The organism is Streptomyces actinomycinicus, assembly GCF_016741775.1.
Classification (GTDB): domain Bacteria; phylum Actinomycetota; class Actinomycetes; order Streptomycetales; family Streptomycetaceae; genus Streptomyces; species Streptomyces actinomycinicus.
Genome location: NZ_JAERRK010000002.1, coordinates 1 through 56,828 on the forward strand (window position 1 = coordinate 1; position 56,828 = coordinate 56,828).

At 71.5% G+C, this 56,828-nt stretch carries 52 protein-coding genes (1 of these 52 running past the window's edge); 19 read left to right on the top strand and 33 right to left on the bottom strand.

Going from position 1 to position 56,828, the window contains the following annotated elements; all coding sequences use genetic code 11:
- The 17 genes from JK359_RS04015 to JK359_RS04095 all read right to left on the bottom strand — a co-directional run.
- Window positions 1-1,371, bottom strand: a 1,371-nt coding sequence (locus tag JK359_RS04015; RefSeq protein WP_307787949.1) for a condensation domain-containing protein, incomplete at its 3' end; no start/stop codon positions are given.
- Window positions 1,368-6,011, bottom strand: coding sequence for a non-ribosomal peptide synthetase (locus JK359_RS04020; RefSeq protein WP_201831699.1), 4,644 nt, complete (start codon window positions 6,009-6,011; stop codon window positions 1,368-1,370). The genes JK359_RS04015 and JK359_RS04020, both read right to left, overlap by 4 nt.
- Before the next feature lie 277 nt (window positions 6,012-6,288).
- Window positions 6,289-7,296, bottom strand: a complete 1,008-nt coding sequence (locus tag JK359_RS04025) for an ApeI family dehydratase (RefSeq protein ID WP_201831701.1) — start codon at window positions 7,294-7,296, stop codon at window positions 6,289-6,291.
- Window positions 7,293-8,033, bottom strand: coding sequence for a 3-oxoacyl-[acyl-carrier-protein] reductase (gene fabG / locus JK359_RS04030; protein ID WP_201831703.1), 741 nt, complete (start codon window positions 8,031-8,033; stop codon window positions 7,293-7,295). The genes JK359_RS04025 and fabG overlap by 4 nt, the downstream gene beginning before the upstream one ends.
- A gap of 92 nt (window positions 8,034-8,125) precedes the next feature.
- Window positions 8,126-8,287, bottom strand: coding sequence for a hypothetical protein (locus JK359_RS04035; protein ID WP_201831705.1), 162 nt, complete (start codon window positions 8,285-8,287; stop codon window positions 8,126-8,128).
- Window positions 8,284-8,475: a hypothetical protein gene (locus JK359_RS04040; RefSeq protein ID WP_201831706.1), complete on the bottom strand. Its 192-nt coding sequence runs from the start codon at window positions 8,473-8,475 to the stop codon at window positions 8,284-8,286. Before JK359_RS04040 ends, JK359_RS04035 begins: the two co-directional genes overlap by 4 nt.
- A 3-nt stretch (window positions 8,476-8,478) precedes the next feature.
- A complete protein-coding gene (locus JK359_RS04045; RefSeq protein WP_201831707.1) occupies window positions 8,479-9,117 on the bottom strand; it encodes a 2-hydroxychromene-2-carboxylate isomerase in 639 nt (212 codons plus the stop codon).
- Window positions 9,114-11,030 (bottom strand): alpha/beta fold hydrolase, encoded by a 1,917-nt coding sequence (locus JK359_RS04050; protein ID WP_201831708.1) that lies wholly within the window; start codon window positions 11,028-11,030, stop codon window positions 9,114-9,116. Before JK359_RS04050 ends, JK359_RS04045 begins: the two co-directional genes overlap by 4 nt.
- On the bottom strand, window positions 11,027-11,890 hold the full coding sequence (locus JK359_RS04055; RefSeq protein WP_201831710.1) for a beta-ketoacyl synthase N-terminal-like domain-containing protein: 864 nt from the start codon (window positions 11,888-11,890) through the stop codon (window positions 11,027-11,029). Before JK359_RS04055 ends, JK359_RS04050 begins: the two co-directional genes overlap by 4 nt.
- Entirely contained in the window at window positions 11,883-13,016 is a 1,134-nt protein-coding gene (locus JK359_RS04060) for a beta-ketoacyl synthase N-terminal-like domain-containing protein (protein ID WP_307787950.1), read from the bottom strand. Before JK359_RS04060 ends, JK359_RS04055 begins: the two co-directional genes overlap by 8 nt.
- A complete protein-coding gene (locus JK359_RS04065; RefSeq protein ID WP_201831712.1) occupies window positions 12,994-14,163 on the bottom strand; it encodes a beta-ketoacyl synthase N-terminal-like domain-containing protein in 1,170 nt (389 codons plus the stop codon). Before JK359_RS04065 ends, JK359_RS04060 begins: the two co-directional genes overlap by 23 nt.
- On the bottom strand, window positions 14,160-15,365 hold the full coding sequence (locus JK359_RS04070; RefSeq protein WP_201831714.1) for a beta-ketoacyl-[acyl-carrier-protein] synthase family protein: 1,206 nt from the start codon (window positions 15,363-15,365) through the stop codon (window positions 14,160-14,162). The genes JK359_RS04065 and JK359_RS04070 overlap by 4 nt, the downstream gene beginning before the upstream one ends.
- A gap of 4 nt (window positions 15,366-15,369) precedes the next feature.
- The gene (locus JK359_RS04075) at window positions 15,370-15,630 is read right to left on the bottom strand and encodes an acyl carrier protein (protein WP_201831716.1); all 261 of its coding nucleotides are present in this window, start codon (window positions 15,628-15,630) and stop codon (window positions 15,370-15,372) included.
- 225 nt (window positions 15,631-15,855) lie between these two features.
- A complete protein-coding gene (locus tag JK359_RS04080; protein ID WP_201831718.1) occupies window positions 15,856-16,344 on the bottom strand; it encodes a 3-hydroxyacyl-ACP dehydratase FabZ family protein in 489 nt (162 codons plus the stop codon).
- A 50-nt stretch (window positions 16,345-16,394) separates the two neighbouring features.
- The gene (locus JK359_RS04085) at window positions 16,395-16,769 is read right to left on the bottom strand and encodes a 3-hydroxyacyl-ACP dehydratase FabZ family protein (protein ID WP_201831719.1); all 375 of its coding nucleotides are present in this window, start codon (window positions 16,767-16,769) and stop codon (window positions 16,395-16,397) included.
- 210 nt (window positions 16,770-16,979) lie between these two features.
- A complete protein-coding gene (locus JK359_RS04090) occupies window positions 16,980-17,867 on the bottom strand; it encodes a recombinase family protein (protein WP_201831720.1) in 888 nt (295 codons plus the stop codon).
- Window positions 17,868-18,227: 360 nt separating this feature from the next.
- Window positions 18,228-18,479, bottom strand: a complete 252-nt coding sequence (locus tag JK359_RS04095) for a LysR family transcriptional regulator (protein WP_201831721.1) — start codon at window positions 18,477-18,479, stop codon at window positions 18,228-18,230.
- 357 nt (window positions 18,480-18,836) lie between these two features.
- Here JK359_RS04095 and JK359_RS04100 point away from each other — a divergent pair, with 357 nt between their 5' ends.
- Genes JK359_RS04100 through JK359_RS04110 form a run of 3 tightly spaced genes read left to right on the top strand, consistent with a single transcriptional unit; the run spans window position 18,837 to window position 21,175 of the window.
- Window positions 18,837-19,820, top strand: coding sequence for an ATP-binding cassette domain-containing protein (locus tag JK359_RS04100; RefSeq protein WP_307787951.1), 984 nt, complete (start codon window positions 18,837-18,839; stop codon window positions 19,818-19,820).
- Complete coding sequence (locus JK359_RS04105) at window positions 19,817-20,605, top strand: ABC transporter permease (RefSeq protein WP_201831722.1); 789 nt, start codon at window positions 19,817-19,819, stop codon at window positions 20,603-20,605. The genes JK359_RS04100 and JK359_RS04105 overlap by 4 nt, the downstream gene beginning before the upstream one ends.
- On the top strand, window positions 20,606-21,175 hold the full coding sequence (locus JK359_RS04110) for a hypothetical protein (RefSeq protein WP_201831723.1): 570 nt from the start codon (window positions 20,606-20,608) through the stop codon (window positions 21,173-21,175).
- Window positions 21,176-21,197: 22 nt separating this feature from the next.
- Here the strand turns inward: JK359_RS04110 and JK359_RS04115 are convergent, their stop codons facing one another.
- The 3 genes from JK359_RS04115 to JK359_RS04125 are packed head-to-tail and all read right to left on the bottom strand — an operon-like array spanning window position 21,198 to window position 25,442.
- Window positions 21,198-21,617: a nuclear transport factor 2 family protein gene (locus tag JK359_RS04115; protein ID WP_201831724.1), complete on the bottom strand. Its 420-nt coding sequence runs from the start codon at window positions 21,615-21,617 to the stop codon at window positions 21,198-21,200.
- A gap of 13 nt (window positions 21,618-21,630) precedes the next feature.
- Window positions 21,631-22,599, bottom strand: coding sequence for an NAD-dependent epimerase/dehydratase family protein (locus JK359_RS04120; protein ID WP_201831726.1), 969 nt, complete (start codon window positions 22,597-22,599; stop codon window positions 21,631-21,633).
- Between the two features lie 44 nt (window positions 22,600-22,643).
- A complete protein-coding gene (locus tag JK359_RS04125) occupies window positions 22,644-25,442 on the bottom strand; it encodes a non-ribosomal peptide synthetase (RefSeq protein ID WP_201831731.1) in 2,799 nt (932 codons plus the stop codon).
- A gap of 837 nt (window positions 25,443-26,279) precedes the next feature.
- Between JK359_RS04125 and JK359_RS04130 the strand changes: the two genes are divergently transcribed.
- Entirely contained in the window at window positions 26,280-27,050 is a 771-nt protein-coding gene (locus JK359_RS04130) for a helix-turn-helix transcriptional regulator (protein ID WP_307787993.1), read from the top strand.
- A 79-nt stretch (window positions 27,051-27,129) separates the two neighbouring features.
- On the top strand, window positions 27,130-27,912 hold the full coding sequence (locus tag JK359_RS04135; protein ID WP_201831733.1) for a LuxR family transcriptional regulator: 783 nt from the start codon (window positions 27,130-27,132) through the stop codon (window positions 27,910-27,912).
- A 92-nt stretch (window positions 27,913-28,004) separates the two neighbouring features.
- On the opposite strand, the gene JK359_RS04140 is transcribed toward JK359_RS04135, so the two are convergent.
- From JK359_RS04140 to JK359_RS04160, 5 genes are all read right to left on the bottom strand, one after another.
- Window positions 28,005-28,223: an MbtH family protein gene (locus tag JK359_RS04140; protein ID WP_201831734.1), complete on the bottom strand. Its 219-nt coding sequence runs from the start codon at window positions 28,221-28,223 to the stop codon at window positions 28,005-28,007.
- 21 nt (window positions 28,224-28,244) lie between these two features.
- Window positions 28,245-29,231: a 2,3-diaminopropionate biosynthesis protein SbnA gene (gene sbnA, locus JK359_RS04145; RefSeq protein ID WP_201831735.1), complete on the bottom strand. Its 987-nt coding sequence runs from the start codon at window positions 29,229-29,231 to the stop codon at window positions 28,245-28,247.
- Between the two features lie 4 nt (window positions 29,232-29,235).
- A complete protein-coding gene (gene sbnB, locus JK359_RS04150; protein ID WP_201831736.1) occupies window positions 29,236-30,273 on the bottom strand; it encodes a 2,3-diaminopropionate biosynthesis protein SbnB in 1,038 nt (345 codons plus the stop codon).
- A 269-nt stretch (window positions 30,274-30,542) separates the two neighbouring features.
- Window positions 30,543-31,076 (bottom strand): hypothetical protein, encoded by a 534-nt coding sequence (locus JK359_RS04155; RefSeq protein ID WP_201831737.1) that lies wholly within the window; start codon window positions 31,074-31,076, stop codon window positions 30,543-30,545.
- A 96-nt stretch (window positions 31,077-31,172) separates the two neighbouring features.
- A complete protein-coding gene (locus tag JK359_RS04160) occupies window positions 31,173-32,225 on the bottom strand; it encodes a polyprenyl synthetase family protein (protein ID WP_201831738.1) in 1,053 nt (350 codons plus the stop codon).
- 416 nt (window positions 32,226-32,641) lie between these two features.
- Here JK359_RS04160 and JK359_RS04165 point away from each other — a divergent pair, with 416 nt between their 5' ends.
- The 5 genes from JK359_RS04165 (at window position 32,642) to JK359_RS04185 (ending at window position 38,099) form a co-directional block, all read left to right on the top strand.
- Window positions 32,642-34,816 carry an MMPL family transporter gene (locus tag JK359_RS04165; RefSeq protein ID WP_201831739.1) on the top strand — a complete coding sequence of 725 codons (2,175 nt, stop codon included), beginning with the start codon at window positions 32,642-32,644 and terminating at the stop codon, window positions 34,814-34,816.
- 548 nt (window positions 34,817-35,364) lie between these two features.
- Window positions 35,365-36,297: a helix-turn-helix transcriptional regulator gene (locus JK359_RS40080; RefSeq protein ID WP_307787952.1), complete on the top strand. Its 933-nt coding sequence runs from the start codon at window positions 35,365-35,367 to the stop codon at window positions 36,295-36,297.
- Between the two features lie 378 nt (window positions 36,298-36,675).
- A complete protein-coding gene (locus tag JK359_RS04175; protein ID WP_201831746.1) occupies window positions 36,676-36,945 on the top strand; it encodes a type II toxin-antitoxin system Phd/YefM family antitoxin in 270 nt (89 codons plus the stop codon).
- Complete coding sequence (locus JK359_RS04180; RefSeq protein ID WP_201831747.1) at window positions 36,938-37,201, top strand: type II toxin-antitoxin system RelE family toxin; 264 nt, start codon at window positions 36,938-36,940, stop codon at window positions 37,199-37,201. The genes JK359_RS04175 and JK359_RS04180 overlap by 8 nt, the downstream gene beginning before the upstream one ends.
- Window positions 37,202-37,517: 316 nt before the next feature.
- A complete protein-coding gene (locus tag JK359_RS04185) occupies window positions 37,518-38,099 on the top strand; it encodes a Uma2 family endonuclease (RefSeq protein WP_201831748.1) in 582 nt (193 codons plus the stop codon).
- A gap of 109 nt (window positions 38,100-38,208) precedes the next feature.
- On the opposite strand, the gene ychF is transcribed toward JK359_RS04185, so the two are convergent.
- On the bottom strand, window positions 38,209-39,297 hold the full coding sequence (ychF, locus tag JK359_RS04190; RefSeq protein WP_201831749.1) for a redox-regulated ATPase YchF: 1,089 nt from the start codon (window positions 39,295-39,297) through the stop codon (window positions 38,209-38,211).
- A gap of 185 nt (window positions 39,298-39,482) precedes the next feature.
- On the opposite strand from ychF, the gene JK359_RS04195 reads away from it, so the two are divergent.
- Window positions 39,483-40,100, top strand: a complete 618-nt coding sequence (locus JK359_RS04195; protein ID WP_201831750.1) for a DUF6542 domain-containing protein — start codon at window positions 39,483-39,485, stop codon at window positions 40,098-40,100.
- Window positions 40,101-40,131: 31 nt separating this feature from the next.
- Here JK359_RS04195 and ppgK read toward each other — a convergent pair whose 3' ends face one another.
- Complete coding sequence (gene ppgK / locus JK359_RS04200; protein ID WP_201831751.1) at window positions 40,132-40,878, bottom strand: polyphosphate--glucose phosphotransferase; 747 nt, start codon at window positions 40,876-40,878, stop codon at window positions 40,132-40,134.
- Between the two features lie 29 nt (window positions 40,879-40,907).
- Window positions 40,908-41,924, bottom strand: a complete 1,017-nt coding sequence (locus JK359_RS04205) for a 4-hydroxy-3-methylbut-2-enyl diphosphate reductase (protein ID WP_201831752.1) — start codon at window positions 41,922-41,924, stop codon at window positions 40,908-40,910.
- Between the two features lie 368 nt (window positions 41,925-42,292).
- Between JK359_RS04205 and xseA the strand changes: the two genes are divergently transcribed.
- The 3 genes from xseA to JK359_RS04220 all read left to right on the top strand — a co-directional run bounded on the left by xseA (window position 42,293) and on the right by JK359_RS04220 (window position 44,465).
- Window positions 42,293-43,501, top strand: coding sequence for an exodeoxyribonuclease VII large subunit (gene xseA, locus JK359_RS04210; protein WP_201831753.1), 1,209 nt, complete (start codon window positions 42,293-42,295; stop codon window positions 43,499-43,501).
- Entirely contained in the window at window positions 43,498-43,731 is a 234-nt protein-coding gene (locus JK359_RS04215) for an exodeoxyribonuclease VII small subunit (protein WP_201831755.1), read from the top strand. Before xseA ends, JK359_RS04215 begins: the two co-directional genes overlap by 4 nt.
- Before the next feature lie 143 nt (window positions 43,732-43,874).
- Window positions 43,875-44,465, top strand: a complete 591-nt coding sequence (locus tag JK359_RS04220; protein WP_201831757.1) for a malonic semialdehyde reductase — start codon at window positions 43,875-43,877, stop codon at window positions 44,463-44,465.
- 240 nt (window positions 44,466-44,705) lie between these two features.
- On the opposite strand, the gene JK359_RS04225 is transcribed toward JK359_RS04220, so the two are convergent.
- Window positions 44,706-45,233 carry a DUF4245 domain-containing protein gene (locus JK359_RS04225; protein WP_201831759.1) on the bottom strand — a complete coding sequence of 176 codons (528 nt, stop codon included), beginning with the start codon at window positions 45,231-45,233 and terminating at the stop codon, window positions 44,706-44,708.
- A gap of 128 nt (window positions 45,234-45,361) precedes the next feature.
- Here JK359_RS04225 and glpX point away from each other — a divergent pair, with 128 nt between their 5' ends.
- Window positions 45,362-46,396, top strand: a complete 1,035-nt coding sequence (gene glpX / locus JK359_RS04230) for a class II fructose-bisphosphatase (protein ID WP_201831761.1) — start codon at window positions 45,362-45,364, stop codon at window positions 46,394-46,396.
- A gap of 323 nt (window positions 46,397-46,719) precedes the next feature.
- Here glpX and JK359_RS04235 read toward each other — a convergent pair whose 3' ends face one another.
- Both JK359_RS04235 and JK359_RS04240 read right to left on the bottom strand, forming a co-directional pair.
- Entirely contained in the window at window positions 46,720-47,097 is a 378-nt protein-coding gene (locus JK359_RS04235) for a WhiB family transcriptional regulator (RefSeq protein ID WP_201831762.1), read from the bottom strand.
- Window positions 47,098-47,309: 212 nt separating this feature from the next.
- Complete coding sequence (locus JK359_RS04240; protein ID WP_201831764.1) at window positions 47,310-48,029, bottom strand: DUF1707 SHOCT-like domain-containing protein; 720 nt, start codon at window positions 48,027-48,029, stop codon at window positions 47,310-47,312.
- 145 nt (window positions 48,030-48,174) lie between these two features.
- On the opposite strand from JK359_RS04240, the gene JK359_RS04245 reads away from it, so the two are divergent.
- Complete coding sequence (locus JK359_RS04245) at window positions 48,175-49,869, top strand: fumarate hydratase (RefSeq protein WP_201831766.1); 1,695 nt, start codon at window positions 48,175-48,177, stop codon at window positions 49,867-49,869.
- Window positions 49,870-50,057: 188 nt separating this feature from the next.
- On the opposite strand, the gene JK359_RS04250 is transcribed toward JK359_RS04245, so the two are convergent.
- A complete protein-coding gene (locus JK359_RS04250) occupies window positions 50,058-50,426 on the bottom strand; it encodes a hypothetical protein (RefSeq protein ID WP_201831767.1) in 369 nt (122 codons plus the stop codon).
- Between the two features lie 192 nt (window positions 50,427-50,618).
- On the opposite strand from JK359_RS04250, the gene JK359_RS04255 reads away from it, so the two are divergent.
- The 3 genes from JK359_RS04255 to JK359_RS04265 all read left to right on the top strand — a co-directional run bounded on the left by JK359_RS04255 (window position 50,619) and on the right by JK359_RS04265 (window position 55,214).
- Window positions 50,619-52,007, top strand: coding sequence for a class II fumarate hydratase (locus JK359_RS04255; protein WP_201831769.1), 1,389 nt, complete (start codon window positions 50,619-50,621; stop codon window positions 52,005-52,007).
- An 83-nt stretch (window positions 52,008-52,090) separates the two neighbouring features.
- Window positions 52,091-52,780, top strand: coding sequence for a cytidylyl-2-hydroxypropylphosphonate hydrolase (gene fomD / locus JK359_RS04260; protein WP_201831771.1), 690 nt, complete (start codon window positions 52,091-52,093; stop codon window positions 52,778-52,780).
- 289 nt (window positions 52,781-53,069) lie between these two features.
- A complete protein-coding gene (locus JK359_RS04265) occupies window positions 53,070-55,214 on the top strand; it encodes a SpoIIE family protein phosphatase (protein WP_236677300.1) in 2,145 nt (714 codons plus the stop codon).
- 287 nt (window positions 55,215-55,501) lie between these two features.
- Here JK359_RS04265 and JK359_RS04270 read toward each other — a convergent pair whose 3' ends face one another.
- A protein-coding gene (locus tag JK359_RS04270; protein WP_201831774.1) for a transglycosylase domain-containing protein crosses the window boundary here: on the bottom strand, window positions 55,502-56,828 show its 3' portion. The gene runs 1,040 nt beyond the window's last position; the window shows 1,327 of its 2,367 coding nt (coding positions 1,041-2,367); its start codon lies beyond the right edge, outside the window; it ends in the stop codon at window positions 55,502-55,504.

The following is a 56,828-nucleotide window of genomic DNA, read 5'->3' on the forward strand; positions in this document are numbered from 1 at the left end:
GGAGGGCTGGACCTCCGGCGCCCCAGTGTCGTTCCACTGCACCAGGACCCGGTGGCGTTCCTCCTCACCCAGCACGTCGACGGCCGCGACCGGCTGTGCCGCGTCGCGGATGATCGAGGTGATGACCCGGACGAGGCGGTCCGCGACGGCCTCCACCTCGCCGTGGGCGAAAGCGCCCGACTGGTAGTTGAAGCGCAGGGTGAGACGCGGTCCGGGGGCCATGACCAGGGCCAGCGGGTAGTGCGTGGCGTCGTGCGGCTCCACCCCGGCCAGGCGCAGGGCGGTGCCGGGGATCGACTGGTCGAGTTCGTGCGGGAAGTTCTCGAAGACGACCAGCGAGTCGAAGAGTTCGCCCGTGCCGGCGGTGCGCTGGATGTCGGCGAGGCCGACGTACTGGTGGCGCGCCATGCGCAGGCTCTGCTGCTGGAGGCGTTCGAGCAGGGTCAGCACCTGCTCGTCCGGACGGACCCGGGCGCGGACCGGCACGGTGTTGATGAACAGGCCGACCATGGACTCGGCGCCGGGTACCTCCGCGGGGCGGCCCGCGAGGGTGGTACCGAAGACGACGTCGTCGCGGCCGGTGTGGTGGGCCAGCAGCAGCGACCAGGCGCCCTGCACCACCGTGTTGGCGGTCAGGCCGTGCGAGCGGGCGAACGTGTTCAGGGCCTCGGTGAGTTCGGCCGAGAGCTGGACGACGTGGTTGAGCGGGGTCTTGTCGGCGTCCGCGGGGACACCGGGCGCCAGCAGGGTGGCTTCGTCCACGCCGTCGAGGAGTTCGCCCCAGGCCGCCGTGTGCGCCGTCGCGTCCTCGCGCATCAGCCAGGCCAGGTAGGTGCGGTGCGGGACAGCTGCCGGGAGGTCCCGGGCTTCGGGGTCGGCGTACAGGTGCAGGAGGTCCTCGATGAGCAGGGGCATCGACCACCCGTCGAGGAGGATGTGGTGGTTGGTGAGCAGCAGGACGTGGCTGTCGTCGGTCAGGCGGATCAGGGCGAAGCGCAGGAGCGGGGGGACGGCCGGGTCGAAGCGGCGGGCGCGGTCCTCTGCGATCACCCGTTCCTGCTCCCGCAGGCGCTCCGCCGGGGCCAGCCTGCGCAGGTCGTGCTCGGTGAAGTGCAGCGGCACGGTGCGGTGCACCACCTGGACGGGGTCGCCGTCACGGCGGGCCCGGAAGCCGGCCCGCAGGCTGGGGTGCCTCTCCAGCAGCTTGGCGGCGGCCCCGCGCAGGGCGGTGACGTCGAGCGGGCCGCTCAGCGAGAGGGCGAACTGGACCGTGTAGACGTCGGGTGCCGTCTCGTCGTACTGCGCGTGGAAGAGCAGGCCGGCCTGCAGGGGCGTAAGGGGAAGGACGTCTTCGATACGCGACTGCTTCACTGGGCGTTCTCCCATTCTCGGGCCAACTCGTCTTCGAGAGCGTCAAGCTCGTTCTGGCTGAGGGTGTTCAAGGTGAGGTCCGACGGGGTCTGCACCACCGTGTCCGACTGCTCCGCGCTGGTGATGAGCGCTTCCAGGCAGCGCTGCCACAGGCCCGCGAGGCGGGTGGCCGCTTCCTCGGTGACGAGGGCCTCGGGCCAGGTCCACCGCGCGGTCAGGCGGCGGCCGTCCGCTCCGTCGCGCACCATGACGTTGATGTCGAGCTGGTAGGCGGCGGGCATGGCGGGTTCCGTGATCTCGCCGAGGGCCTCACCGGGCGCGAGGCCCCAGCTGTGCGGGTCGGTGGCGGCGGCGTCGAAGCGGCCGAGGTAGTTGAAGCCCACGTCGGGCCCAGGGCGTGCGGCGAGTCCGGCGGCGGTGTCCGGGTTGTGGTGGCGCAGCAGTCCGTAGCCGATGCGGTCGCCGGGGACGGCGCGGAGCTGCTCCTTGATCTGCTTGAGGGCGTCGTCCGTGGCGGCGCCGCCCTGGCTCGCGGCCCGCGCGGTCGCCGGGTCGAGGCCGAGTGTCACCGGGTACAGCGAGGTGAACCAGCCCACGGTCCGGGACAGGTCGTGCGTCTCGGTGAGCGGTACGCGGCCGTGGCCTTCGAGGGCGACGGTGAGCCGGCCGTCCCCGGGTTCGTCCGCGCCGCGCCACTGGGGGACCGCCATCAGCAGCGCGGTCAGCAGTACGTCGGTGACGGCTCCGTTGATCCTGGCCGGCACGGTGGTCAGGAGTGGTTCGGTCAGGTGGGGTTCGAGTGTGGTGTCGAGGGAGACGAGCCGGGCCACGGTGTCCCGGGCCGGGTCGAGCCGGCCGCCGCCCGGCAGCAGCGGTGCGGGGCGGGCGACCTGGTCGGTCCAGGCCGGGAGTTCGGCGGTCCGCCGGGGCGAGCGGGCCTCGTCCGCGAGCCGGTGGGCCCAGCCGCGGAAGGAGGTGCCGCGGGCGCCGAGGTCGGGGGTGCGGCCGGCCGCCGCCGCGCCGTAGGCGCTCTCGAGGTCGTCGAGGAGGATGCGCCAGGAGACGCCGTCGACCACGAGGTGGTGCAGGACGAGCAGCAGCCTGCCGGGCCGGGTGCTTCCGGCGTCGAACCAGACCGCTTGGACCATCACGCCGTCGTCGGGCCGCAGTCGGTTCGCCGCGGCCTCCCGGTGGTCGGCAACGGTGGCGGCGAGCGCGTCCTGGTCGAGGCCGGCGACGTCGACGACCTCGAGACCGTCGGTGAGGTCGGTGGCGTCCGTGATGCGCAGTCGCCACGACGGGAAGCGTTCCAGGCGGGCCCGGAGGACGTCGTGGTGGGTGAGCAGGGCGCGCAGCGCGGTGCCGAGGTGGTCGGCGCGGACTCCGGCCGGGGTCTGTACGAGGGCGAACTGGCCGAAGCGGTCGATGCGTTCGCCGCGGCCGCGCAGCCACTCCATGATCGGTGTGGTGGGGACCTCGCCCACCGGGCCCGCTTCCTCGTCGTCGTCCGTCCCGGTGGCCGTGGCACGCGGGGCGAGCGCCTCGGCGGTCTTGTACGCGAAGACGTCCTCGGCGGTCAGGAGCAGTCCCCGGGCGCGGGCCCGGGAGACGAGGCGCATCGCGACGATGCTGTCGCCGCCGAGGTCGAAGAAGTTGTCGGTGACGCCGACGGTCTCCAGGCCGAGCACTTCGGCGAAGGCCCGGCACAGGATGTCCTCGGCCTCGTTGCGGGCGGCGGCCGCGGTGGTGAGGCCGCCGTAGTCCGGTGCGGGCAGGGCGCGCCGGTCCAGTTTGCCGTTGGCGGTGGTGGGCAGGTCGGTCAGGATCACCACGGCGGCCGGGATCATGTACTCCGGCAGCCGGTCGGCCAGGGCGCGGCGCAGATCGGCGGAGCGTGCGTCGGTGCCGGAGCGCAGGGTCACGTAGCCGACGAGCTGGCTGCCGCCGGGGCCGTCCGACCGCAGGATCACGGCGGCCTGCCGCACCTCGTCGAGGTCGCAGAGGGCCGCTTCGATCTCGCCGAGTTCGACGCGGAAGCCGCGGATCTTGACCTGGTCGTCGGAGCGTCCCAGGAAGATGAGGTTGCCGTCGTCCCGCCACCGGGCCAGGTCGCCTGTCCGGTACATCCGCTCGCCGTGCCGGAAGGGGTCGGCGACGAACCGCTCGCCGGTCAGCGCGCTGCGGTTGAGGTAGCCGCGGGCCAGTTGGACGCCGGAGAGGTACAGCTCGCCGGGTACGCCCGCCGGTACGGGGCGTAGCGCGGCGTCGAGGACGTAGGCGCGGGTGTTCCAGACGGGCGCGCCGATCGGGACGCTGTCGCCCTCGTCGTGCGGACCGCACCGCCAGGCGGTGACGTCGACGGACGCCTCGGTCGGGCCGTACAGGTTGTGCAGTTCCACCGCGGGGAGCGCGGCGAAGAACTGGCGCTGGGTCTCGCGGGGCAGCGCCTCGCCGCTGCACACGACCCGGCGCAGGGCGGGGAACGCCTCGGTGAAGGGGGCGCGGGCCAGGAACGCCTGCAGCATGGAGGGGACGAAGTGCAGGGTGGAGATCCGCTGTGCGCGGATGACCTCGGCGAGGTAGGCGGGGTCCTTGTGCCCGTCGGGCCGTGCCACGACCAGGGTGGCTCCCTCGGCCAGGGGCCAGAAGAACTCCCATACGGACACGTCGAAGCCCGAGGGGGTCTTCTGCAGGATGCGGTCGTCGCCGGTGAGACGGTACTGATCCTGCATCCACCGGAGCCGGTTGACGATTCCGGCGTGCGGGACGACGACGCCCTTGGGGCGGCCGGTGGAGCCGGAGGTGTAGATGAGGTACGCCGGGTGGCTCGACCGCAGCGGGGTGGTGCGGTCCCGGTCGGTGGGGTCGGTGCCGGGGTGCCGGGCGAGGTCCGCGCGGGTGCCGGCGTCGTCGAGGCACAGGAACGGGCAGCCGGTGGGGGGCAGGTGCGAGGCGGTGTCCGTGGTGGTGAGGACCGCGGTCGGCTGTGCGTCGTCGAGGACGTACTCGATCCGGTCCCGGGGGTGGCCGGGGTCGACGGGCACGTAGGCGGCGCCGGCCTTGAGCGTGGCGAGGAGCGCCACGACCAGGTCCGCCGAGCGGTGCAGCGCGACGGCGACGCGGTCCTCCGGTCCGATGCCCAGGCCGATGAGCCGGTGGGCGAGCCGGTTGGCGCGGGTGTGCAGCTCCCGGTAGGTCAGCGTCTCGTCGTCGAAGACGAGGGCTTCGGCCTCGGGGGTGCGGCTCGTCTGGGCTTCGAGGAGGGCGGTCAGGGTGCCGAGGTCGCGGCCGGTGTCGTTCAATACGTGGACGAGGTGGTCGCGTTCGGCGGGCGTCGCCACCTCGATGCGGCCGAGGGACCGGTCCGGTGCCGAACGGGCCAGGTCGGCGAGGAGGTGCTCGAACCGGGCCGCGTGCCGGTGCACGTCGCCGGGCTCGTAGACGTCGCCGTTGGCGTGCAGGTCGATCGCGAGGCCGTGGCGGCCCGGCCGGCCGTCGACCACGAACGTCATGTCGTCGTTGGGGCCGACGGTGAGGCTGTGTGAGACCGTCTCGCAGCCGGGGATCGAGAAGTCGGCGTCGAACATCAGGAAGTTGATCTGCGGTCCGACGAGCCGGCGGTCGTCGCCGATGAGCTTCAGGTCACGGCGCAGGTCCTCGTACCGGTAGTGCTGGTGGCGTATCGCGCCGTGCATCGCCTCGGCAGCCGCCCTGGCCAGCTCGGCCACGGTGCCTGTGGCCGGTACCGGGATGCGCAGCGGCAGGACGTTGGAGACCATGCCCGGGATGCGCCGGGCGGCGCCCGTGCGGCGGGCCGCGACCGGCAGGCCGAGGACGACGTCGGTGGTGTTGGTCATCTTCGCCATGTACAGCGCGATGGCGGCGGCGGTGACGGCCGGCCAGCTCGTGTTCGTCTCCCGGGCGAGCCGGTGCAGCCCGTCGGTGACCGGGTCCGGAAGGCGCCCGGTGCACCGGTGGAACGAGGAGGGCATGACCGGCTGGCCGCCCGAGAGGCTGGCGGGCTCCGGCCGGTCCCCGAAGCGGTCGAGCCAGTACTCCCGGTCGGCCGCGAAGCCGTCCGAGGCACGGTAGGCCGCGTCGGCCTCGACGAGTTCGGGGAGACCGCCCAGCGCACGCCGGGGATCGGGGGCCTGGCCGCCGGTGAGTTCCCGGTAGATCTCGGCGGTGCGGCCGGCGATCAGGCCGCCGCTGAATCCGTCGAGGACGAGGTGGTGGGCGCGGTAGTACCACTGGAGCCGCTCGCCGCCGAGGTCGATGAGGGCGAACAGGTACAGCGGGTCCCGGGCGGGGTCCACCGCTGTGCGGGCGTCGGCCAGCATCCAGTCGAGGGCGGCCGCCTCCGGGTCCTGTTCGGTGCTGACGTCGACCGTGCGGAGCTGGGCGGGCGGGGCCGGGTGCACGTTCTGCACCGGCTCGCCGTCGTGCTCGTGGAAGGTGGTCCGCAGCGCCTCGGCCTCGCCCAGGACCCGGTGCAGTGCCTCGGCGAACGCGGCCCGGTCGAGCGGGCCGCGGATGTCGACGTACTCGGCGATGTTGTAGATGGCGTTGTCCGGGTCCAACCGCTGAGCGAACCACATGCCGCGCTGCGCCGCAGTGAGATCAATGGCTTCAGCAGGCACTGCTGACATTGTCGTTCCCCTCCGTTGGTTTTCTCGACGCCGGTCTCTGCCCGCTGGGCGGTTACGTCGGCGACGGTGCTCAGCCGCGGCCGTATGAGGTGTTCTGCTTCACTGGCCCGGCAAAGTCGAAACCACGGCGGAAATCACTCGCCAAAAACGCGACGTTCGCCTTTTCCGGCACTCGGCAACACATTCAGAATTCACTGAGACTCATCGATTCGGCAGCACAGTGAGAATATGCGTTGAGCGCGCGTCGGTCGCGATCTCTTTCAATACTTCAAAGCAGCCCGTTCGAGGGGCGCAGCACGGCGAGCGCCTGGCCGATCTCGGCGACCAGTTCGTCTCCCCGGTGGGTCTCGCCGCTCATGATGACGCCGGCGGCCGTGTACTGGTCGATGCGGACGGTGTGCCGCAGGGTGTCCCCGGGGTGGACGCCCCGGTGGAAGGTGATGTCGCGTACGGCGGCCAAGATGGGTGCGGTGCCGTCCGGCTGTCCCCCGGCCCGCTCGCGCTGCAGCCACAGCAGGGCGCCGCCCTGCCCCCAGGACTCGATCAGGAGGGACGGCGGATAGCGCAGGGCGCGCTCTCCCGCGCCGGGTGCCAGCCGCGCGTAGCACGGTTCGCTGCCCGTGACCGCCTTGCTGGTGACGATGCGGTCGTAGGGGTCGAGGGCCAGGACCCGGTCGACCAGGAGCATGGGGTGGGCGTGCGGGATCGTGCCGCGGATCCCGGCGTGTTCGAGCAGCACCGTCTGCGGGCCGGCGGAACCGGTCCCGCCGGAACCGGTCCCGCCGGCACCGGAGTCGCCGTCGGGGACCGCTTCGGTGCCGGTACCGGCCGCGATCCGGAAGCGCATCGAGACCTTCGCGGCCCGTGTGTCCCCCCTGCGGCAGTCGGCGGTGACCTCCAGCTCGTCCGCGCCGTCCGCGCCGACGGCCCTGGCGACGCAGTGGATGTCGAGCCGGTCGCCGGGCCGCAGTGCCGCGAGGAAGCGGACGGAGGTGATGTGTGCCGGTTCCGCGAAGGCGTGCGTGCCGTGGTTCTCCCACACCAGGTGCAGGACCGCCTGGTAGACGGACTCGATGACGAACGCGCCCGGATAGATGGTGAAGTCCGGGTAGTGCCCCTCCATGTACGGGTCGTCGGCGCGGATGAGCTTGTGGGCGGTGACCTCGGTGGCCGACAGGACGGTGCAGGAGTCGACGGCGGGCAGCGGGACCGCCCGTGCCCGGCGGCCGGCCTCGATGGCGGCGCCGGGCACGGGCGGCGGGGCGACGAGGGTCACAGCACGACTCCGCCGTCCACCCGGATCACCGCGCCGGTGATGTAGCCGGCCTTCTCCGAGAGCAGGAACGACACGAGGCCGGCGACCTCGTCCGCGCGGCCGTAGCGGCGCAGCGGAATGCTCTTCAGGGCCTGGGCGCGCACCTTTTCCGAGAGCGCGTCGGTCATGTCGGTCTCGATGAAACCGGGGGCGACCACGTTGACCCGCACGCCGTAACCGGCCAGTTCCTTGGCGAGCGAGATGCTCATGCCCTGGATGCCGGCTTTGGAGGCGGAGTAGTTCGACTGGGTGGCGTTGCCGTCGATGCCCGCGACGGAGGACATGTTGACGATCGTGCCCTCCTTGCGCTTCATGAAGCCGAAGACCACCGCGCGGCAGAAGTTGAACGTCCCGTCGAGGTTGGTGCCGATGACGGCCCGCCAGTCCTTCGGGTCCATCAGGACCATCGGGTTGTCCCGGACGATGCCGGCCGAGTTGACGAGGGCGCGCACCGGGCCGGCCGCCTTCTCCGCCGCGGCGACGAACTCCTGTACGGCGTCGAAGTCGGACACGTCGCAGGGGGCGTGGTACACCTGCGCGCCCGCCTCGCGGATCAGCTTCTCGGTCTCCTCGGCCGCCTCCGTGCCCGAGCGGTAGCAGAAGGCGATGTTGCGGCCTTCCTGTGCCAGGCGGACGGCCACCGCGCGTCCGATGCCCCTGGAACCGCCCGTGACGACGGTGCATCCCTCTTCAGTCACTGCTCTCTCTCCTTAGCCGGTACGGCACAACTCGATCCGGCCGGGACCAGCTGGGGCCGGTCCGGCCGGGGGCGGAACCACAGCGCTGCGGCTCAGCCGCAGCCGCCCGCGGTGTCCTGGTCCAGGGCGCCGACGCGGTCGACGACCTCCTTCGGGACGCCCGCCAGCGGGTCCTCACCCCACTCCTCGTCCACCAGGGGGTAGCCGGCGGCCGGCTCGCGCGGCCCGTCCGGCCGCAGCGTGTTCGTACTCATCTCTCCGTGCCTTTCCGTGGCCGTACGGTGGCCAGCTGCTGTTCCAGTGCGGCGAGGAAGACTCCGAAGGGGTCGTCCAGCGCCCTCGGGACGTTCGCCAGCGGGTCCTCGCGCCATGTCTCGCCCATCAGCGCGGAGCCGGAGCCCGGCTTCCGTACACCGTTCGCGCGCGGGGTGCTCGGGCTCATGGCTCAGCCCTTCGCGGCGGTGGCCGCCAGCTGCTGCTCGAGCGCGGTGACGAAGTCGTCGAGGCGGTCCAGGCCCCAGTAGCGGTGCCTGCCGAGCCGGAAGTAGGGGACGCCGAACACGTCGTCCTCGTACACGTCCATGAGCGCCTGGACGCCCTGCTCCCGGATGGCCGGGTCCTCGGGGGCGGCTGCCAGCACGTCACCGTCCAGGCCGGCCTCGTTGCAGACGCGGCGCAGCTGTCCGCGGTCGCAGATGTCCTCGCCCCGCTCCCAGCGGGCGGCCATCACCGCGCGGTAGTACTCGCGGTGGACCCCGAGTTCGCGCGCCTTGAGCCAGCCGAGGTGCGGCAGCTCCCACCACTCGTCACCGGTGTCGATCGGCCACTTCATCGCGAAGCCGTGCTTCGCGGCCAGCCGCTTGGTGTCGCTGAGGATGTACAGGTGCTTGGCCTTGCTCATCGCGACGTAGTGGAACTCGCCGCCGCGCGCCGTCAGTTCGGCGAGGCTCTGCTCGTCCGGTTCGGTGAACGGCACGTACTCGATGAGCCGGTCCGCGTCGGGCAGGCGCTCTTCCAGCAGGCGCACGGCCATCCAGCTGAACGGGCTGCGCAGCGAGAAGTACAGGCGGGGCGGCCTTCTCATGCCTGGCCCCCGAGCAGCGCCGCCTTCACGTCCTCGTCGAAGAGCGCGACCGTGCCGGCCTCCTCGCCCCTGCTGATGGCGTAGCCGTGCATGATCGTCGCCGTCGCGGCCAGCTCCAGGCTCTCCCCGCGGCGCACGTAGCAGTCCATGCGGGCCGTGTAGACGGTGTCCTTGATGACGTCCTCGACGGTGAAGACCGTGTGCACGGTCTCCTCCATGAAGATGTCGGAGAGGACCTGCACCCGGGCCCGGGAGACGACCGGGATCCAGGCCCGCTCCTCGAGCAGCTTGCCGATGGCGAGGCCCCGGTCGTGCAGGAAGCGGTCGACGACCTCCTCGAGCGTGCGGACGTAGGCCGAGTGCTGGAGCCGGTCGGAGAAGTGGCAGTAGTAGTACGGGGCCCGCCAGGACCACAGGTGCGCGCCGGAGCCCTCGGGGACCAGGACGTCGGCGACCTCCTGGCCGGGCGCGATGGGCAGGCTGGCCGACTTGGCATTGGCGAGGGCGGCCACCTCGGGCACCACGAAGGGCGCGAGCATCGCGGGCACCGGCTCGGTCCCGGAGCCGTCCTTGACGGCGACGAGGGCGACCCGCAGCTTGCCCTTGAGCACGGTGACGGCCTCGCCGCCGCGCTCCACCGTGAGCGTGATGGTGAACGGCGCGCCCTGGTCCGGCTTGGGCGTGGCCGAGACCACCGTGGCGTAGACGCGGTCGTCGACGAAGAGCGTCGCGGGCAGCTGCACCGAGGAGTCCACGATCTCCAGGCCGAGACCGTAGCGGTGGTACATGTCGCGGGCCCCGACACCACGCTCGCGGAAGTACTCCAGTACGGCCTCCTCGGCCAGGTACATGAAGTGCTTGAACCCGATCCAGGTACGGATGTTGGCGCCTTCATAGCGGGGCATGCCGACATAGGTCGTGGGGGCGCCGTCAAGCAGTTTCGTCACAGTGCCTTCTTCTTCGAAATCGGATGCGGGTGCGCATATGGGGTCGGGTACGCATTCCGGTGCGGGTGCGAGTGCCGGCGCGGCTGCGAACTCCGGTGCGTGTGGGGATTCCGGTGCCGGTGCGTAGTCGGACACGGGTACGGACGCGGGTTCCGTGGCCGTGGCGGTGACCGGCGGGGCGGAGAGGATGCGGCGCAGGAACACGTCCGCCTCTCCGGCCAGCTCCCGCGCCTGCGTCACATGGCAGAAGTGTCCGTACACCCCGCGCAGCCGGACCGTCGCCGCGGGCATGGCGCGGTCGAGGGCGGTGGCCCGCATCGGGGTGAGCGACTCGTCGTCCACCCCGGCCAGGACCAGGGTGGGCACCTTGATGCCGGAGAGGTCGAGCCGGCCGGACGCCTCGAACTCCCGGTGGAAGACGGGAAGTCCGCCGACGACGGCGCGATCGCTCGCCTTCTGGGTCATCGCGGCGATGATCTCGGGATCGATCCGGGCCGCGCGGGGGCCGAGCGCGAGGGTGACTCCCTGACGGATCACCTTGCGCAGCGCGCCCTCCGAGCGCAACCGGATCGCGGGGGACACGGGGAAGCCGGCCGGGCGGTAGAACGGTGCCGCGAGCACCGCGGCACCGACACCCGGGTCGCCGTCGCACCTGGCCAGGAACTCCAGTACGGCGTTGGCCCCGAACGAGTGGCCCACCAGGGCGGCGGGCCGCTCGGGCACCAGCTCCAGGGCACGGCGCAGCCACTCGCCCGGCGAACCGTCGGCCCGCCAGGCGTAGGAGTTGCCGCCGTGCCAGGGCAGCTGGAGCGCGTAGACGCGGTAGCCGGACAGGTGTTCCGCGAGGTCGCGCCAGATGCCCCAGGAGTCCTCGATGCCGTGGGCGGCGACGAGCACGGGGCCCTGCCCCGGGCCGCGCCGCACTTCCAGGCCGTCGGCCCGGGCCACCGTGTCCCACCCGGTCATGCCGCGCTGCCGATCGGTTCCAGCCGGCTCGCGGTCACAGCGGCCCAGGCGTCCTCGCGGTCGCCGCAGGCCACCGTGAGCGGGCCCGTGGCCTGCCCGGAGGCGAGCCGTTCGGCCGCGACCGCGAGGCCGATGACACCGTCGGCGCCGTAGTGGCTGCCGACACCGGGCTCCGCGCCGGCGGGCCGCAGGCCGTGCCGCTCGACGGAGCCGATGGTGACCGTCGCGCGGCCGGTCCAGGCGCCGGGCACGCCGAGCAGGACACAGCCGGCCCCCTCGGTCAGGGCGCCGCCGTCCGGACGCAGCGCCTCGAGGTCCCGGGCCACCGGGTCCGCGGGCTCGACGCCCACGACCACGGCGCGGCGGGCCCGGCCCGCGCGCAGCAGCCGGGCGGCGAGCTGCACGGCGTCGAGTCCGGCCGTGGCGCCGCTGCACACCGCGAGGTTCGGCCCCGTGAAGCCGTACCTGATCGCGATGCTGCTGGCGATGATGTTGCTGGAGGCGTTCGGCGCGTCCAGGACGCTCACCGCGGCGCCGCCGCCCTCACGCATGTCCGAGACCATCGTGCAGACGGTCTCGACGTTGCCGAGGTTCGAGGCGACGACGACGGCGGTGCCGGCCGCCTGGTCCACCGGGCCGGGGGTCCGGCCCGGTGGCACGCCGAGTGCCCGGTGCACCGCGCACAGGGCGAGGCGGGTGGCCGGCTCCTTGCCGAGCAGTCCCTTGCGGCCGAGGACGAGCTTGGCATCGGCCGCGGAACAGGCGGGCTCCTGCGGGGAGCCGGGCAGCTCGGCGGCTGTCCTTCCGGGCACGTGCACGGCCCAGCCCGCCAGCACGATCTGCGGGTCGCGGTCAGTCATCACTCGCCTCCACGATCGTCACGGCGTTGACACCGCCGAAGCCGAAGGCGTCGACCTGCGCGAGGCGCGGGCGGGCCCGCAGCGGGGCGCCCCGCACGAGGCCGAGCTTCTCGGCCTCGGGCATCGGCGAGCGCAGCCCCACCACCGGTGGGACGGTCCCGGCACGCATGGCGGTGAGTGCGACGAGGACGCTCATCAGTGCCGAGCCGCCCGACGTGTGGCCGATCGCGCCCTTGACGGCCGTGACCGGCGGGCCGTCGGGACCGAACACCTCGAGGAGGGCGGCGCCCTCGGTGGGGTCGTTGAGACCGGTGGAGGTGCCGTGCGCCACCACCAGGCCGATGTCGTCCGGCGATGTCCCCGCGTACTCGTGCGCCTGCCGCATGGCCGCGACGATCCCCGCCCGGTCGGGCGCGGTCTCGTGGTACGCGTCGCAGGTGAGGCCGACGCCCCGGAGCACACCGAGGGTGGGCCGCCCCTCGGGGACGTCCTCGGGGCGCTCGAGGACCACGGCCGCGGCACCCTCGCCGAGCAGGACGCCCGGGCGGTCCTCGTCGAACGGGCGGACCATGTCCGAGGTGCCGTCCGTCACCTTGCCGATGACGGTGAGCATGCTCTCCGTCATCGTGTCGCACCCGGCGGCGACCACCACGTCGGCGTCGCCCAGTTCGAGGATGTCCGCGCCGAGTGCCAGCGCGTATCCGGAGGCCGCGCACGCGTTGGCGATGGTGTGCACCTCCGTGACCTCGGGCACCGCCGCCCGGACGGCCTCCCTGAAGTGCAGCTGTGTCAGGTGCAGCGGGGTGCCGTCGGCGTGCCACTGCTCGACGCCGCGCAGCTCGCGCAGACCGGTGCCCACGACCACTGCCACCCGGCGCCGGGCGGGGTCCACCCCGGCGTCGCGCAGGGCCTCGGCCACGCAGTCGGCGAGCCAGTCGCCCGCCAGGCGCGGCCTGGACCCCGGCCGGCCGTCCTGGATCTCGTAGCCGTGGGTGACGCCGAGCTTGCCGGGGTCGCCGAGGCGCAGCGGGGCGACCCCGCTGCGCCCTTCCAGGAGGGCCAGGCAGGTGGCTTCCAGGTCACCGAGGCAGGTGACCATGGAGCTACCCGTGATGGCCGCCGACACGGCTCCACCCCCTGATGACCGCGGCACCGGCGGCGCCCTCCGCGGAGCGGGTGGTGATGACCGAGATCTCGCCGTCGCGGCCCGGTTCGGCCCGGTGCCGGGCGAGCAGTGCGGCGACCTGGAAGGCGCCGGTGGCGCTGAGCGCCTCGCCGGTGGCCTCCGTGACCCGCAGCCGTGGCACGTCCGCGCCGAGCACGGCGGTGACGGCGGCCTCTTCGGCGTCGTCGAGGCGCGGCATGCCGTTCCAGGCCGTGGCCACGGTGGCGACCTCGTCGGGCGTCACTCCGGCGCGGCCCAGGGCCCGCCGCAGACAGGTCTCCAGGCCGGCGGAGAACGCTCCGTCGGGGCCGGGGGGATCGAAGACACCGGCCTCCACGGCCAGCACCTCGGCGTCCATGGCGCGGCCCGCCGCGCGCACCTCCTCGGCGCGCTCGACGACGAACACCGCGGCGCCCTCACCGGCAGGCAGGTCGCCGCCCTCGACGGACTGCATGAAGTACGCGGCCCACGCGGTGTGCGGGCTGAACTCCTCCACACAGCCGACGAGCAGGGCGTCCGCGTAGTGGCAGTTGATGAGGTTGCGGCCGTAGCGCAGGGCGTTGTGCATCGCCATGTGGCCGCCGGCCACCGTGGCGTTGGGGCCCTTGAGGCCGAACCAGATGCCCGCCTGCCCGGCCGCGCAGTTCATCACGGCGTTGGGGAACAGCAGCGGGTTGACCAGGTAGGGACGGTCCTGGGTGAAGGTGTCCCGGCTGTAGTCGCTGGTCGACTTGGCGCTGCCGGTGGTGGTGCCCAGGGTGATGCCGATGCGGTCGCGGTTGTCCTCGCCGACCTCCAGATCGGAGTCGGCGAGCGCGGCCTTGCAGGCGACCAGACCGAGGGAGGTGGCGCGGTCGAAGAACGAGGTGCCCTTGCGGCCCAGGTGGTCGCGGACCTTGAAGTCCACGAGCGCGTGGGCCTCGGGGCGGGGCAGCGGCTCCTCGTACAGCTCGGAGGCGTTGCCGGGCTCGGGGTCCGCGAGCGCCGCCGCGAGGGCCTCCGGTCCGAGGCCCGCTCCGGAGAGCACGCCGAAACCGGTGATGGCCAGCGTGCCGGTGGCGGCCGTATCGGGTGTGGCGGCCGCTGCGGTGCCGGTGGCGGTCGTCAAGACATCCTCCCGAGGACGACGATGGCGTTGTTGCCGCCGAACGCGAATCCGTTCACCTGGGCGATCCGGACGTCCGCGGTACGGGCGTGGTTCGGCACCGGGTCGATCGCCGGCAGCTCCGGGTCAGGAGTGCTGAAGTTGATGGTCGGCGGCAGGAAGGAGCCGCGGATGCCGAGCACCGAGGCGATCGCGCCGAGGCCGCTCGCGGCTCCCATCGCGTGTCCCAGCATCGACTTGGTCGAGCTGATCGGCGGCGGGTCGTCGCCGAAGACGTCGACCACGGCGCTGGCCTCGGTGTAGTCGTTGGCCGGGGTGCCGGTGCCGTGGGCGCAGATGTAGTCCACGTCCTCGGGCCGGATGCCGGCGTTCTTGTGCGCGAGCCGCATGCACGCGGCGATGCTCGCCCGGTCCGGTGCGACCATGTGGCTGGCGTCGCAGTTGAGGCCGTAGCCGAGTACCTCGGCGTAGATGCGGGCGCCGCGGGCGAGTGCCGAGTCCAGGCTCTCCAGGAACATCGCGGCACCGCCCTCGCCGGTGATGATGCCCGAGCGGTCCCTGTCGAAGGGCGAGCACGCCTTCTCGGTGAGCGCACCGAGCCGGTAGAACCCGGCGTGCGACCAGCGGTGCACCGAGTCCGCACCACCGGCGATCATGTAGTCCGTCTCGCCCGAGCGGATCATGTCGCTGGCGAAGCCGAGAGCGTAGTTGCTGGCCGAGCACGCGGTGGACAGCGTCACCGCGTCGCCGGTGAGGCGCAGTTCGCGGTTGACGGCCTGCGACAGTCGCGCGCTGGAGACCTGACGCACCAGGCCGGCGTCCAGACCGGTGGGACCGCCGGCGAGGGAGTCGGCGGTGAGCCGCTCCAGGATCTGCGTCTCACCTCCGGTGGTTCCCATGGTGGAACCGGCCCGCGAGGACGCGAGGACGTCCTCGTCGATGCCGGCGTCCGCCACCGCGAGACGGGCGGCGGACGCGGCGAAGAGGCTGGTGCGGCCCCACTCTTCGACAGACAGCCGACGGACCATGTCCTCCGGCCGAAAGTCGTGCACCTCTCCGGCCATGTAGTAGGGGAAACCCGTGGTGTCGAAGCACTCGATGGGCGAGACGCCGTTGACACCCTGTCGCAGCGCCTGCTCGTAAGCGGCTGCTCCGATCCCGATACTCGAGACAGGCCCCAGGCCCGTGATGACTACCCGTCGCATGTGATCAGTCCAGCCAGCCGGCGCGCTCGGCGAGGATCTGGTACACCGCGGTCAGGTTCTCCATCTTCGGGAGGTCCGACTGCGGGATCTCGACCTTGTACTTCTTCTCCAGGCGGGCGAGGATCTCGATCGCGCGGAGCGAGTCGGCCTCGTGGTCGTTGGCGAAGTTGCTGGTCTCGGTGATCTCCTCGGGCTCGACCTCGAGAACCTCGGCAACGATCTCGCGGATCTCGTCGAGCTGCTCCTGCTGCACTGCGGTTGACATTTCCATTCCCCATCTTCCGGAAAGGCGAGTCTCGCCTTTACTCAATTAGATTAGCGCGCCCAACTCCGGCACATCCAGGCCGTATAGGGGTTCAGAATTAAGCGGCTTTTCCGCCGGAAATCGGCGCGCGAAAGACACGGGCGCTGATTTCGCGAACGCCCGTGAATTCTTTTATTTCGGATTGACCGGCCGGGCCGGCCGGGACCCGGTGCGGGACCGGACCGGTCAGCTTGCGCCCGTGGCTTGCAGGGCGGCGGCCGGCTTCACCAGCGTCACCGCCTGGCCGACGGTGAGGATCGGCTCGCCGCCGACCGAGGCGGTGCCCTCGAAGAACGTGGCGCCGGCGGTCTGCTGCACCAACTTCACGTCGTGGCGCACGAGGTCGCCCGGGTAGGCCTGCCCGTGCACCGTCACCTTGGACATGCCGCCGAACAGGACGACCTCCCCCTCCCCCGCGCCGCCCTGGTCGCCGTGGGCGGCCAGCAGAGCGGCGCTCTGGCACCAGGACTCGATCAGCAGGGCGGTGGGGTAGGCGTACGCGCCGTCCTCCGCGTCCTCCGGGACGTCCTGGTACCAGGGCTCGTTGCACGTCACGGCCTTGACGGTGGAGATGCCGTGGCCGGCCGTGACCTCGAGCACCCGGTCCACGAGCAGGATCGGATAGCGATGCGGAATGAGCGTCTTCGCCGTTCCGGGCCCGAACGTAGCGGACATGTGCGGTCTGCCTTTCCCCTGCGGTTGGTGGGACGGGTGGGCGGGAGCCACTACAGCTCGCGGTAGCGCAGGCGGAAGGTGGCCGCCTTCGCGCCGTCGGCGGTGCAGTGTCCGGTCACCGTCCACAGGGCGTCCTCGCCCGCCGTGAGGGCGCAGTCGGCGGTGACCTCGGCACCCGGGGTCACCGGGGACAGGAAGCGGGCGGACACGACGGACTCCAGCAGCAGGCGGCGCCCGTGCCCGGCGGCGAAGCGGCGCACCGCGCACTGCGTCAGCTCGAGCAGGAACACTCCGGGCAGCAACGGGAACCGGGGGTAGTGCCCGGCGAACACCGGCGCCTCCGGATCGACCGCGACGCTCAGCGTGACTCCGGTGTCGTCCAGGCGCCGCAGCGTCTCCCCTGGCAGCAGGGTGACAGCGGACATCGTTGCTCCTTCTCTTCGGACTCGTCGGGCGCGTCGGGCTGTTCGGCTCCGCAGGCCCGGCGGACTCGTGGGGCGGGCTGTTCGGATCCGCGGGCCGGGCGGACTCATCAGGCTCTTCGGGCTGTTCGGCCCGGCGGACTCATCAGGCTCTTCGGGCTGTTCGGCCCCGCCGGCCCGGCGGCTTGTCGGGTTCCTCGGTCTCGTCCCGGGTCACAGGCGCAGCGCGCCGCTCAGGGGCCTGCCCCCGGCGCCGACCGCGGCCTTCACCCGCAAGGTGCGCGAGGTGTCGGTGTAGGTCATGTGCAGCCCCAGCGAGCGGAACAGCGCGGCGTGCTCCTCGCCCGGGACGTCGGGCAAGGTCCCCAGCTCACAGCCGGCTCCGCGCACCGCGGCGCGTACGTCCCGCAGCCAGGCCAGCACCGCGCCCACGGCCGCCTGCTCCCGCAGGTACACATTGCGCGGGTGCTCGTCCTGACCGGCCGCTCGCACGGAGGCCCCGGGAAGACGACAGCGGTAGTAGGACTCGCCGTTGTTGTGGGTGCCCTGCATCAGCCGGTGGCACCAGGTGCAGCGGACCAGCCCACGCAGGACGTACGTACGCCCCGGCGGCCGGGTCCGCCCCGTGCCCGCCCGTCGGGCCGCGAACAGTTCGCCGACGCGCTCCGCCACCGTGGCCGGCACGATCGGCTGGAAGGGGGCGGACGGGCCGCCCGTGTAGCGCGGGTTCACCAGGATCGACCGCACGGTCCCCTTGGACCAGGCCGCACCGGGGACCGGCCCGGCCGGCCGGTACGACGTCCCGTCGGCCGCGGCGTGCCCGCGTGTGCTCGGGCTGGGGATGCCGTCGGCGGTCAGGCCCTCGGCGATGTCCTGCAGCCCCCTGCCGTCGACATACTCGGAGAAGATCCGGCGGACGACGGCCGCGGCGCCCTCGTCGGGGACGACCGCGAGCGCCGACCGGTCCGCCCCGGCGGTGACGCGGTAGCCGTACGGAGGGCGCCCGCGCCGGCCCGCCGCGCCTGCGGCCGGGAACTTCGCCTGGGGCCCGCACCGCTCCCGTGCCCGTTCCGGCCGTACCGAATGTGTCAACGTGCCCACACCGTCCTCTCTTCGCCACGGCCGAGGTCGCCGAGCGCGCCAACGCTAAGCCGGGGTGCCCGGCCCGTTCCGAGTCGTGTCCGGAAAGTGCCATCGCGGGTGGTGACCCGGCCGACGGCGAGCCGGCGGAGCGTGGTGTCCGCCACGCTCCGCACGCTGTGCCCGTGGTCGGCGGCGAGATCACCCGGCCCCGGCGGGGGGACCGGGGCCCGCTCCGCCGAGAGGAGTCTGGACACCGCCACGGGCCGTGGACCAATCCAGTTTCAAAGCCTGAATGCGCTGCTGGCCGTGCCCCCGGGTCATGGGGACACTGGCAGGGCGCACGCGGCCGGCGGCCCGTCGCGGCCGGCCGCCGGGCGGTCAGGCGGCGACGCTCTTGATGCTCTCGAACAGGCTGAGCATGGCGCGCGCCGAGGGCAGGATCATGCGCCCTTCGCGGGTGAGCCGGGCCCCGGTCGAGTCCCGTACGAACAACTTGGTGCCCAGCGCCTGTTCCAGGCACTTGATCTGGTAGCTGACGGCCGGCTGGGAATAGCCCAGGCACTTGGCCGCATGGTCCATCCTGCCTGTTTCGGCGATCGAGACGAAGGCGCGGAGCTCTCGCTCGTGCATGACCAACTCTCCTCAAACAATTCGCTGTCGGTGGACGAAAAAGACTCCGTCCCACCGTGTCGACGCCATTTTCACGCCCCACCGCACCGGTGCGGCAGCTCGCTGCAGGAACGTGTAGAGATGCCTTCGGCGCGGCCGGAGGGTGCTATAAGCGGGCCCTCATCGCGCCATATCGAAATATTCACAGTGGATTGGAGGGCGATCCGCGGACTGCGTACCGTCGTGGCCGCCTGCCGGCTCGTCGCCGGTGAGGCGCGACCGTCACGGACGGCGTCGATCCGCCGGCCTCGCGACCACGTACGGCCGCAGATGGTGTGCGAACGGATCCAGGTCGTTGCATCGATCGAGGAGGCTGGCGTGGAGTACGCCATAGAGACCCACGACCTTTCCAAGAGCTACGAACGTCACAAGGCCCTCGACGGGCTCGGTCTCGCGGTTCCGCCGGGAACGGTCCTGGGGCTGCTGGGCCCGAACGGTTCCGGCAAGACCACCACGGTCCGGCTGCTGACGACCCTGCTCAGGCCCGATTCCGGCAGCTGCCGGATCGTCGGCCTCGACGTCGTCAAGCAGGCCAAGGAGGTCCGGCGCAACATCGGCCTGGCCGGACAGTACGCGGCGGTCGACGAGCGGCTGACCGGACTGGAGAACCTCCGGCTCATCGGGACCCTGTACCACCTCGGCCGGCGCGAGGCCCACCGCCGTACCGACGACCTGCTGGAGCGGTTCGGGCTGACCGATGTGGCGGACCGTCAGGCCAAGACGTACTCGGGCGGTATGCGCCGGCGTCTCGACCTGGCGGCGAGTCTGCTCGCCGACCCGCCCGTGGTGTTCCTGGACGAACCGACCACGGGCCTGGACCTGATCAACCGCATCGCCATGTGGGAGCTGGTCCGGGAGCAGACCGCCCGCGGTACGACCGTGCTGCTGACCACCCAGTACCTCGAAGAGGCGGACCAGCTGGCCGACCGGATCGTCGTCCTCAAGAACGGCCGGACGATCGCCGACGGCACCCCTGACGAGCTGAAGGTGGGCGTGGGCGGCCAGCGCCTCGAGGTGACCCTCGCCGATCCGGCACGGGCCCAGGACGCCGCCCGTGCCCTGCGCGAGTGGGGCGTCGGCACGGCGACCGTCGGCGAGGGCGGCCGGCGGGTGACCGTGCCCGTCGACGGCGGCATCGACGCCGTCGCCACCGCGGTCACCGCGCTCAAGGGCGAGGGCGCGCACATCGTCGACTTCAGTCTGCGCAAGCCGTCGCTCGACGATGTTTTTCTCAGCCTGACCGGGCACGGAACACCGGCCCGGGATTCGCAGCCGGACGCAGAAGCGGAGCACGCGGCATGAGTGAGGTAATCGTCGACGGTGTGGCCCTGATCGGGCGGCACATCAAGCACATCCGCCGGGTCCCGCAGAAGCTGCTCTCCGTCACCGTGATGCCGGTGACCATGGTCCTCGCCTTCGGTTACATCCTGGGCAGCGCCATGGACGTGCCGGGCGTCGAGTACCGCGAGTACTTCATGGCGGGCGTGTTCGCCCAGGTCATGGTGGCGGGGATGACCACGACCGGTGTGGGCGTGTGCGAGGACCTGAACAACGGTCTCGTGGACCGTTTCCGGTCGCTGCCCATGTCCCGGTCCGCCGTCCTCATCGGGCGGACGGTGTCCGATCTGCTCCTCTCGGCGATCGCCTGCGTCGTGATGTCGGTCGTCGGGTTCGCGATCGGCTGGCGCATTCACGGCGGCTTCTGGTCCGCCCTCGCCGGATTCGGTCTGGTCCTGCTCCTCGGGTTCGTCGCCATCTGGGGCGGAGCGCTGCTGGGGCTGGTCCTGCGCAACGCCGAAGCGGTGGGCTCGCTCGGGTTCGTGATCGTCATGCCGTTCATGTTCCTGTCCAGCGCCTTCATCCCGCTGGACGGACTGCCGGGCTGGCTGCGCGCGGTCGCCCAGTGGAACCCGCTGACCGCGGTCACCGACCAGTGCCGGCGCCTGTGGGGCAACTCGACCACCGCCCACGGCGACGGCTTCGCCGCCGCACACCCGGGCCTGGTGTCCCTCGTGGCCCTGGCGGTCCTGTTCGTGGTGATCGTCCCGGCCACCGTGCGCAGCTTCGGCAAGGCCACGGCCCGCTGAATGGCCGCCGAGGAGACTTCCGGGGGCGGAGCCGGCGAGGTTCCCGGGGCGCGGCTCGACGAAGTGATGCCGCAGTGGCACTTCCGCAAGCGTCCCCACCGGGTCCGGATCGACGGGCCGGGCGAGGCCGTCCTGCGGGCGGTCACGGAGGTCACGTGGTCGGAAGTGCCACTGTTCTGCACACTGTTGCGGGTCGCGTCGTTCGGCCGGGTGCGTCGCGATCCGGGCCGGGCGGTCCTCGAGGAGTTCCTCTCCAGCGGCTTCACGACGCTGATGCGTGACGACCGGGAGCTGGTGCTCGCCGCGGTGTCGGGCGGTGAGCCGTTTCCCCCGCACGACGCGGACGGGGCGCGGGTGGCCTGGTTCCGCGACTACGCCGAGCCCGCCTCGACCAAGGTGGCCTTCGACTTCCGGTTCGTCGACGGTGTCCTGAGCACGGAGACCCGGGTCTTCGGCGCCGACGAGGCGGCCCGTGGCCGGTTCCGCCGGTACTGGTCGCTCATCCGGCTGCCGGCCGGGCTCGTCCGCAGGGAGATCCTGCACGCGGTCCGCCGCCGGGTCCAGCAGTGACGGTCCCGGCCGGGCGGCCGGCTCAGCTCTCGATGAGCCGGTGCAGGAGGACGGTGTCGAAGACGTCCTCCATACGGACGGCCCGGCCGCCCCGCAGCGTCCAGGCGTGCACGAACTTCAGCCGCTCGGTCCGCCCGCTGAGCGACGTGACGTCGCGGGAGCCGAACACCACGACGCGGTCGCCGGACTCCACGAACTCCTCGGGATACAGGCGCATCCCGCCGAGGACCGCGGGCACCCGGGACAGGAACTCCCTGACTCCCTGGTGACCGACGCAGGTGCCGCCGAGGCCGTAGTCGGCCATGCCGTCGGGGTGCACCCACTCGACCTCCGGGTCGAGGACGTCCAGGAGGGCGGCGGAGTCACCGGCGCGGAACGCTTCGTAGGCGGCCTGGACCAGGGCGAGCCGGGGTGAGCACTCGCGGGCGGGGGTGGGATTCACTGGTTGACGCTCCTCAGCGGTGGGCGGGCACGCGGACGTGGTCGGGGAAGTGGGCCAGCAGGGTGCGCCGGATGCCGTCGCGCCAGCCGACCGCGCAGGGCCCGGTCAGCGCCCGGCGCAGGGTGGGGTCGAACTGGTAGGTCTCCCTGGTGACCGCGCTGGGGACGAGATGCGCCTCGACGCCCGTCAGTTCTTCCATGAAGCGGATGCAGTCGGTGATGCCGACGGCCTCGTCGCCGCCCCAGTTGACGAGCGTCGCCGGGGTCTCGGCGGCTCGCCACAGCGAGGGGACCTGGGCGACCAGGTCGTCGGTGTGCAGCAGGGAGCACCAGTTCTGCCCCTCCAGGGGGACGGCGATGGGCTCACCCGCCAGCATGCGCTTGAAGTACAGCATCGGGACTCCGCCGTAGCCCCCGGGGCCGTAGGCGATGTTCAGCCGGGCGATGGTGGTGGGCAGGCCGAGGACCTGGGCGAAGGCGCGGACCGCGCCCTCGGCCGCGAGCTTGGCCACCGGATAGGCGGGCAGCCAGTCGGCGACCCCGTCGACCGGATCCGTCTCGGTGTAGCGGTGGTCCAGGGACTGCCGGGCGTACACCGCGCCGGTCGACACGTACAGGAAGCTCTCGGCCGCCCGGCAGTGGGTCATCAGCCGGCCGGCCGCCACCGAGTTCGCTTCGACGGCCGCGTTGAAGTCTCCGTCCTCGCCCCGGCGGACGGCTGAGTGCAGGACGTGGGTGAAGTCGTCCGGTACGTCGGCGAGCGTGTGGTCCGACGGGTCGGTCATGTCCCAGTACCGGGTGGTGATGGACCGCTCGTTGAGCCGGCGTTCGACGCCCGGGGCGCCGAACCGCCCCAGGCACCAGACCTCGTTGTGTTCCGCCAGCGCCTCGGCCACCGGCCGGGCCACCTGGCCGGTGCCGCCGGTCACCAGGATCTTCTTGCCCCTCAAAGCCGCTGTGCGGTCCTGCTGACGCGTGTGCATCGTGTCCCCCCGGTGTGTGGTGTCGTCGGTTCGCCGGTCATGGTTCAGTGGCGGTCGTGGCCCCGGGCCGCGGCTCTTGCGGCGGCGGTGCGGTCGGCCTCTTGCAGGGCGCGGTCGAGTTCGCCGCGCAGGATCCCCTGGAAGGCGGCGACGTGCCGGGGGCCCATCAGGGTGTAGTGCTCGCCGGGCACGTCGATGTAGCGGTTCGGTCCGGTCGTGTGTTCGTCCCAGCGGCGCAGCTCGTCGCGGATCCAGGCTTCTTTCGTGCCGCGCAGGGGCGTCGCGCTGAAGACGCTGACCGAGGGCACCGAGCCGCTCGGTTCGTAGCCGCGGCCGAGGTCGGTGAGGGAGTCGGCCAGTGCCGCCCAGTCCCCGAACTTCTTCTCGTCCATCCGGAGGGAGGCGAGGCGCTGCGGGTCGGCCTCGGCCAGCAGCGCGCCCGGCTGCTCCTCCTGCCGCATGCCGCGCAACCGGGCGGGCAGCTCCAGGGACTGCCGCTTGTCGATGAGCCCGAGAAAGAAGGCCAGGTTGACGGCGGTCTCGGTGAAGTCCAGTTCCTTCATGCGGTACTTGATGTGGGGCGGCAGGTTGAAGCTGCCGACGAAGTCGACCCGTTCGCCCTGGGACATGAGCACCTTGGCGATCTCGAAGGCAACGGCGGCGCCGAAGGAGTAGCCGGCGACGGCGTAGGGGCCGTGCGGCTGCCGGGCCCGGATGGCCTGGACGTAGCAGTCGACCATCTCGTCGAAGGTGGCGAAGGGCTTCTCGTGGGCGCCGAAGCCGCGGGCCCGCAGGGCGTGGAACGGGCGGTCGCCCGCGAAGTACCGGGCGAGGCTGACGAACACCAGGACCTCGCCGACGCCGGGGTGCACGCAGAACAGCGGGGTCTTGGTGCCGCCGGTCTGGAGGGGCACCAGCGGGTCGTACACGGCCGGTGCGGGCGGCTGCCCTCCGGTGAGACGGGCGGCGAGGGCGCGGACCGTCGGGGCCTTGAGGACGGTGACGACCTCCGGACGGACCCCGCCGAACCGTTCTGCCAGCTTGCTGCACAGGCGCAGGATGTCCAGGGACGTCCCGCCCAGGTCGAAGAAGTTGGCGGTGGCGCCGACGGCGTCGGGCTCCATGCCGAACAGCTCGGCGTAGACCTCCGCGACGGCGTGCTCGGCCGGCCCCTCGGGCGCGACGTGCCGGCCGAGCATCTGGACGGAGAGTGCGGCCACGGCCCGGCGTGCGGCGTCGTAGGCACCGGCTGCGAGCCGCTCGCGCATGAGGGCGCGCCGGATCTTGCCGAGGCTGGTCTTGGGGAAGGCGTCCTTGGGCAGCGGCAGGACGAGCGCCGGTCTGAATCCCCAGTGGCCGACCACGGCGCTGCCGACGGCTGTCACCACCCGGTGCAGCGCCGCGTCGTCGGCGTCCGGGACCTCGGGGTGGAAGGCGATCACCAACTGCTCGGTGTCGCTGCCCTCCGGGCGGACGGGAAAGGCCGCGCAGTACGATCTCGCCACTCCCTCCAGCGTCTCCAGGACGCTCTCCAGGTCGTGGCTGTAGTAGTTGACGCCATTGACGATGACGCTGTCCTTGCTGCGCCCCACGAGCGTGAGCCGCCCGTCGTCGATGCGTCCGAGGTCGCCGCTGCGGAACCAGCCGTCGGCGGTGAACGCGTTCCGCGTGGCCTGCTCGTCGTTGTGGTAGCCGGGGGTGATCACGGGCCCGTACAGCTGGAGTTCCCCCACCTGGCCCGGGGCCAGCACACGGTCGTCGGAGCCGGCGATCCGGATGTGCACACCGTCGATCGGGGTGCCCAGGCTGGCGAACTCCTGGCCCCGGTCCACGTCGGGGAAGGCCGCCCGGGAGTAGACGCTGCCCGCGCAGGTCTCGGTCATGCCGAAGGCCGGCCACAGGGTGTCGCGGGCGAGGCCGTGCGGCGCGTACGTGTCGAGGAACGCCTCGCCGGTGGTGCGTACGACCGCCTCGCCGCCGCTGATGATCTGGCGCACCCGGGACAGGTCGAGGCGTTCACCGGTCCCGCTCAGCCGTGGTGCGGCGGCGTTGAGGAGGCCGAGCAGGAAGTTGGGGGTGAAGCTCATGGTGACGCCGTGGCGCGCGATGAGCCGGAGGAACTCCAGGGGTTCCCCGAGGATCACCGGAGCCGCCACGTGCAACTGCCGGCTGCCGGTGGAGAGCGGCAGCAGGTGACATTCGAGGAGGGCCGCCACATGGTCGAAGGAGACCCAGTTCAGCGTGGTGTCGGCGGCGGTTAGCCGGTGGGGGCCGTTCTTGCCCGCCATCGATGCCAGCAGGTTGGCGTGACTGAGAACGACAGCCTTGGCCGCGCCCGTCGACGCCGATGTCAGCATGAGGACGGCGGTGTCCTCGGGCCGCGCGGTGCCCGGGGTGGCGGGCGGGACCTCGGACAGCCGTCCGAGGGAGAAGGCCACGTACTCCTGAGCCGGGGGGAGTTCGGCGGCGAGTGCGTCGCTGGTGACGACGAGGGGGCGGCCGAGGAGCCGGTCCACGTGGGCGAGGTGGGCGGCCCAGCGGTCGGGGTCGCCGCGCAGGGGCGCCACGGGGCAGGGCACGAAGCCGCCCAGGACGGCGGCCCAGAACGCGGTGAGGAACTCCCGCGGCTCCTCGAGGATCAGTACGACCTCGTCCTGCGGCCGCAGGCCCTGCGCGCGCAGCACGCCGAGCAGCCGCAGGGCGTCGTCGAGCAGTTCGGCGTAATTCTGGTCACGGTATGCGGCGTCCGCACCGCCCAGGCAGTAGCGGATACCCGAGTCGGGGTGCTGCTGTGCGGCATGCAGAAGCAGGTCGGCGACGTTCTGCGGCGCTGCGGTGCTCAAGGGATTCTCCGATACCTCAGGATGCGGCAGGGCGTGCGGCCCCGGCCGGTGTCGAAGGATGGAAAGGACAGAAGTTCCGTGAGCTGCCACTTCACAAGGCCATTCACGAGTCCGGCGCCGGCAGTGGGCGGAACTATTGGGGACGCTATCGGCGCAGCGGCCACCGTCCGGGACGGTGGTTATCGACAGGGAAATTCTTCATGAACCGAGCCACGAGGGCTTCGGGCCGGCGCTACGCGGGCGGCTCAATGATCACGGGGCCGGATCCGGCAGTATCTGATATATATCCGAGGCGGACCGTAATGCCCCGTATGGAATTCTCCACCCGGGTGCGCAGTCTCCCCCGCCGCCAGCCGGGCGGTGGGCGGAAGGAGTGCTCTGGGTGGGTGAAGGACGCGTCGTCACAGGGTCACCGTAGGCAGGAAAGTGCCTTGTGGGGCGGCCGTATGACCCCTAGTTGACAGCCGCACAGCACTAGGTGATGAGGCACCTACCCTGTGCGACCGAAGTGGTAATCGAGTCTTCTGTTTTCAGAGCGCTACTGCAACTTGGTGACACCCGCCGACAAGTCCTGTTATCAATGGTATGGAGTCCCCGTTGAGCCGACTCCAAATCCATGCCGCTCAGCCGCAAGTTGACTGAATCCGATCACTCGTTCTAGTGTCTGTCCGGTTCGAGCTAATTACTGCCCGCCCAGCGGCGGCCGCGAGCCAGGTTATTTAATGTGCAACCGGTTCACGGTCCCCGTAGCGCCCTCGACCTTGCCGAACAGGCACGGAACGCGGAGCGGAAAACGGCAGGCAAGGTCTGAACACACGGGGGATACACGAATTGGACGTGATAGTTGAACCGCCGGCCCTGCGCACGACGGGCGGCTGGGCCGGTGGCCACGCCGCTCATCTGGAGCACGCACTGCTCCAGGCCAGGGCCCTGATCGAATCCACGGTGTCGATGCACCGTGAGCGCCAAGCCCTTCCCAGTCCCGTGGCGCGCAACAGCGTCGCCCAGCTCGGTGACGCCATGGAGCAGCTCATCGGCCGCGCCCGGCACTCCGTCGCCATCGCCCTCACCGGCCCCGGCGAGTTCACCGAATCCGCCCTCCGGCTCCTTGCCCGCGGCCCGGCCCGGGCGACCGTGCGGGTGCTGTGCACCACCGACGCCACACAGGTCTCCGCCGACCGGCTCCGCCGGCTCCCGCAGCCGCGTCTCGACGCACGCGTCACCGACAGCGAACTGCGCAGGGTCCTCGTGGTCGACGGCACGGTCGCGCTCGTCCAGGCGCCCGGACACGCGCCCGACGGGCAGTTCGCCGTCGTCCACGACACCGCCGCCGTACGTGCCCTGGAACTGCTCTTCGCCGGGGCCTGGTCCGGCAGCCGCGGCCTGGCGGACCACCTGCGGCTCAGCCCCCGTCTGCGTACCGAACTCGTCCGGAACATCCTGGAGCGGCTGCGCGCGGGCCACACCGACGAGGCGGCCGCCCGCGAGATCAACGTCTCCCTGCGCACCTACCGGCGGTACGTCGCCGAGATCATGCGGGAACTCGACGCCAACTCGCGTTTCCAGGCCGGGGTTCGTGCGGTGGAGTACGGCCTGCTGTCGGCCTGACCGGACAGGGTCATCACCGGGTGGGCGACCCCGCGCGGGCGCCCACCCGGCCCAAGGGGAACGGGGAGAGCGAGAAGACGTGTCCGATCGTCCCGAGGACGAACTGGAACAAGCGCTGCTGGAAGTACGGGCACTCATCGAGTCGTCCGTGGCCATCCACCGCGACCGCAGCGCACAGGAACAACTCATCACCGCCGTCGAGAACGACTACGCCGCCGTCCTCGACACCGCCCGTACTCTGATCCGGGGGGCCACCCGCAGCATCGACATCGTCCACGCGCGGCCGCCGAGCGCCTCGGACCGGGCGGCACGCCCCTCGGACCGAGCCGAACGGGAGCTGCTCTACGCCGCGGCGGAGGGGGTGGGGGTGCGCCTGCTCACCATCCCGCCGCTGCTCGACGAGGAGTTCGTGCGCGAGCAGTTCGGCAGGCACCGGCCGGTGGCGGTCCGCGTGTCGCGCATGCCCCCGCTGCAGGCGCTCATCGTCGACGGCAGCGCCGCGCTCGTGGTGGCCGACTCCTCCGTCGGGCGCCGATCCTCGGTGATCCGGGTGCCCGAGGTGCTGCACACCCTGCGCACGTTCTTCCAGAGCGTGTGGAGCGACGCCGTGCCCGCGGGCGAGACCGTCGTCTTCGGTGACCGGGACCGTGCGGCACTGGCCCAGCGGATCCTGGGCGCCCTGCAAGCCGGGGTCACCGACGAGGTCGCCGCCCGCGAACTGACCGTCTCGGTGCGGACCTACCGCCGCTACGTGGCGGAGATGATGTCGCTGCTCGGCGCCAGCTCCCGCTTCCAGGCCGGGGTGCGGGCCGCCGAACTGGGCCTGATCCCGGCGCCGAGGCCGGGGTCCGCGGGCCGCTGACGCGCATCGGGCGGTCGGGCCCTCTGTGGGCGCCGGGGAGGGAACCCGGCGCCCATGTCCACGTGTGCCCGTACGCCGGGCCGGGCGGCCCGTCAGCCCGCCTGCCGCGCCATCGCCGCGATCAGGCTCTTGGGCCGCATGTCGGTCCAGTTCTGTTCGATGTAGTCCAGGCAAGCCTGCCGGCCGTCCTGCCCGTACACGGTGGTCCATCCCTGCGGTACGTCGACGAAGGCGGGCCACAGAGAGTGCTGGCCCTCGTCGTTCACCAGGACGTAGTAGCCGGCATCCTTGTCCTCAAAGGGATTCGTCATGGTTGATTCGCTCCGTTCCGGTCAGTGCGTGTACTGCTCGTGCTGGGAAAGGCCGTCCAGGACGTCCGAACCGTAGAATTCCCGCACCCAGTTGGTGTGATAAAGCGTGTCGAGATAGCGCTCGCCGAAATCGGGGGCGATCGCCACCGCGGTGACCTCGCCCCTGGGCCGGTGCTCCGCGAGCCAGCGGCTCGCGCCGGCGATGACGGTTCCCGTCGAGCCGCCGAACAGGAACCCGGTCCGGGCGAGCCGGTGGCAGGCCCGGACGGTCTCCGCCTCCGGCACGTGCACCACGTGGTCCACGAAGGACTCGTCGAGCAGCTGCGGCCGGACGCCGGCGCCCAGGCCCGGAATCATCCGCAGGCCGGGCGGGGTACCGAAGGTGACGGAGCCGACGCTGTCCACCGCGACGACGGTCACCCGGGGATTGGTCTGGCGGAAGTACCGCGCGCAGCCCATCAGGGTGCCGGTCGTGCCGGCACCGATGAACAGCACGTCCAGATCCGGGAAGCGGTCCGCGATCGCGGGCGCGGTCCTTCGGTAGTGGGCCTTCCAGTTGTTCGGGTTGGCGTGCTGGTTCAGCCAGACGTACCGCGGGTCGGCCGCGCACTGCTTGGCCACGTAGTCCAGGCGGGCACCGAGCAGCCCCCGTTCCGGGTCCTCCTCGGTGATCACCTTCACCCGGCTTCCCATGGCCTCCATCAGGAGCCGGGTGGCCAGGTTGCACCGGGCGTCGGTGACGCACTCGAAGGCGTAGCCCCGGCTCGCGGCGATCATGCTGAGGGCCACGCCCAGGTTGCCGGACGAGGACTCGATCAGGATCGAATCGGGGTTCAGCAGCCCTTCGCGCTCGGCGGCGTCCACCATCTCGGTGGCCGCCTTGATCTTGATCGAGCCGGCGAAGTTGAAGCCCTCGCACTTGAGGTAGACCGGCAGGTCCATGGTCGCGTGCAAACCGAGGTACAGGTCCTCCTGAATGAACTCCTCAGGAACGCTGACGATGGGCAAGCCCTCAGCCCCTCGACCCGTAGCGGCTGAGTTCGTGGAAGAAGCCCGGCACCACCGTCAGCTCGCCGGCGGCGTCCACTTGGTCGTACACGTGCTTGCCGAGCGCGAGATCGAGGACGCCCAGACCGAACGGCGAGAAGACCAGCGGCCTGCTTCCGTCGTGCCCGGGCGCCCGCCCCGTCAGGACGTCGTACAGGGTGCCGTGCAGGAAGTCACGGTTGCCGCTGAGCTGTTCGGCCAGGTGGGGCGAGGTGTCGGCCTTGAGACAGTGCTCGACGTCGTCGACGATGTTGGTCGAGGCCAGCACGATCTCCGGGGACAGGTCGCGCAGCGAGACGTGCAGGACCAGCGGATTGTGGGCGAACCACGCGGGCTCCGTGACGTGCGGGGCACCGGCCACGGTCGCGAAGACCACCAGGTCCGACTGGCGGATCAGGTCCTCGGCCCGCTCGTGGATGGCGACCTTTTCGCAGCCGGTGCCGCGGAGGTAGTCACCGAACCCCGCGGCGTGCTCGGGCGCCAGGTCGTGGACCCCCACCTCGTCGAACGTCCAGCCGTTCGCGGCGAGGTAGGTGTGCACGTACCGGGCGATCAGCCCCACGCCGAAGAAGCCGATCCGGCGCGGGCGGCCGTGCTCCCGGGTGAGGACGTCGGCGGCCAGCGCCGCCGAGGCGGCGGTACGCGCGGCGCTGATGATGGACGATTCGAGACAGGCGATCGGGTATCCGGTGTCCCGGTCGTTGAGCAGCAGCACCGCCGAGGCCCGGGGTATGCCGGCGGCCACGTTCTCCGGGAAGCTGGAGATCCACTTCAGGCCGTCCACCTGGCTCCCGCCGCCGATCGACGCGGGCAGCGCGATGATGCGCGCGCTCGGACGGTCCGGGAAGCGCAGGAAGTAGGAGGGCGGGTTCACCGTGTCGCCCTCGCCGTGCGTCCGGTAGGCGGCCTCGATCAGCTTCGTCACCTGCTGCTCGTGCCCAGTGAGCACCCTGTCCACTTGGGCGCCGGAAATCACCGCGAACGGCGGCACGTGTCCTTGCATGGATTCCACTCCATCCTCGCGGGGGCGGCCCGGTCCGTCGCCGACCCCTCGATGGGGAATCCGGACCGGGCCACTGGCATCAGTGCCATCGATTTCGGCCGACCGAATCGCTCGTCACCACCGCGGAGTTGAGGCCGGGCCCCCGTTCGGTCGACATGGGTCAAACCCTAGATATCAACCGGCCGCAGCGCCTTCGTCCATTGAAGACCTCTATATACATGTCAAGGAACCGGTGGAGTCCGGGACGCACGTGCGCGCCCCGCGGCCGCTCAGCGGTGCTCGAGCAGCCCTTCCGGCACGGAAGCCGGGGCACTGCGCCGCCGACGGTGGTACGCGACCGCCGACACCGCGAGGAGGGGAGCCCAGGCGAGCAGCGGGGTGTAGCAGACGACGAGGAGGACCGACTGCGCCCTGGTGTCGGTGAGCGCGCCGTCCGCAAGATTGCCGCCCTGGACGAAACCGACCAGGAGGCTCAGCGCGAACAGGAGGGACGCGCCGACGAGCGCCGGCACCACCGCCGCGAGCGGGTGGACCGGCCGTCCGCCGATCACCGGGATCCAGCGCGGCACGACCTCGCCCCACGGCTGCACCAGGCCGAGCGTCAGCAGGGCCAGCCCCTCCGTGACCGCCGTCAGGACCAGGACGTACGCCACGCCCCAGCCTGTGCGCACCGGCTCGGAGGTCACCGGGAGCCCGGCGGCGAGAGCGATCCGCCACAGCCCCGAGGGCAGGGTGATCAGCGGTACGGCGTAGGCGGCGCGGACGGCCCAGCGCGGTACGTCCGGACTTGTCTTCCTGAGCATGCGGTCCACTCTCGTCGCTGTCGCGCCCCCGCGCCTCAGCCTCGGGCGGTATCCGCCTCCCCCGTTCGGCGGAGGCGGGCCGGCACCCCTGAACGGTCACCCCGGCCGGAGCTGTCCCGTGCGCCGGGCGACCACGTCGCACAGTGCGTCCAGGGCCCGAGACGGCGGCCCGGGAGGCAGCCGGTCCAGGACCGAACGGGCCTGGACGAGCCGCTCCTCCATGAGACTGCGGGCCCGGGCCATGGCCGGGGACCGCCGCAGCAGTTCGAGTGCGCGCTGGTGGGCCGCGCCCGCCAGCCCCGACGGGGCCCCCAGCAGGGCCCGCAGTTCGTCGTCACGGGGGTCGTCGCCGGCCCGGACGAGCAGGACGGGCAGGCAGGCCACGCCGACCGCCAGGTCCTTGCCCTGTTCCTTGCCGCTCAGCGCGGACGGCGAGGTGATGTCGAGCAGGTCGTCGGCGATCTGGAAGGCCACACCGAGGTGTTCGCCGTACTCGGCGAGCACGTCGGCCACGGAGGCGGGCGCCCCGGCCTGGAGCGCGCCGAGCCGCAGCGCGAGGGACATCAGGGCCGCCGACTTGTCGGAGACCACGCTGAAGTAGTGGGCCAGCGGGTCGTCGTCCGCGTCCGGGCCGAGCAGTTCCCGCATCTGGCCCCGCACCAGCCGCTCGGAGGCCTCGGCGTGCAGTGGCAGGGTCTGCGCCACCAGGCCGGCGGACAACCGGGCGGAGGTGGCGAGCAGCCAGTTGCCCGCCCTGACGGCGACGCAATCGCCCCAGCGCACGTTGACGCTGGGCACCCCGTGCCGGATGCGGGCCTGGTCCATCACGTCGTCGTGGTAGAGCGAGGCGACGTGGACCAGCTCGGAGATCACGGCGGCGTCCACGACGCCCGGCGCTCCCGGCTCCGCGAACTCGGCGGCCACGAGCGTGAGCAGCGGACGCAGCCGCTTGCCGCCCGCCGCGACGAGATAGCCGACCACCTCGGCCACCCGCGGGTCGGCCGCCCTCGCGGCACACTCCAGGAGCCGCTCCTCGACGCGGCCGAGACCGGCGGCCAGACGGTGTTCCAGCTCCTCCTCCCGCAGCGCGATCCGGAAAAGCACCGAACTGCCGCGCGCCTTCGCGACCGGCGTGGCCACCTGCGACATCTGCCCCTCCTCCGGGGCGCGTCTGCGTCGTCACGGCCCACCACGCCGAACGGTAGGAAGGGGGCGTCCGGCCGGGACAGGGAATCCACCTCCGCTGTCCGCAAGAGGACAGCTCGGGGACGTCCGGCGGGCGCGGGCCCCTCGGCGGGGGCGGCATTCGGCCGGAAGTTTCCCCCCAGCTGTCAACAACGTGTCGATCATCCCGCTCGGAGCCTGCAATTCCGGGTTGACGCGTGAGACTTGACGGGCAGCGCCCGAACCCGGCCACGACTCCAGCGGCGTGCCCGCGTGCGCCGGTGCCGTGCGCTGCCTCCACCCCGCGTTGTGTCGCCGCCGTCCGAACACCGGGCGGCCATAGGTGCTGCCATGCCGCAGTCCTGCAGCCGCGCACCACCATCCCTTTCCAAAGGAGCGTCATGTTCGGACGGATAGGCCGGTTCTCCGTCAACCGGCCTTGGCTGGTCATCCTGGCCTGGATCATTGCCGCGGTCGCGCTGGCCACCCTGGCGCCCCAGCTGAAGTCCAGTACCGACCAGGCCGACTTCCTGCCCTCCCGGTACGAGTCGGCCCAGGTCACGAAGATCCAGGAGAAGGCGTTCCCGCAGCAGGAGACCCCGGCTGCCGTGGTGGTCTTCCAGCGGACCGACGGCGGCGAGCTGACGGCTGCCGACAAGGCCACGGTCGCCAAGGTGGCCAAGGAGTTCCAGGCGAAGCACTACGAGACCTTCGACAAGGTCCTGACTTCGCCCGAGGCGGTCTCCAAGGACGGCCGGATGGCGCTGGCCAGCGTCGTCTCCGCCGAGAAGGACCCGGCCACCGACGAGGGCCTGGAGTCGGTCCGCACCCTGCGTGAGGACGGCAAGGAGCAGCTCCGGGGCAGCGGCCTGAAGATGGGCGTCACCGGCCCCACGGCCCTGGCGCTCGACGCCAAGGAAGCGGCCGGCGACACCGACGCCATGATCATGATGGCGACGCTGCTCCTGATCATCGTGCTGCTCGGGGTCATCTTCCGCAGCCCGCTCATCGCGCTGCTGCCGGTCCTGACCATCGCGCTCATGTTCATCGTGGCCAACGGCGTGATAGCCACCGCCAGCGAACTCTTCGGCCTCGAGGCGGACAGCAGCAACTCCGCGATCCTGATCGTGGTCCTCTTCGGTGTCGGCACCGACTACATCCTGTTCCTGCTGTTCCGGTACCGGGAGCACCTGCGCGAGGGCCGTGAGCCCAAGCAGGCCCTCGTCGACTCCGTCTCGCGCGTCGGTGAGACCATCGCCTCCGCCGCGGGCGCGGTGATCGTCGCCTTCCTGGCCCTGCTGTTCTCCACCATGGGCAACCTGCGCGCGATGGGGCCGTCCCTCGCGATCTCCGTGGCCGTCACCCTCGTCGCCGCGCTCACTCTGGTGCCCGCGGTCTTCTCGCTCCTCGGCACGAAGGCGTTCTGGCCGTCCAAGGCGTGGAAGCGGGCCCCGAAGAACCGTCTCGCCGGCAACGTCGGCAACTTCGCCTCCCGGCGCCCCGGCCTGGTCGCCGCCGCCTCCACGGGCCTGCTCGCCGTGCTCGCCATCGGGGCGCTCGGCTTCAAGCCGGGCTTCGACCAGGAGAGTTCGCTCCCCAAGTCCCTGGAGTCGATCCAGGCCAACGCGGATCTGCAGAAGAGCTTCTCGGCGGGCGAGACCGAGCCGAGCCTGGTGTTCGTCACGTCGCGTGGGGGTGCACCGCTCGACAAGACCGCCCTCGACTCGTTCCGGCAGTCCGTCGCGAAGGTGTCCGGCGTCGGTGAGGTCTCCCCGGCCCGCCTCAGCCCCAAGGGCGACGTCGCCCAGTACAACGTGGTGCTGAAGTTCCGGCCCTCCTCCGACGGGGCCATCGACCTGGTCTCCGGACCCCTCAGGGACGCGGTGCACGAGAACGCGCCCGAGGGTACGCAGGCGCTGGTGGGAGGAAAGACCGCCGTCCTCGCCGACATCGAGGACGCCGTCAAGCACGACTACAAGCTGGTCTTCCCGATCGCCGCGCTCGCCATCCTGCTCATCCTGGGGCTGCTGCTGCGCAGCGTCGTCGCCCCGCTCTACCTGATGCTCGCCGTCGGTCTCGGCTTCGCCGCGACGCTGGGCTCGGCGGTCTGGCTCTTCCAGAACGTCAAGGGCGAGGACGGGATGCTGTTCTCCCTGCCCATCGTGGTGTACCTCTTCGTCGTCGCCATCGGAACCGACTACAACATCCTCATGGTGGCGCGGCTGCGCGAGGAGGTGCTCAACGGCAGGTCCACGGCCGAGTCCGTACGTCTGGCCGTCTCCCGGTCGGCCCCGACGATCGGCTCGGCCGCCGTCATCCTGGCGGGCACCTTCGGCGTCCTGATGCTGGCGGACAACTCCATGCTGCAGCAGATGGGCTTCGCCGTGGCGTTCGGCATCCTGCTGACCGCGTTCGTCATGGCGCTGCTCCTGGTGCCCACGCTGACCGGACTGATCGGCCCGAGGGCCTGGTGGCCCCGGAACCGGACCGGACAGCACTCCGGCGAGCCCGAGCAGTTCCTCGCCGGGCCTCACCAGGAGGAGCAGGAGCCGGTGCCCACCGGCAGCGGCTCCTGACCCGGCCGCACGAAGAGCCGAGCGTACGAAGGGCCGGCCGTACGAACGGCCAAGCGCACGAACGGCCAAGCGCACGAACGGCCGAGCGCACGAACGGCCGAGCGCACGAAGGCCGGGCAGCCCCCTCGGGGCCGGCTGCCCGGCCCGGCCCTTGCGCGTGCCGTACGACCCCGCGCACTCCAGGCGGCGCGCCGTACCGTCCGCCATGGGCGCATCTTGCTGCCACGGAAGGACCATTGGTCCAGATCGGTGGTTAATCTCCCGCGGTGTCGGCTCCTCGGCGCAGGACGGTCGAGAGCTGATCGCATCGTTCTCGACGGTTCCTCAGTGTTGCCGACGGACAGTGGCCGACAAGCCGCGGTCGGCTTGACGACGAAAGGAAGTGATGAGAGCGGTGGACCACCGGTGGGTGCCCTCCGGCCCGGACGAGGCGAGGCCCGGGGACCGTCGTGCCTCCTGCGGAAGTGCGGGCGAGGGCGCAGCGACAGCGGAGACGGTCGCACGGGCCGTCGAGCCGGTGCCGACGCCCTGTTACAGGTGATGTGTTCGTGGACATCGATGCGACAGAAGCGGGTCCGGGGCATCCGTGGGACGAGAGCCGTACGGGCTCACGGCCCGGGAAGGACGAGATCGTCCGGTCCCTCCTCAAGGTGAGTTCCCTGATCCAGGACACCGCGGCCCTGCACCGGGGCGGGGAGGTCAAGCGGTCCTGGACGACACCGGTGGCACCGGACGAGACGTCGGTCGTGGAGGCCGTCGCACAACTCGTCCGCCGGGCGCGGCAGTCGGTGGACATCTGCTTCGCCGAGCACACCCCCCGTTCCCGCCGGTTCATCGAGGCCCTACGGGCGCGGAAGGCAACGGTACGGGTGCGGATCACCCACTCCGGGCCCGGGCGGGCCGGCACTCGGGAGTTCTGGGAGCGCGTCGCGGGCAGTGACCACATCGAGGTCAGAACCGCCCGCGTACCGCTGATCGACTGCGTCGTCGTGGACTGCCGGAGCGCGCTGCTGATCGCCGACTCGCCCCTCGGGCCCCAGGTGTCCCTCACCCGCGCCGGCGGCGTGGTCGGGGCGCTGCACGCGTTGTTCCTCGCCGTGTGGCGCGGCGCGACACCGGTGCGGGCCCGGATCGACTGGGGCGGTCGCGCCCGCGCCGAGCTGGCGGAGCGGGTCCTGCGCTGTCTGCACTCGGGGATGACGGATGCGCAGGCCGCAGATGAGCTGTCGGTGTCCACGCGCACGTATCAGTGCTACGTGGCCGAGGTCATGGCGGCACTGGGCGCGACGTCCCGCTTCCAGGCGGGCCTGCGCGCGGCCGAACTCGGCCTGCTCCCCACCGCGACACCACCGACGGCACCGCTCGAGACCCCATCGACGGCACCACCGGCGGCACCGCTCGAGACCCCACCGACGGCACCACCGGCGACACCGCTCGAGACCCCACCGACGGCACCGCCCGCGGCCCCGCCTGAGGACTAGCCGCTGCCGGCGCACTGGCCCACCCGGGGACCAGCCTCTCCTGGCAGGCCGGCACGCTGCCAGGAACGACTGGCAGCTTCCTGCGAGGAGCCTGGGCTCGCCGGGCCGGGCCGCACAGAATGAGCACGGGATTGCGATCCGCCGGTCACCTGACTGACCGATCCCTCGCGGAGCGTTCCTCCCGGGCCGGCCGCGGCACACCCCCCGCCCGGCCGACCGGAAGCGAGTCGAGGGCCCAGCCCACCCCACACCGGGCCCTCGACCTCGCACCCGGCACAAATATGTCGCCGTGCAGGTTCATCCAGCACACGCGTCCGTGGCGAGCGAAGCCTGTCCGGCGCGTGGTGTACACATGGCACACTCGGTACCCTTGAGCGCATGACGCAGCCACTGCCCGTAGAGTCCATCCGACATGTCCGCGCCCACCTGGCGGAGGTCGTGGAGCGCGCCGATCGCGATGACGTACCCACAGTGATCACGCGTCGCGGCAAGCAAGTCGCCGCCGTGGTGTCGATCGAGGTGCTGCGCAAGTACCAGGAGTGGGAAGAGCGCGAGATCAACCGGATCATCGACGAGCGCATGGCCAACCCGGCACCTGGTATCCCGATCGAGGACATCATGAGGGAGACGCTGGCGCGCGGTGAGTGAGTACCGAACCGTCTTCCGACCCGAGGCGCGGGCGGAGCTTCGCAAGATCCCTCGCGACATGGCCCTGCGCATGCTGGCCAAACTGACCGGGCTGGAGAGCGACCCCCTCGGCTTCAACACCACCGCGCTCGTGTCACAGCCAGAACGCCGTCGGCTGCGAGTCGGCGACTACCGGGTCGTCTACACGATCGACAACGGAGCGCTGGTGGTCTGGGGGGTTCACGTGGGGCACCGGTCCACCGTTTACGAGACCTGATTGCCGCTGACTGCGCGTCAGAACATCCAGCACCCATCCCGCACGGTGCCGGCGAAGGGGTCGGACTCGACAGAGTCCGACCCCTTCTGACCTGCATGTTTGCCAGGTCAGCGACCTGGTGTCACTTCATCCGCTCAGACGTTGAACCGGAACGTCCACCACAACGCTCTCACCTGCGAAAACGGGCTTCTGAGAGATCCAAGTCAGCACAGAATCAGCACCGGCGGCAGGTCCGGGGTTTTCAGGACAGCCAGGAAGGCGGTCGCCCCTTGACGATCTCGTGGCCCGGACCTCGCCGAGTCGCTACGGTTTAGCCATGACCGCACTGCCCGACTGGATGCGCCCGCCGCGCGAGGAAGGCTGGCTCGCGGAGGACCTGGACCGCCTCCCCGAGGCGCCACGCCACACCGAGCTGATCGACGGAGCCCTCGTCTTCATGATGTCGCCCCAGCGGTCCTGGCATGGCCGCGTTGTCACCTCCCTGACCACCACACTCATGGCCACCGCGCCCGCCGGTTTCGAGGTCGAACGGGAGATGACGATCCGCCTCGACGAGCGAAACCGGCCGGAGCCGGATCTGCTCGTGACGACCGCGCCCTACGACCCGGACCGCACGTGGTACGCGCCGGAAGAGGTCCGGCTCGTCATCGAGGTCGTCTCACCGGAATCCGCCCACCGTGACCGCACGGTGAAGCTACACAAGTACGCAGAAGCCAAGATCTCGCACTATTGGTGCATCGAAGAAGAAGATGGCGCTCCTGTCGTGCACGTCTACGAACTCGACGAACCGACCGGCGTCTACGCGCCCGCGGGTATCTTCCGGGGCGCCCTCGAACGTCCTGTGCCCTTCGAGATCAACGTGGACCTCGACAAGCTCACCCCATCGCGGGGCAACTGAAAGTCAGCACCAAGTCAGCGCAGGAACGCGGAAGGGGCCTGGCTCACCAGAGCCCGGCCCCTTCGACCTGCGCGCCTGACGAATCATCTGGCGCTCGGTACAGCAGCGATCACACGTTGAACCGGAACTCCACCACGTCGCCGTCCTGCATGACGTAGTCCTTGCCCTCCATGCGGGCCTTGCCCTTGGCGCGGGCCTCGGTGACCGAGCCGGTCTCGACCAGGTCCGCGAAGGAGATGACCTCGGCCTTGATGAAGCCCTTCTGGAAGTCGGTGTGGATGACACCGGCGGCCTCGGGGGCGGTGGCGCCCTTCTTGATCGTCCAGGCGCGGGACTCCTTGGGGCCGGCCGTCAGGTAGGTCTGCAGGCCGAGGGTGTCGAAGCCGACGCGGGCGAGGGTGGCGAGACCGGGCTCTTCCTGGCCGACGGACTGGAGCAGCTCCAGCGCCTCGTCCTCGTCCAGCTCGGCGAGGTCGGCCTCCAGCTTGGCGTTGAGGAAGATCGCCTCGGCGGGGGCGACCAGGGCGCGCTGCTCGTTCTTGAATTCCTCGTCGGTCAGCTCGTCCTCGTCGACGTTGAAGACGTAGAGGAACGGCTTGGTGGTGAGCAGGTGCAGGTCGTGCAGCAGCTCGTTGCGCTCGGTGCCCTGGACGATGCCGTGCGCGAAGAGCGTGTCGCCCTTCTCCAGGATCTCCTTGGCCTCCTCGACCGCCTTGACCTTCGGCGCGATGTCCTTCTTGATCCGGGACTCCTTCTGGAGGCGCGGCAGGACCTTCTCGATGGTCTGGAGGTCGGCGAGGATCAGCTCGGTGTTGATCGTCTCGATGTCGTCCTTCGGCGAGACCTTGCCGTCGACGTGGACGACGTTCTCGTCCTTGAAGGCGCGGATGACCTGGCAGATCGCGTCGGACTCGCGGATGTTCGCGAGGAACTTGTTGCCGAGGCCCTCGCCCTCGGAGGCACCGCGCACGATGCCGGCGATGTCGACGAAGTCGACCGTGGCCGGGAGGATGCGCTGCGACTCGAAGATCGAGGCGAGCTTGGCGAGACGGGCGTCGGGCACGCCGACCACGCCGACGTTCGGCTCGATCGTGGCGAACGGGTAGTTGGCCGCCAGCACGTCGTTCTTGGTCAGGGCGTTGAACAGGGTCGACTTGCCGACGTTGGGCAGGCCGACGATTCCGATCGTGAGCGACACGTTGCGACTTCCCGTAGATGAGTGGGCCAGGGGGCTGCCAGGGGCCAGAGACCGACACTGGCCGATCCACCAGTTTACGGCGTCCCGCGCCATCGGCTCACGGAAGCGTCGAACGCCCGGCCGAGCCTTCCGCATCGGCGTGTCTGAGGGCTGATTGGGCACATAAACAGACCTAAGTTGGTCCGATGGAGCAACACAGATCGCGACCCCCGAACGACGGACCGCGACGCGGCACACCGCCCGCACCGCTGCCGCCACAGGCCCGGCGCCGGCCGGGCGGGGAGGGCAGGGCCGCACCGGGAGCGGCCCGTCCGGCGCGTGCGGCCCGGACCGCGCGGCCCGCGCGTGCGGGCGGACGCCCTGCCGGGGCGGGCGGGCGGCCCGCGCGTGCGGGCGGACGCCCTGCCGGGGCGGGCGGGCGGCTGCCGAACCCGCGGCTCACCGGGCTCGGCGGCGGGCTGTTCTGCATCCTGGCGATGTGCCTGCTCGGCTACCTCGACCAGCTGCTCTTCGGGGCTTCCCTGACGGCGTACGGGGTGCTGTTCCTGCCGGTGTGCGTGCTGACGGCGCTGTGGGTGCGCGCCGGGGACGTGCTGACCGCGCCCGTGGTGGTGCCGATCGCCTTCGCCGCCGGCCTGCTGCCCGTGGCCGGCGGCAGCGCGGGCCTCGCCGGCCGCCTGATGGGACTCTTCACCGGGCTGGCCACCCAGGCGGGCTGGCTGTACGGGGGCACGCTCGCCGCGGGGGTGATCGTGCTCGTGCGCCGGGTGCAGTGGGTACGGCAGCAGCGGCGCCGCGACTGAGCGGGCGGGACCGGAACTGGCGGCCGGGGGCTCAGGCCTTCTCGGCCGCTCTCATCGCCGCTCCCACGATCCCCGCGTTGTTCTGGAGCTGCGCGGGGACGATCTCGGCCCTGATGCCCTCGATGAAGTGCAGGAACTTGTCCGCCTTGCGGCTGACGCCGCCGCCGACGATGAACAGCTCCGGCGAGAACAGCATCTCCACGTGCGCCAGGTACTTCTGCACGCGGTGGGCCCACTGCTGCCAGCTCAGCTCGTGGTCGTCCTTGGCCTTGCTGGAGGCGCGCTTCTCCGCGTCGTGGCCGTTCAGCTCCAGGTGGCCCAGTTCCGTGTTCGGCACCAGGACGCCGTCGGCGAAGACGGCACTGCCGATGCCGGTGCCGAAGGTGAGCAGGATGACCGTGCCCTTGCGGCCCCGGCCGGCGCCGAACCGCATCTCGGCGACGCCCGCCGCGTCCGCGTCGTTGACCACGGTCACCGGGAGGCCGCCGAGTCTGTCGCTGAACAACGCGCGCGCGTCGGTGTCGATCCAGCCCGGGTCCACGTTCGCCGCCGTACGCACCATGGCCCCGCCCGTGACCACCCCGGGGAAGGTCAGCCCGACCGGGCCGGTCCACCCGAAGTGGTCGATCACCTGCTTGACCCCGTCGGCCACGCCGTCAGGGACCGCCGGGTGCGGGGTGAGCACTTTGCAGCGCTCCTGGGCCAGGTCGCCCCGGTCCAGGTCCACAGGGGCGCCCTTGATCCCGGATCCGCCGATGTCCACGCCGAAGATCTGCATGGCTCCACGTTACGACGGGCGACTGACGGTCACGCCTCGGACGTACCGGTCCCGCCGCGCGCGGCCACCAGGGCAGCGGCTTCCTCGCGCAGGTCACGGCGCAGTTCCTTGGGCAGCGAGAAGGTGATGGACTCCTCGGCGGCCTTGACCAGCTCCACGTCCGCGTAGCCGCGCTCGGCGAGCCACTCCAGGACCTGCTCGACGAGCACCTCGGGCACGGAGGCACCGGAGGTGACGCCGACCGTGCCGACGCCCTCCAGCCAGGCCTCGTCGATCTCGTCGGCGAAGTCCACCAGGTAGGCCTCGCGGGCCCCGGCCAGCTTGGCGACCTCGACGAGCCGCTTGGAGTTGGAGGAGTTGCGCGAACCGACGACGATGACCAGCTCGGCCTCGGCGCCCATCTGCTTCACGGCGAGCTGACGGTTCTGCGTGGCGTAGCAGATGTCGTCGCTGGGCGGGGAGACGAGCCCCGGGAACTTGGTCTTCAGGGCGTCGACGGTCTCCATGGTCTCGTCGACGGAGAGGGTGGTCTGGGAGAGCCAGACGACCTTCGAGGGGTCGCGTACCTCGACCTTGGCGACGTCCTCCGGGCCGTCGACCAGCTGGATGTGGTCGGGGGCCTCGCCGGAGGTGCCGATGACCTCCTCGTGGCCCTCGTGGCCGATCAGGAGGATGTCGTAGTCCTCGCCCGCGTACCGGACGGCTTCCTTGTGCACCTTGGTGACCAGCGGGCAGGTGGCGTCGATGGTGGCGAGGCGGCCCTGCCTGGCCTCCTCGTGGACGACGGGGGCGACGCCGTGCGCCGAGAACATGACGATGTTGCCCGGCGGCACCTCCTCCGTGCGCTCGACGAAGACTGCGCCCTTCTTCTCCAGGGTCTGCACGACGTACTTGTTGTGGACGATCTCGTGCCGGACGTAGATCGGGGCCCCGTACTGTTCGAGGGCCTTCTCGACGGCGATCACGGCGCGGTCCACACCGGCGCAGTAGCCCCGGGGGGCGGCGAGCAGGACACGGCGGCCAGGCGAAGCTGTCATGCGTCCCATCGTAAGGGTGCGCCCGCCGCCACGAGATCGCCTGCCGGCCGGTCCACGGGAAGCCCGCGGATCGCTCCGCGGGACGGGCGCCGGCAGAACTTCACAGCCGGCCCCGCCGCACCCCCCAGGGGCGCGGGGACCTGCGCGCTCAGCCACAACGCACCCACACCCGCTCCCGCTCCCGCTCCCACCCGCGCCCGCACCCGCTCCCACCCGCACCCGCACCCGCACCCGCACCCGGCATCGTGCCGTCGCTCCACGGCGCGCACCCGCCGTCGCTCCGCGCCGCGCACCCGGCCGTCGCCCCGCAACGCGCAGCCGGCCGTCGCCCCGCAACGCGCAGCCGGACTGTCGGTCCCGGCCGTTAGGCTCGCCGCATGGCTGTCAACACGACCCCCGAGGCCCCGCTCCCCGTCGGTGAGGTGTCCCGGATGATCGGGGGCTGGATCGACCGGCTCGGGGCGGTGTGGGTCGAGGGGCAGATCACCCAGCTGTCGCGCCGCCCCGGCGCCGGCGTCGTGTTCCTGACCCTGCGCGACCCCTCGTACGACATCTCCGTCAGCGTGACCTGCTACCGCCAGGTCTTCGACGCGGTCGCGGACGTCGTCGGCGAGGGCGCCCGGGTCGTCGTCCTGGCGAAACCCGAGTGGTACGCCCCCCGCGGCCAGCTGTCCCTGCGCGCCGCCGAGATACGGCCCGTCGGCGTCGGTGAGCTGCTGGCCCGGCTCGAGCAGCTGAAGAAGTCGCTCGCGGCCGAGGGGCTGTTCGCGCCGGAGCGCAAGAAGCCGCTGCCGTTCCTGCCGCAGCTGATCGGGCTGGTGTGCGGCCGGGCCTCCGCGGCGGAGCGGGACGTGCTGGAGAACGCCCGGCACCGCTGGCCCGCGGTCCGCTTCGAGGTGCGCAACGTCGCCGTGCAGGGCGTGCACGCCGTCCCGCAGGTCGTGCAGGCCGTCAAGGAACTCGACGCGGTCGACGGCGTGGACGTCATCATCGTCGCGCGCGGCGGCGGCAGCGTCGAGGACCTGCTGCCCTTCTCCGACGAGCAGCTGGTGCGGGCGGTGGCCGAGTGCCGTACGCCCGTGGTGTCCGCGATCGGGCACGAGCCGGACAACCCGCTGCTGGATCACGTCGCGGACCTGCGTGCCTCCACACCGACGGACGCGGCCAAGAAGGTCGTACCGGACGTGGGCGAGGAGCTGGAGCGGGTGCGGATGCTGCGGGACCGGGCGCGGCGCTGCATGAACGCGTTCCTGGAGCGGGAGGAGCGCGGGCTGGCGCACGCGCTGGCGCGGCCCTCGATGGAGGATCCGCACCGCATGATCGACGAGCGCGCGGACCAGGTGTCCTCGCTGCTCGACCGCAGCCGCCGCACGCTGGGGCACCTGCTGGACCGCGCGGACTCGGAGCTGACACACACGCACGCGCGCGTGGTGGCCCTCTCCCCCGCGGCAACGCTCCGGCGCGGTTACGCGGTGCTGCAAAGGGCCGACGGGCACGTGGTGCGCGGTCCGGACGAGGTGACGGCGGGTGAGGCGCTGCGCGCCCGGGTCGCCGGCGGTGAATTCACGGTGAAGGTGGGCGAATGACGAGCAAGGTGGACGAGGCGCTCTCGTACGAGCAGGCGCGGGACGAGCTGATCGAGGTCGTACGGCGGCTGGAGGCGGGCGGTACGACGCTGGAGGAGTCCCTGGCGCTGTGGGAGCGCGGCGAGGAGCTGGCCGAGGTGTGCCGGCACTGGCTGGAGGGGGCGCGGGCCCGGCTGGACGCGGCGCTGGCCGAGGAGGAGGCCGAGGACGAGAAGCGGTCGGGCGCATAGGACCGGCCGCGGCTGTGAGGCGCGTCACCGCACCCCGACATTTGTTGAAGCTTGAACTTCACCTGTCGTAGGGTCGGTGTCGTCAGCCGATCCGGACCATGGTCCGGTACGTCGGAACAAGGCACCCCCAAGGAAGTACACGCATGTCTCTCGTTCTTGACCCCGCCGCCCAGGACCTGCTGTTCCGCGAGGCCCGCACCGCGAACACCTTCAGCGACGAGCCGGTGACCGACGAGCAGGTCCAGGCGATCTACGAGCTGGTCAAGTACGGCCCCACCGCCTTCAACCAGTCGCCGCTGCGCATCACCCTGGTCCGCTCCCCCGAGGCCCGCGAGCGCCTGGTCCAGCACATGGCCGAGGGCAACCAGCCCAAGACCGCCGCCGCCCCGCTCGTCGCCATCCTCTCCGCGGACAACGAGTTCCACGAGGAGCTTCCCACCCTCTTCCCGCACTTCCCGCAGGCCAAGGACGTGTTCTTCAGCGAGCGTCCGGCCCGCGAGGGTGCCGCCGCGCTGAACGCCGCGCTCCAGGCCGCGTACTTCATCATCGGCGTCCGCGCCGCCGGCCTCGCCGCCGGCCCGATGACCGGCCTCGACTTCGAGGGCGTCCGCAAGGAGTTCCTGGACGACGACCACACCCCCCTGATGGTCGTCAACATCGGCAAGCCGGGCGCGGACGCCTGGTTCCCGCGCTCGCCGCGTCTGGCCTACGAGGACGTCGTCACCACCGTCTGACGGTCCGGGCAGCCCGCACGTCCGGGCAGTCCGCACCCACGAAGAGGCCCCCGGCGCCGCCGGGGGCCTCTTCGTACGCGGTCGCCTCTTCGTAGACGGTCGCCTCTTCGTAGACGGTCGCCTCCTCATGACCGTCGCCTCTTCGTGACCGTCGCCGTCACGCACGGCGGACGGTCGTGTCCTCAGCGCGCGATCACCTCAGCTCCGGCGCCACCGCCGGCGCCATCAGCGCGCGAGCGATCACTTCAGCGTCAGTGCCGCAGCCATCGTCTTCAGCTCCTCGAAGGAGCCGGTGCCCGCCACCACCGTGGTCGAGCCGGGGGTGTCCTGCAGGACGAGGGCGTCGTACCGGCCGCCGGTGTAGCGGGTCCAGGTGCGGCCGTCGATCCGCTCGGTCCGCTGCGTGGCCTTCCCGCCCTGGCTGGCCTGGTCGATGAACTCGGACGGCTTCTGCGTCGACTGCTCGATCTGCACGTACTGGTCGTCCGGGGTCTGGAAGCCGAGGTGCCAGCGGTCGGAGCTCTCGCCCTGGAAGCGCACGGAGGTGGCCTTCCAGGTGCTCGGCAGACCCTCGGGCGCGGCCACCGGGTAGCTCGCCGCCCGCCGGGCCGTGACCAGCTCGACCCCGTAGTCGACCCGCTTGAGGTCGGGTGCGTGATCGTCGTGCGGGACGGAGAGGAAATAGACGACCGCCGCCGCGATGCCGATCAGGGCCAGGGAGATGATCATGTCCCGGGCCGTCTGCTGCTTGCCTTTCGAACCTGCCACGCCCCCTATCGTCGCAGGTGCCCCGGGCGCTCATCCGTGGGGTCCCCTGCTCATTCTGCCTGCTCGGCGATAGAGTCAGGATTCATTACCCTCATCCGGCCGTCGTCGTATCAGAAAGGTGCGCTCCGATGACCGAAAATCATCATCTCCCGTCCGAGCTCGATGTTCCCTCCGAGGCTCCCGACCGCAACCTCGCCCTGGAACTCGTCCGGGTGACCGAAGCCGCCGCGATGGCAGCGGGCCGCTGGGTGGGGCGCGGTGACAAGAACGGCGCCGACGGTGCCGCGGTGCGCGCCATGCGGACCCTCGTCTCCACCGTGTCGATGAACGGCGTGGTCGTCATCGGCGAGGGCGAGAAGGACGAGGCCCCGATGCTCTTCAACGGGGAGCAGGTGGGCGACGGCACCGGTCCCGAGGTGGACATCGCCGTCGACCCGATCGACGGCACCACGCTGACGGCCAAGGGCATGCCGAACGCGATCGCCGTCCTCGCCGCCGCCGAGCGGGGCGCCATGTTCGACCCGTCCGCCGTGTTCTACATGGACAAGCTGGTCACGGGTCCGGAGGCGGCGGACTTCGTCGACATCAACGCACCCGTCGAGGTGAACATCCGGCGCATCGCCAAGGCCAAGCGGTCCTCGCCGGAGGACGTCACCGTCGTCATCCTGGACCGGCCGCGGCACGAGGGCCTGATCCGGGAGGTCCGGGAGGCCGGGGCGCGCATCAAGCTGATCTCCGACGGTGACGTCGCCGGCTCGGTCTACGCGCTGCGCGAGGGCACCGGCGTCGACCTGCTGCTCGGCGTCGGCGGCACCCCCGAGGGCATCATCTCGGCCTGCGCCGTGAAGTGCCTGGGCGGCACCATCCAGGGCAAGCTGTGGCCCAAGGACGACGAGGAGCGGCAGCGGGCGATCGACGCCGGGCACGATCTGGACCGCGTGCTCACCACGGACGACCTGGTGTCCGGCGAGAACGTGTTCTTCGTCGCCACCGGTATCACCGACGGTGAGCTGCTGCGGGGCGTTCGGTACCGGTCGGAGACGGCGCTGACCGAGTCGATCGTGATGCGGTCGAAGTCGGGGACCGTGCGCAGGATCGACTCCGAGCACCGGCTGCGGAAGCTGCGGGCCTACAGCGCGATCGACTTCGACCGGGCCAAGTAGTTCCGGGTCCAGGGGCGCCCACCGGGTCGGTCTGATCGAGGGCGCCCACTGAGTCGCTCTGATCGAGGGCGCCCACCGGGAGGGGGCTGCGCGTCCGTCGGCGTGTGCGAGTGCGCCGTGGCTGGTCGCGCAGTTCCCCGCGCCCCTTGGGTGTTGCAGCCACGGCGGCGCGAAGGCACCGCCCCTTGGGCGTCGCAGCCACGGCGGCACGAAGGCACCGCCCCTTGGGTGTTGCAGCCACGGCGGCGCGAAGGCACCGCCCTTGCGCGGTCACGACGGCGTGCAGAAGCGCCCCCTGTGCGGAGGGGGCGCTTTTGCTGGGGTCAGCCCGCTATGCGGTCCGCCGCTGCTGCGCGGGTCGCCTTCTTCAGTTCGAGTTCGCGCCTGCGCCGCCGTGCCAGGACCACGCGGCGTTCGGCTGCTGTGAGGCCGCCCCAGACACCGTAGGGCTCGGGCTGGAGGAGGGCGTGTTCGCGACACTCGACCATGACCGGGCAGCGGGCGCAGACGCGCTTGGCCGCCTCCTCGCGGGACAGCCGGGCGGCAGTCGGCTCCTTCGACGGGGCGAAGAACAGCCCGGCCTCGTCGCGCCGGCACACCGCCTCGGTGTGCCAGGGTGCGTCTTGCTCCCTGTCTCGCGCTGGCACCCGCTGGGCTGGAACGGCAGCTACCTGCAGGGACGAATGCGGCGGTTGCAGCACGGGTCTACTCCTGACGACGGCTTCGCGAGCGAGAGACGATGCAGCAAGGCCTACCCGCTGTGCGCGCGCCTATGCACAGAGTTCCCAACCGCAGGCGCGTGGCGGCTCGTTCACGCCCCCGCAGGGTCGCCATCGGCGGAGCGGGCCCTTCCGGTCGCCCGCGGATTCGCGACCGTCAATGCCCCAGGTGTTTGCGCAGCTTCCGGTCGACGTCAATGCCCCAGGTGTTTGCGCAGCTTCCGGTCGACCTTGTCATGGGCGCGGTCCAGCTTGTCCTGCACCCGCTCCAGGATGTCCGCGACCGTCTTGCCCCGCCGGGGCCGCGCCTCCACGTTGCCCAGGACGGCCCAGCCGTCGACGTAGACCACCGGGGCGTCGGGGTCGACCGAGTCCAGCGGGCTCACCTCGAAGTTGCCGAGCACCCCGCCCCCGGTGCCGCGCAGCGAGACGTTCTCCGGCACCCGGATCTGGACGTCGCCGAAGACGGAGACCGCCTTGATCACCACCTGCTGGTACTCGAAGATCGCCTCGCTGAGGTCGATCTCGACGCTGCCGAAGACGGCGTACGCGTGCAGCCGGCGCCCCGCGCGCCAGCGGCCCCGGCGCATGGCACTGCTGAACACCGCCACCACGCTGGCGTCGGCCTCCGCCGGGATCGCTCCGGGACTGGGACGCGGCGGCACGGGCACGTAGCCCGGAGCGGCCGGACCGCGGTGGGCGGCGGGCAGGTCGCGGATGAAGACCTCCAGTTCCCCCACCGTCTTGGCGTGCAGCACACCTTCCACGCGCTCGGCGTGCTCGTCGGCGGTCAGCCGGCCCTCGGCCAGGGCCTCCCGCAGTATGTCGGCGACCCGGTCACGGTCGGCGTCGGAGGCACGCAGCTCGGCTGCCGCGGGGGGTGCTGTGGGTGCGGTCTGCTTGTGAAGGTCCACGGCAGCAGCGTACCCAAACACGATAGATCGCGACACCCCCGACTGAGCCTTACCTCACAAGCCCGCGGCCGACGGCAGGTTCTACGCTGGTGAGGCCCGCCAGCGTCGGCGGGCCGCCATCCGTCAGAGTGAGGAATGGGCTGAGATGCCGAGTAGTTCCCCCGCGCCCCGCCCCGCGTTCGTGTACACCGATCTGCTCCCCCAGGGAGAGGACACCACCCCCTACCGGCTGGTGACGGCCGAGGGCGTCTCCACGGTCGAGGGGCCCGACGGTCGGACGTTCCTCAAGGTGGAGCCGGAGGCGCTGCGCAAGCTCGCCGAGGAGGCCATCCACGACATCCAGCACTACCTGCGCCCGGCCCACCTCGCCCAGCTGCGCCGGATCATCGACGACCCGGAGGCCTCGAGCAACGACAAGTTCGTCGCGCTCGACCTGCTGAAGAACGCGAACATCGCGGCGGCCGGCGTACTGCCGATGTGCCAGGACACCGGCACGGCGATCGTCATGGGCAAGCGCGGGCAGGACGTGCTGACGCAGGGCCGTGACGAGGAGGCGCTGAGCCACGGCATCCACGACGCCTACACCAAGCTGAACCTGCGCTACTCCCAGATGGCTCCGCTCACCATGTGGGAGGAGAAGAACACCGGCTCCAACCTGCCGGCCCAGATCGAGCTGTACGCCACCGACGGCGGCGCCTACAAGTTCCTCTTCATGGCCAAGGGCGGCGGCAGCGCCAACAAGTCGTTCCTCTACCAGGAGACGAAGGCCGTCCTGAACGAGGCCTCCATGATGAAGTTCCTGGAGGAGAAGATCCGCTCGCTGGGCACGGCCGCCTGCCCGCCGTACCACCTGGCGATCGTCGTCGGCGGCACCAGCGCCGAGTACGCCCTGAAGACCGCCAAGTACGCCTCCGCGCACTACCTGGACAACGCCCCCACCGAAGGCTCCCCGCTCGGCCACGGCTTCCGGGACACGGAGCTGGAGGAGAAGGTCTTCGAGCTGACCCAGAAGATCGGCATCGGCGCGCAGTTCGGCGGCAAGTACTTCTGCCACGACGTCCGCGTGATCCGTCTGCCCCGCCACGGCGCGTCCTGCCCGGTCGCCATCGCCGTCTCCTGCTCCGCGGACCGCCAGGCCGTCGCGAAGATCACCGCCGAGGGCGTCTTCCTGGAGCAGCTGGAGACGGACCCGGCGCGCTTCCTGCCGGAGACCACCGAGGAGCACCTCGACGAGGCCGGCGACGTCGTGAAGATCGACCTGGACCAGCCGATGGACACGGTCCTCGCCGAGCTGACCAAGTACCCCGTGAAGACCCGCCTGTCCCTGACCGGCCCGCTGGTGGTGGCCCGCGACATCGCGCACGCCAAGATCAAGGAGCGGCTGGACGCGGGCGAGGAGATGCCGCAGTACCTGAAGGACCACCCGGTGTACTACGCCGGCCCGGCGAAGACCCCCGAGGGTTACGCCTCCGGTTCCTTCGGCCCGACCACGGCCGGCCGCATGGACTCCTACGTGGAGCAGTTCCAGGCCGCGGGCGGCTCCAAGGTGATGCTCGCCAAGGGCAACCGGAGCAAGCAGGTCACCGACGCGTGCGGCACCCACGGCGGCTTCTACCTCGGTTCCATCGGCGGCCCGGCCGCGCGTCTCGCCCAGGACTGCATCAAGAAGGTCGAGGTCCTGGAGTACGAGGAGCTGGGCATGGAGGCGGTCTGGAAGATCGAGGTCGAGGACTTCCCGGCGTTCATCGTGGTCGACGACAAGGGCAACGACTTCTTCCAGGACCCGGCGCCCCAGCCGACGTTCACCAGCATCCCGGTGCGGGGTCCCGGCCTGGCCTGACCGGCAGGCAGGACCCGCCTGCGCGATCCGACCCCGGCCGGGACACGGTCGCCGTGCTCCCGGGCGGGACCGCGACGACCGTGGCTCCCGGCCGGGGGTACGGCGACCACCATGGCTCCCGGCCGGGAACGCCGTCGCCGGGCCCCGCCGGAAGTGGCAGCGGGGGTGGGGGCGCTCGACGGGCCGGGTCAGTGCGGTACGCAGCCGAACCAGTTCACCGTGCCCTTGCTGCCGGAGGTGTAGCCCAGGCACCTGATGGTCCTGTCGTGCACGGTCTTGGTCTCCACGACCCCTCCGCCCACGTAGTCCGTCTTCTGGCGGGGCTGGACGAGGGTATCGACCTCGACCCGGTACCAGCGGCGCTCACGGGACGGCAGGCTGCAGCCGCGGGCGGTCATGTTGCGGCTCGGCCCCTCGCTCCAGACGGGCCGTTCGGCGCGGTCGCAGTGCGCGCGGCCACCGGCCTCGGCGGTGCCGGCGGCGGCACCGAGCAGGGCTATGGTGCCGGTGGCCACCGCCGCGGCGGCGGCGAGCGAGCGCTTCAGGGAGAGGTTCATCCGATCGTTCCTCCTGCCGGGCGTGGTGACGGCGGGGAGTCGCATCGTCACCTTCGAGGTGATCGTCACACCGATCCGGGACATCCCGCCCGGCGGCGGCCGGCCCGCTCCCCCGACCCGGTGAAGCCGGTCCCGCCAATGCAGCAGGCGGCGGTCCGGAACATCGCCGCCCTCCGTTTTGCTGCACGTGACATGAGCGACGACTACCGCATCGAGCACGACTCCATGGGCGAGGTCCGGGTCCCGGCCCATGCCAAGTGGCGGGCGCAGACCCAGCGCGCCGTCGAGAACTTCCCGGTCTCCGGACAGCGGATCGAACGGGCGCACATCGAGGCGCTGGCGCGCATCAAGGCGGCGGCGGCGAAGGTGAACGCCGAGCTGGGCGTGCTGGACGAGGACGTCGCGCAGGCGATCCAGGAGGCGGCCGCGGAGGTCGCCGCGGGTCAGTGGGACGAGCACTTCCCGGTGGACGTGTTCCAGACGGGCTCCGGGACCTCGTCCAACATGAACGCCAACGAGGTCATCGCGACGCTGGCGACCGAGCGGCTCGGCCGGGACGTGCATCCCAACGACCACGTCAACGCCTCGCAGTCGTCCAACGACGTCTTCCCCTCCTCGATCCACATCGCGGCCACCGCGGCCGTCACCCACGACCTGGTGCCGGCCCTGGAGCACCTCGCCGCGTCCCTCGAGCGCAAGGCCGGGGAGTTCGCCGACGTGGTGAAGGCGGGGCGCACCCATCTGATGGACGCCACACCCGTGACGCTGGGCCAGGAGTTCGGCGGGTACGCCGCCCAGGTGCGGTACGGCGTCGAGCGCCTCAGGGCGTCCCTGCCGCGCCTGGCCGAGCTGCCGCTGGGCGGCACGGCGGTCGGTACCGGCATCAACACCCCGCCCGGGTTCTCGGCCGCCGTCATCGAGGAGGTCGCCCGGACCACCGGGCTGCCGCTCACCGAGGCCCGCGACCACTTCGAGGCGCAGGGTGCCCGGGACGGTGTCGTGGAGACCAGCGGGCAGCTTCGGACCATCGCGGTGGGCCTGACGAAGATCGCGAACGATCTGCGCTGGATGTCGTCCGGGCCGCGCACCGGCCTCGCCGAGATCCGGCTGCCCGACCTGCAGCCCGGGTCCTCGATCATGCCGGGCAAGGTCAACCCGGTCGTGCCCGAGGCCGTGCTGATGGTCGCCGCCCAGGTCATCGGGAACGACGCCACCATCACCACCGCGGGGGCGGCCGGCAACTTCGAGCTGAACGTGATGCTCCCGGTCATCGCCAAGAACGTGCTGGAGTCGGTCCGGCTGCTGGCCAACGTCTCGCGGCTGCTGGCCGACCGGACCGTCGACGGCATCACCGCCGACCGCGAACGCACCCGGGAGTACGCCGAGTCGTCACCGTCCGTGGTGACCCCGCTGAACAAGTACATCGGCTACGAGGAGGCGGCGAAGGTCGCCAAGAAGTCCCTCGCCGAGCGCAGGACGATCCGCGAAGTCGTCCTGGACGGCGGGTACGTGGAGCGCGGCGACCTGACGCTGGAGCAGCTGGACGAGGCGCTGGACGTCCTGGGGATGACGCGTCCGTAGCCGCGAGCGGTGCTTTCCGGCCACCGTGCACAACCGTGACGGGTGCCGCAGCGTCCTCTGACCGCGGCACCTAATATCTGTGCATGACGGACGACGGAGCGGTGACACGAGTGGCGGCGGGACCTGCGGCGCACTGGACCCCGGGGACGCAGATACTGTGGCGCTACCGGGAGAACGGGGGCGACCAGGTCCACATCGCCCGGCCCGTCACCGTCGTACGCGACGACGCGGAGGTCCTGGCGGTGTGGCTGGCCCCCGGCACCGAGTGCGTGAAGCCGGTCCTGGCCGACGGTACGCCCGTGCACCTGGAACCGCTCGAGTCCCGCTACACCAAGCCGCGCACGGTCCAGCGGGACCGCTGGTTCGGCACCGGTGTGCTGAAGCTGGCCCAGCCCGGCCGGCCCTGGTCGGTGTGGCTGTTCTGGGACCCGGGCTGGCGGTTCAAGAACTGGTACGTCAACCTGGAGCAGCCGCTGGCGCGTTGGTCGGGCGGGGTGGACTCCGAGGACCATTTCCTGGACATCTCCGTGCACCCGGACCGCAGTTGGCACTGGCGGGACGAGGACGAGTTCGCGCAGGCCCAGCGGGACGGGCTGATGAACGCGGAGACCGCGGAGCGGGTGCGGGCGGCCGGCCGGGAGGCGGTCGAGGTGATCCGTGCCTGGGGGCCGCCGTTCCCGGACGGCTGGCCGCACTGGCGCCCGGACCCGTCCTGGGCGGTACCTTCTCTCCCCGAGGACTGGGACCGTACGCCCGCGCACGTGTCCTCATGAGACTCTTGATGCGCCCCCAGGCAAGAAACGTAGGATCGTCCTCCGCAAGGGCGCGTTAGTGCAACTCCCGGAGCATGCGCCGGGCCTGATCGATCGTCACCGAGGGGCGGCAGCACGTGAGCGAGGCGTACGAGGGCGGCACCACCGCGAACGGCGGCGGCTCTGCGAACGGCACAGGAACAACCTCTGACCACGCGGGAATTCCGTTCCCGGGACACGTATTGCGGGTATCGGGACTTCGGCGGGACCAACTGCGCGCCCGGTGTACCCGGCGCACAGCCCCGGACGGATGGATGCGACACGCGTGACGGAGCAGCCGACCTCCTTCGAACGCCCCCAGCCGGGCGTCGACCCCGCGGAAGCCCGCGGGGCGCTCCTGCGTACCCCGAAACAGCCGGGCAACCCGGCCTTACCCGCGCAGGCCCGGCCCGACGGGACCCCCTCGGGCCCGGCCGCGGCCACGTCCTGTGGCAAGGGAAAGGACGGCAAGGGGAAGGAGCCCCCAGTCAACGGCCCCGAGCATTCCCAGCCCGCCACCGACGACCCGATGGGAGGGCCCCCGGCGCGGGGGACCGCGAGCGTCGGTGACCATCGTCCGCGGCCCGCCCCGGAGAGCATCCCGGCGCAGCCCGGTGCCGAGCCGGAGCGGACGTCCGGCGGTCAGGAGCGCCGGAGCGGGCGCGGGCTGCCGCCCGGGCGGCCGATGCCGATGCGGCGCGACGGGGACCGGCTGCGGTTCGTGGGTGCGGCCACCCGGCGGATCGCCCGCGGGCTCGATCTCGACGAGATCGTGATGGGCCTGTGCCGGGCCACCGTGCCGACGTTCTCGGACGCGATCCTGGTCTATCTGCGCGACCCGCTGCCGGTCGGTGACGAGCGGCCCGCCGGACCGGTCGTGCTGCGGCTGCGCCGCACCGACCGGATACCGGAGGAGCGGGACACCGAAGGGGTGCTGCTGCCGCCGGCGTTCGAGCCGGAGGCGGAGCCGACCGCGCTGGCGGAGCTGTCGTCGCTCACCACCGAGCTGTGCGAGGTGCGGCCGGGCGGCGCGCTGAACGAGGTGCTGCGCGGGGTCCGGCCGGTGTTCGCCGACGCGCCCGCCGCCCGGGCCGCGCTGCCCGAGCTGCTCGGCGAGGGCGGCGAGGCTGTCGTACCGGGCGGGCAGCACGCGATCCTCGCGCCGTTGCGGGGCCGCCGCCGGGTGATCGGCGCGGCGCTGTTCCTGCGCCGGCCGGAGCGGCTCGCGTTCGAGGCGGACGATCTGCTGGTCGCCGCCCAGCTCGCCACGCACAGCGCGCTCGGCATCGACAAGGCCGTGCTGTACGGCCGTGAGGCCTACATCGCCGACGAGCTGCAGCGCACCATGCTGCCCGAGACCCTGCCCCGCCCGACCGGCGTCCGGCTGGCCTCCCGGTACCTGCCGGCGGCGGAGACCGCCCGGGTCGGCGGCGACTGGTACGACGCGATCCCGCTGCCCGGCAGCCGGGTCGCGCTGGTCGTCGGCGACGTCATGGGGCACTCCATGACCTCGGCGGCGATCATGGGCCAGCTGCGCACGACCGCGCAGACCCTGGCCGGGCTCGACCTGCCCCCGCAGGAGGTGCTGCACCACCTGGACGAGCAGGCGCAGCGCCTGGGCAGCGACCGCATGGCGACCTGCCTGTACGCCGTCTACGACCCGGTGACGCACCGGATCACGATCGCCAACGCCGGCCATCCGCCGCCCGTGCTGCTGCACCTGGGCGGGCGGGCCGAGGTGCTGCGGGTGCCGCCGGGCGCGCCGATCGGCGTCGGGGGTGTCGATTTCGAGGCGGTCGAGCTGGACGCGCCCGCCGGGGCGACGCTGCTGCTGTACACCGACGGTCTGGTGGAGTCCCGGCTGCGGGACGTGTGGACCGGCATAGAGCAGTTGCGCGAGAAGCTCGCCGCGACCGCGCAGCTGACCGGCCCGGACCATCCGCCGCCCCTCGAGGCGCTGTGTGACGAGGTGCTGGACATGCTCGGGCCGGGCGACCGGGACGACGACATCGCGCTGCTCGCGGCCCGGTTCGACGGGATCGCGCCGAGCGATGTCGCCTACTGGACGCTGGAGCCGGAGGACGCGGCTCCCGGCCAGGCCCGCCGGCTGGCCCGGCGCGCTCTCGCCCGCTGGGACCTGGAGGACCTGACGGACTCGGTGGAGCTGCTGGTCAGCGAGGTCGTGACGAACGCCGTGCGGTACGCGTCCCGGCCGGTGACGCTGCGCTTGCTGCGCACCCATGTGCTGCGCTGCGAGGTCGGTGACGACGTGCCGCAGCTGCCGCGCCTGAGGCAAGCGCGGGCCACGGACGAGGGCGGTCGGGGCCTGTACCTGGTCAACAGGCTGGCCCGGCGCTGGGGAGCGACCCGGCTGAGCACCGGCAAGGTGGTCTGGTTCGAGCTGAACCGCAGCTGAGCCGGACCGGCCCCGGACCGGGGCCGGGGCCGGGGGCGGCCCGGGGCCGGGGCCGGGGGCGGCCCGGGGCCGGGGCCGGGGGCGGCCCGGGGCCGGGGGCGAGGCGGGGCCGGGGGCGAGGCGGGGCCGGGGGCGAGGCGGCCGGGTACGGCGAAGGGCGCCCGGGGTGGAGCCGGGCCGGGCCCGGTCCGTAGCCGAGCCCGGCCGCCCCGGTACGGCGAAGGGCGCCCGGAGTCCGGCGGCGGTGGCCGCACCGGACTGCGTCGGGCGCCCTTGCGCGTGCGCTCCTACTGGCCGAGTTCGGCGTCAGGGTCGAGCGGGTCCTCAGTGGTGGGGGTCGTCGGCGGCTTGCTCGTCGGCGTCTGGGTCGGGGTCTGGGTGGGCGACTTCGTCGGCGACTGGGACGGCGACTGGGACGGCGACTGCGTCGGCGACTGGGAGGTCGGCGGCTCGCTGGTCGGCGTCTGCGACGGCGTCTGGGTCGGGGTGTGCGTCCACGTGGGCGTCTGGGTCGGCTCGACGGCCGCGCCCTGCGTGGTGTTCAGGTCGAACGAGGCCTTGTCGGTCACGCCGAAGGTGTACGTGGCCCAGATCTGCGCCGGGTAGCCGCCGCCGTTGATCCGGCCGGGCGGCTTGAGCAGGCCGGTCGCGCCCCTCATGGACACGTGCGCCTTGGTCTTGGGGTCCTCGCCGAACAGGCCGACGGAGGTGACCAGGTCCGGGGTGTAGCCGGTGAACCAGGCCGACTTGTTCTCGTCGGAGGTACCGGTCTTGCCCGCCACCTGCTGTCCGTCGCGGGACGGGTTGCCGGCCACGGACGTCTGGGCCGTACCGTCGTCGACCACGCCGGTGAGCACCGAGGTGACCGTGTCGGCGGCCGTGCGGCTGATCACCGAGCCGCCCACCGCGTCCGGGATGTCGGCCGAACGGCCCTGGATCTCGGCCGACTTGATGATCGTCGGGGTCACCTTGTAGCCGTGGTTGGCGAAGGTGGCGTAGATCCCGGCCATCTCCAGCGGGCTGGCGCCCATCGAGCCGAGGGTCTGTGCCGGCACCGCCTGCATGCCCTTGGTGTCCATGCCGAGCCGGCCGGCCGTGCTCATGACCTTTTCCATGCCGACGTCCACGCCCATCTGCGCGAAGACGGAGTTGACGGACTTGTTCATGGCCTCCTGGACGGTGATGTCGTCGTAGCTGACGTCATCCTCGTTCGGCGGGGCGAAGCCGACCTTGCTGCCGTGGTCCAGGACCGGGCGGCGGCTGGTGCCGTCGTAGAGGGTGTTGGCGGCGATCGGCTTGCCGTCCTGCGTGGTCGCGTTCTGCTCCAGCGCGGAGGCGAGGATGACCGGCTTGAACGTCGAGGCGGGCTGGTAGTCCCGGCGGGTGGCGTTGTCGTAGTAGTGCTTGTAGTAGTCCTGGCCGCCGTAGAGCGCGACGATCTTGCCCGTCTTGGGGTCGACGGAGACGGCGCCGGCCTGGATGTCGCCGTCGACCTTGCGCTTCTTCTTGTCGAGCTTGCTGGTCAGCTGGCTCTTGACGGCCCTCTCCAGGGCGGCCTGCTTCTTGCGGTCGATGTTGAGGGTGATGGTCCAGCCCTTTTCGACGACCGCGTTC

What these genes read in the sequence shown, in the direction of transcription:
- JK359_RS04035 (WP_201831705.1), bottom strand. Translation starts at nt 8,287, where the DNA reads ATGAGTACGAACACGCTGCGGCCGGACGGGCCGCGCGAGCCGGCCGCC.
- JK359_RS04040 (WP_201831706.1), bottom strand. Translation starts at nt 8,475, where the DNA reads ATGAGCCCGAGCACCCCGCGCGCGAACGGTGTACGGAAGCCGGGCTCC.
- JK359_RS04045 (WP_201831707.1), bottom strand. Translation starts at nt 9,117, where the DNA reads ATGAGAAGGCCGCCCCGCCTGTACTTCTCGCTGCGCAGCCCGTTCAGC.
- JK359_RS04050 (WP_201831708.1), bottom strand. Translation starts at nt 11,030, where the DNA reads ATGACCGGGTGGGACACGGTGGCCCGGGCCGACGGCCTGGAAGTGCGG.
- JK359_RS04055 (WP_201831710.1), bottom strand. Translation starts at nt 11,890, where the DNA reads ATGACTGACCGCGACCCGCAGATCGTGCTGGCGGGCTGGGCCGTGCAC.
- JK359_RS04070 (WP_201831714.1), bottom strand. Translation starts at nt 15,365, where the DNA reads ATGCGACGGGTAGTCATCACGGGCCTGGGGCCTGTCTCGAGTATCGGG.
- JK359_RS04075 (WP_201831716.1), bottom strand. Translation starts at nt 15,630, where the DNA reads ATGTCAACCGCAGTGCAGCAGGAGCAGCTCGACGAGATCCGCGAGATC.
- JK359_RS04080 (WP_201831718.1), bottom strand. Translation starts at nt 16,344, where the DNA reads ATGTCCGCTACGTTCGGGCCCGGAACGGCGAAGACGCTCATTCCGCAT.
- JK359_RS04085 (WP_201831719.1), bottom strand. Translation starts at nt 16,769, where the DNA reads ATGTCCGCTGTCACCCTGCTGCCAGGGGAGACGCTGCGGCGCCTGGAC.
- JK359_RS04095 (WP_201831721.1), bottom strand. Translation starts at nt 18,479, where the DNA reads ATGCACGAGCGAGAGCTCCGCGCCTTCGTCTCGATCGCCGAAACAGGC.
- JK359_RS04105 (WP_201831722.1), top strand. Translation starts at nt 19,817, where the DNA reads ATGAGTGAGGTAATCGTCGACGGTGTGGCCCTGATCGGGCGGCACATC.
- JK359_RS04110 (WP_201831723.1), top strand. Translation starts at nt 20,606, where the DNA reads ATGGCCGCCGAGGAGACTTCCGGGGGCGGAGCCGGCGAGGTTCCCGGG.
- JK359_RS04120 (WP_201831726.1), bottom strand. Translation starts at nt 22,599, where the DNA reads ATGCACACGCGTCAGCAGGACCGCACAGCGGCTTTGAGGGGCAAGAAG.
- JK359_RS04140 (WP_201831734.1), bottom strand. Translation starts at nt 28,223, where the DNA reads ATGACGAATCCCTTTGAGGACAAGGATGCCGGCTACTACGTCCTGGTG.
- sbnB (WP_201831736.1), bottom strand. Translation starts at nt 30,273, where the DNA reads ATGCAAGGACACGTGCCGCCGTTCGCGGTGATTTCCGGCGCCCAAGTG.
- JK359_RS04155 (WP_201831737.1), bottom strand. Translation starts at nt 31,076, where the DNA reads ATGCTCAGGAAGACAAGTCCGGACGTACCGCGCTGGGCCGTCCGCGCC.
- JK359_RS04160 (WP_201831738.1), bottom strand. Translation starts at nt 32,225, where the DNA reads ATGTCGCAGGTGGCCACGCCGGTCGCGAAGGCGCGCGGCAGTTCGGTG.
- JK359_RS04165 (WP_201831739.1), top strand. Translation starts at nt 32,642, where the DNA reads ATGTTCGGACGGATAGGCCGGTTCTCCGTCAACCGGCCTTGGCTGGTC.
- JK359_RS04175 (WP_201831746.1), top strand. Translation starts at nt 36,676, where the DNA reads ATGACGCAGCCACTGCCCGTAGAGTCCATCCGACATGTCCGCGCCCAC.
- JK359_RS04185 (WP_201831748.1), top strand. Translation starts at nt 37,518, where the DNA reads ATGACCGCACTGCCCGACTGGATGCGCCCGCCGCGCGAGGAAGGCTGG.
- JK359_RS04195 (WP_201831750.1), top strand. Translation starts at nt 39,483, where the DNA reads ATGGAGCAACACAGATCGCGACCCCCGAACGACGGACCGCGACGCGGC.
- ppgK (WP_201831751.1), bottom strand. Translation starts at nt 40,878, where the DNA reads ATGCAGATCTTCGGCGTGGACATCGGCGGATCCGGGATCAAGGGCGCC.
- JK359_RS04205 (WP_201831752.1), bottom strand. Translation starts at nt 41,924, where the DNA reads ATGGGACGCATGACAGCTTCGCCTGGCCGCCGTGTCCTGCTCGCCGCC.
- xseA (WP_201831753.1), top strand. Translation starts at nt 42,293, where the DNA reads ATGGCTGTCAACACGACCCCCGAGGCCCCGCTCCCCGTCGGTGAGGTG.
- JK359_RS04215 (WP_201831755.1), top strand. Translation starts at nt 43,498, where the DNA reads ATGACGAGCAAGGTGGACGAGGCGCTCTCGTACGAGCAGGCGCGGGAC.
- JK359_RS04220 (WP_201831757.1), top strand. Translation starts at nt 43,875, where the DNA reads ATGTCTCTCGTTCTTGACCCCGCCGCCCAGGACCTGCTGTTCCGCGAG.
- glpX (WP_201831761.1), top strand. Translation starts at nt 45,362, where the DNA reads ATGACCGAAAATCATCATCTCCCGTCCGAGCTCGATGTTCCCTCCGAG.
- JK359_RS04245 (WP_201831766.1), top strand. Translation starts at nt 48,175, where the DNA reads ATGCCGAGTAGTTCCCCCGCGCCCCGCCCCGCGTTCGTGTACACCGAT.
- JK359_RS04250 (WP_201831767.1), bottom strand. Translation starts at nt 50,426, where the DNA reads ATGAACCTCTCCCTGAAGCGCTCGCTCGCCGCCGCCGCGGCGGTGGCC.
- JK359_RS04255 (WP_201831769.1), top strand. Translation starts at nt 50,619, where the DNA reads ATGAGCGACGACTACCGCATCGAGCACGACTCCATGGGCGAGGTCCGG.
- fomD (WP_201831771.1), top strand. Translation starts at nt 52,091, where the DNA reads ATGACGGACGACGGAGCGGTGACACGAGTGGCGGCGGGACCTGCGGCG.
- JK359_RS04265 (WP_236677300.1), top strand. Translation starts at nt 53,070, where the DNA reads ATGGATGCGACACGCGTGACGGAGCAGCCGACCTCCTTCGAACGCCCC.